The sequence below is a fragment of the Solilutibacter silvestris genome (assembly GCF_050574925.1).
Lineage (GTDB): Bacteria > Pseudomonadota > Gammaproteobacteria > Xanthomonadales > Xanthomonadaceae > Solilutibacter > Solilutibacter silvestris_A.
Genome location: NZ_JBCMOO010000002.1, coordinates 1,083,717 through 1,141,166, shown reverse-complemented (window position 1 = coordinate 1,141,166; position 57,450 = coordinate 1,083,717). Strand labels below are relative to the sequence as shown.

The following is a 57,450-nucleotide window of genomic DNA, read 5'->3' as shown; positions in this document are numbered from 1 at the left end:
CTGCCCATCGCGGCGATCCGTGGCGAGGGCACCAGCGACGACTATCTGCCACCGCAGGTGCCGGCGCTGCCCGCGTTTGCATTGCAGCGCGCGGTCTCCACCACCATTCGCGATCTCGAGCTGGACTACTGGACGGGCACCGTCTACACCACCAACCGGCGCGTGTGGGAACACGACGACGAGTTCAAGGAAAAGTTGCGGGCGATGCGCTGCATGGCGATCGACATGGAAACCGCGACGGTGTTTGCCGCCGGGTTTGCCAATCGCATTCCCTGTGGCGCGCTGCTGCTGGTGTCCGACCAGCCCATGATCCCGGAAGGGGTGAAGACCGAGGCATCCGATGCCAAGGTGTCGGCGAATTTCGTCGCCAATCACATCCAGGTCGGGATCGAGGCATTGCGCCTGATCCGCCGTCACGGCAAATCAGTGCGGCATCTGCGGTTCGACGAATGAACTCGCCGACCCATGTACTGGATTTCTGGAGCCGCGCCGGCTACGGCAAGTGGTTCGGCGGCGGCGCGGAATTCGATGAAGCCTGTCGCGCGACGCTGGGCGATGCCCATTTCGCCGCGGCACGACGTGAGCTCGATGGGTGGATGGACGCACCCGATTCGGCGCTGGCGCTGATCCTGCTGCTCGACCAGATTCCGCGCAACATCTTCCGCGGCAGCGGCCATGCCTTCGCCACCGATGGACTGGCGCGCCTGCATGCATCCGCCGCGGTGGATGCCGGATTCGATGCGCGTGTCGATCCGATGTTGCGGTTCTTCTTCTACCTGCCGTTCGAGCATTCGGAAGACATGGCCGACCAGCAACGCTCGGTCGAGCGGGTCGCCGCGCTCGGAAACAAGGATCTGCTCGGCTACGCCACCGCCCATCGCGACGTGATCGCGCGCTTCGGGCGTTTTCCCCATCGCAATGCCGCGCTGGGTCGCATCAGCACGCCGGAAGAGCAGGCGTGGCTGGATGCCGGCGGCGGCTTCTAGGCGCGCGGCCCGAACTGCACGCGTTCGCGGCGGATGCCGTAGCCGAACAGGCGCGCGGGAATGTGGCGGAAGGCGAGGAAGCGGCTGGCGAAGCGCAACACGCCGGGTGTCGGCAACAGGCCACCGGGCGTGGCGTCGAGCAGCGATGCGATCACCCGCACCTGCACGATGCGTTGGATCGCCTGGATCACCCGTGTCGGCCACAGGCGACGCTGTTGCACGCGCGCGAGCCGTGCATCGTCGATCGCGCCGGCGCCTGCCAGCATCGGGCCGAGCAGGTTCGCGGTGGCGACGGCGTCCTGGATGGCGAGATTGATGCCGACGCCGCCGATCGGCGACATCGCGTGGGCGGCGTCGCCGATGAACAGCAGGCCGGGAATGTTCCAGCGTTGCAGGCGATCGATCCGCACTTCCAGCGTCTTGACGTCGTTCCAGTCCTGCAAGGCCTCCATGCGAGCGGGCTCGAACGGCAACAGCGGCGCGACGAGATCGCGGAACGTCTGCAGCGGACGGGCGCGCAGTACGGCATCGCTGCCCTTGCCGATCACGTAGGCGCATTGCCAGTAGTCGTTGCGGTCGAGCATCACCAGCAGGCGCCCGCGCGCGGGAACGCCCTGGGTCTGGTCGGGATCGCTGGCCTGTCGCGGCAGGCGGAACCACAGCACGTCCATCGGCGAACCGAAGGTTTCGACCGCGAGCCCGGCGGCATCGCGCAAGGTCGAGCCGCGGCCATCGCAGGCGATCACCAGGTCGGCTGCGATTTCCAGTTCGCCATCGGGATCGCGTGCGCGCACGCCGCTGACGCGGCCGCTGTCGTCCCGCATCAGGCCGGTCGCTTCGCAACGCATGCGCAACGAGAAATTCGGATAGGCCCGCGCCGCATCGGCCAACAGGTCGAGGAAGTCCCATTGCGGCGCCAGCGCCATGTAGTCGAACGGCTGCAATCCACGGAAATCGCCCAGCGCTAGCGTGCCTTCGGCGAAGCGGCCGGCGATGGTCTGTTCGCGCCGGTGCGGAATGCGCAGGAAGGCATCGAGCAGCCCGATCTGGCGCAGGATGTCGAGCGTCGACGGATGCACGGTATCGCCGCGGAAGTCGCGGAGGAAATCGGCATGCTTCTCCAGCACGACGACATCGACGCCGCCGCGCGCCAGCAACAGGCCGAGCATCATCCCCGCCGGGCCGCCGCCGGCGATGCAGCACCGCACCTTCATCCGGCGCGGCGCGTTCATGTCAGTAGCGCGCGATCGCCGGGTCGACGTCGGCCCAGGCGTCGATGCCGCCGGTGACGTTGTAGACCTCGCGGAAACCGAGGCCGCGGAAATGTTCCGCCGCCTGTGCGCTGCGTCCGCCGTGGTGGCAGAGGAAGGCGATCGCGCTGTCCTTCGGCAGTGCCGAAAGCGCATCGATGCCGTCGTCGAGCGTGCGGAATGCGACGGGCGCGCTAGCGATCGCGCGTTCGTCCGCGGGGCGCACGTCGACCAGGATCAAGCCGCCGTTGCGCACGCGATCGCCGGCTTCCGCGGGCGTGATCGTGCGTACGGCAGGTGCGGCCAGCGGATGCTCGACCACCAGGCCGCGACCGCGCTGGTCGTCGACGAAATCGATGCGCAGGCCATCGGCGCGGCGCGCGGACGCGCCATCGAACTGGAAGCGCACGCCCTCGACTTCGGTGGCAATGCTGGCGGGATCGGCCGGTGTCAGTTGCAGCTGCGCGCGATGCTGCTTGTCGACCATGACGACGACCGCGAGTCCGGCGCCGGCATTGGCGATCGCGCCACGCAGCATCTCGAGCGCGGCCGTGCTCACTTCGATCGATGGCGGCGTGCGATCCGGCTCCGGCAGGCCGAGCAGGCGCTGCAATTCGCCGCTGCCGGCCATCTGCACGATGATGTCGCTGCCGCCCAAGAGTTCGCCGCCGACGTACAGCTGGGGAATGGTCGGCCAGTCGCCGTAGAGCTTGATGCCTTCGCGGATCCCGGGATCGGACAGCACGTCGACATGCGCGTATTCGGCGCCCATGTCGTCCAGCGTGCCCACGGCCTTCGCCGAGAACCCGCATTGCGGCGCCTGCGGATTGCCTTTCATGAACAGCACCACGCGATTGGAATCGAGCAGCGTCTGGATGCGGGCGCGGGTGGCGGGATCGAGCGACATGGTGGGGTATTCCGGGAAACGACGCGCCATTGTAATGAAGGGGCGTCTTGGCCCGCGTGCGATCATCCCCGCATGCAGGATCTTCATTCACGGTTGGTGCCGCGCCATCCATACCGCTGGTGGGCGTGGCTGGTCGTGTCCCAGTTGCTGGTCGCGTGGCTGTGGTGGCGCTTCGGCTGGCGGGTTGGCCTGCCATGCATGGTCGCCAGCCATGTGCCGTTCTGGTGGGGCGTGCTGATGCCCCGCTCGCAGCTCTATTCGCCTTGCCTGGCGCGCCTGCCGACGCAGGAGCGCGTGGTCTGGCTGACGATCGATGACGGCCCGTCGACCGAAACGATGGCGATGCTCGATCTGCTCGATGTGCATGCCGCCAAGGCGACCTTCTTCGTCGTCGGCGACCGCGCCGCCGCGCACCCGGAACTGATCCGTGAAATCGTGCGGCGCGGACACGGGATCGGCAACCACAGCGCCAGCCATCCCGCCGCGATGTTCTGGGCGCTGGGAGCGGCGCGGATGCGGGCGGAAATCACCCGTTGCCAGGACATCCTGCGTTCGATCACCGGCACTGCGCCGATCTGGTTCCGCGCGGTGGTCGGCATGGCCAATCCGTTCGTGGCCGCGCCGTTGCGCGATCTCGATCTCGCGCGCGTCGCCTGGAGTGCGCGTGGCTACGACGGTGTTGCCGGTGACGTGGCGGGCGTCGTCGCCCGCGTCGAGCGCGATCTCGAGCCGGGCGCGATCGTGTTGCTGCACGAAGGCGCGACGCACGGCCACAACATCGACATCCTGCGTGGGGTGCTGGCGAAACTCGATGCCGCGGGATTGCGCGCGGTACTGCCGGAGCAGGTCGCCGGGATCAGTCCGGACGGCGCGCGCTGACCAGCCAGTTGTTGTACACGTTGCGGCCGAGGTGCGATTGCCACGCCACCTCGAGTCCGGCGGATTCCAGCATTTCGGTCAACACTTCGCGGCGCGGATAGCGTTGCGGCGCGCTGCGCATCCAGCCGATGCGATGGCCGATGCGATCGACGGCATCGGTGATGCGGCTGCGCGTGCTGCTGTCTTCCAGTCCGGTGCGGATCACCAGTCGCGCACCCGGCGCCAGGCAGGCGATGGCGCCGGACACCACGTTCGACTGCAACGGTTCCGGCAGGTATTGCAGCATGTCGAGGATCGATACCGACCCGCGGTGCGCCGGCACGCCCAGCGACAGGTCCGCGGTGTCGAACGCGACGTCGTGCAGGCGTCGATGCGCGGCTGCAGCGCGGGCGCGGGCGATCTTGGCCGCGTCGAAATCGACGCCCTTGTAGGGTTGCGTCGCGCCGGCGCCACGCAAGACGTGGGCGAGCAGGCCGATGCCGCAGCCGAGATCGAGCAGCGGATGCGGATCGTCGCGCAACAACGGCAACACGCCGGGATAGAGCGGGTCGTGCGCGAGTTTCCAGCGCGCGTAATGGGAATGCCAGCGGTCGAGCGGGCGTTCCGGCGTCAGGAATGCGCGGGAGATGGCGACGGAATCGATGCTCGCACTCATTCGGCGCGCAGACACTCGCGCGCGGCTGGCAGCGCCAGCCCGGTCCAGAGTCCGTACATCGCCGCGGAGGGATGCAATGCGTCTTCGCTCAACATGGCTTCTTCTCTACCATGCCTGCGGGAAACCGGTGTTATGTCGACGTAACGAACCCCGCGCGCATCGCAGATTGCGTGTGCGACGGCATTGAAGGCATCGATCCCGGCGGCGATCGCCTGCGGATCGCGACCCGCGCCCGTCGCGAATGGCGTCACGCCCCAGTCCGGGATCGACAGCACCAGCACGCGCGAAGCGCGGCCGCCGGCACAGGCGATGGCGCGATCGAGCAATGGGCGGAATTCATCGCGGTAGTCGTCGAGGCCGAGGCCGCGATACTGGTTGTTGACGCCGATCAGCAGGGTGACGAATCCCCAGTCGTTGCCCAGCGGTTCGGCGGCATCGATCGCCGTCGCGAGTTCGCCGGTGGTCCAGCCGGTGGTGGCGATGATGCGGGGATCGCCGATCGCGAACCCTTCGCGCCGCAACGCTTCGGCCAGTTGCACCGGCCAGCGCCCGTGCTCCGCAACGCCCTCGCCGATGGTGTAACTGTCGCCGAGCGCGAGAAATTGCTTCATTGGAGCCGGATTCACGCCGCCAGTGCCGCGCGCCGCGACAGCACGCGATCGATGCGGCCGAACACCTCGCGCAACACGTCCGGCTGCGGCAGCAGGGTGACGCGGAAATGGTTGCGATAGGGCACGTTGAAACTCGAGCCCGGCACGATCAGCACGTCCTCGGTTTCCAGCAGCTCCAGCGCGAAGGCGTGGTCGTCGAAGGCGTGCGCGGCCGGACCGACGACGGCCGGGAATCCGTAGAGCGCGCCCTGCGGCGCGACCAGTTGCAGGTGCGGACTGGCGGCGCAACTCTCGACCAATGCGCGGCGGGTTTCGTAGAGACGGCCACCCGGGCTGCACAGCGGCGAGATGGTGTTCTGGCCGTTCAACGCGGCGTCGATCGCGAACTGGCCCGGCACGTTGGCGCACAGGCGCAGCGCGCCGAGCAGGTCCATCGCGGCGTGGTAATCGCGCATCTTCTCGCGGTTGCCCGACAGCACCGCCCAGCCGACGCGCCAGCCGCAGGCGCGATGCACTTTCGACAGACCACCGAAGGACACGCAAGGCACGTCCCCGGCCAGCGGCGCCAGCGGCTGGAAGGTCGCGCCGTCGTAGAGGATGTGGTCGTAGATCTCGTCGGCCATCAGCAGCAGGCCGTGGCGTTCGGCGATCGCGACGATGCGCGCGATCAGTTCCGGCGGATAGTTGGCGCCGGTCGGGTTGTTGGGGTTGATCAGCACGATCGCGCGGGTGCGCGACGACACCAGTTGCTCGATCTCGTCGGGATCGGGCAGGAAGCCGTTTTCCGGCAGGCACTGGTAATAGACCGGACGACCGTCGTTGAGGATGGTCGCGGCGCTCCACAGCGGATAGTCGGGCGAGGGCAGCAGCACTTCGTCGCCGGGATTGAGCAGCGCGCGCAAGGAGATGTCGATCAGTTCGCTGACGCCGTTGCCGATGAAGACGCGATCGGCGCCGGCGCCCGGCGTGCCGCGGGCGACATGGTGCGCGGCGATGGCTTCGCGCGCTTCCGGCAGGCCCTGCTGGTGGGTATAGGGATCAGTCTGGGCGATGCGGCCGGCGATGGCCTGCTGCAGGTGTTCCGGGGCGCGGAAGCCGAAGGCACCGGGGTTGCCGATGTTGAGCTTGATCAGGCTGCGACCCTGGGATTCCAGGTCACGGGCGCGGCGGGCCAGTTCGCCGCGGATTTCATAGCGCACTTCCGAGAGGCGCTGGCGGGTGGAAAGCGACATCTACACACACGATTGGGGGCACGAATCCCAGCAGATTAACGGAAATTGCCCGGATTCGGGCGCCGCGCACATGCATGAGACGCGCTCGCCTTAGAATCCCGCCATGACCTCGTTCCGCTGCCACGCTTGAACTCCGAAACCGGCCCGGCCGTAATCAAGCGCGTCGCAGTCGGCTGGCCGTTGCAGCCGGGCCCGGAGTGGCTGGACCTGCTGGCGCGTCACCCCGAAGCGCGACCGGCGCGCGTGGTGGAGCAGCATCGCAGCGGTTATCGCCTGGTCGATGGCCCGGACGTCGCGCCGTTTGCCGCGGAATCGCCGCCGGAATGGCAGCGCAACCTGAAAGACCCCCAGCAGCGCGCCGGCGTGGGCGATTGGGTCCTGGTCGCGGGCGGGCAGATCATCGCCTTGCTGCCGCGCCGGACCGCGTTGAAGCGCGGCGCCGCCGGCGAGCATTACAAGCAGCAGTTGATCGCCGCCAATATCGATACCGCCTTCGTCGTCACCGGGCTCGACGCCGATTTCAATCCGCGCCGGATCGAACGCTACCTGCTGCTGGTGCAGGGCGGCGGCGTCGAAGCCGTGGTGGTGCTGACCAAGGCCGACAAGGGCGGCGATGTCGAGGCCGCGCTCGCGGCGTTGCAGCCGATTCGCGACGAGGGCGTGGCCGTGCATGCGGTGAACGCCAAGGATGCGGAATCGGTCGCCGCGCTGTCGCCGTGGCTGCAACCGGGACACACGGTAGTGCTGGTGGGATCGAGCGGCGCCGGCAAATCGACCATCACCAATACCCTGCTCGGCAACGAGCGGATGAAGACCGGCGAAGTGCGCGCCAGCGATTCGCGCGGACGCCACACCACGACGCATCGCGCCTTGTTGCCACTACCGACGGGCGCCTGCCTGATCGATACCCCGGGCATGCGCGAACTCAAGCCGACCGGCGAGGAAAAGCCGGATCGCTCCGTCTTCGCCGACATCGACGCGCTCGCCGAGCAATGCCGCTTCCGCGACTGCAAGCACGAGCGCGAGCCCGGATGCGCGGTGCGCGCGGCGATCGAAGCGGGCACGCTCGATCCCGATCGCGTCGCCAACTGGCGCAAACTGATGGACGAAGTCGAGGCGGCGGCGGAAACGCTGGAAAGCCGCCAGTCGAAAAAGTCCGAGGAAAAGCGCACGACCCGCGCCCTCAACAAATGGCTGGACAAGAAACGTGGCGGACACTGAGTTGACGCCGGAACAGCAACGCTACGCCGCGCTCGATGCGCGACTGGTGCAGGCGGCGAAAGGCCTGCGCCTGCTCAACATGGTGAGTTGGCCGGCAAGCCTGCAACAGCCGTACCTGGAAGCCTGGGCGGCGGGACGCAAGATCAATCCCGAGATCGCCTATCCGCAGCACGATTTCAGCGAAGTCCGCCGTGAACTTGAGGCGATCGCCAATGAATCCGAACCCGGCCATCCGATCGGCGATTACCTGATCGAAAGCGCCCACAGCTGGTCGCTGGCGGCGGAATTGCTCGAGAACCTCGGCACCGCACGCGTCAGCGAGATATCGCAGCAGCTGTTCGGTCGTCCCGACGAAAAACTGCCCGGCGACGGTCCGAGCACGTTGGAAGCCGCGCAGCACTTCATCGGAATCGCCAGCGAGCTCGATCGCGAACTGCTGGCGCCGGCGGAAACGGTGCCGATCTCCGCCACCGCGCTGGCATTGCAGTTGCAGAACGATCTCGACGATTTCTTCGACGGTCGCGTCATCAGTGTCGAACTCGATTCGCAATTGATCGCCAAGGCCGCTGCCGCGGCGACCCGCATCCGCCTGCGCACCAGCGCGACCTTCAGTGACTACGACCGTGCGCAACTGCTGCAGCACGAAGCCTTCGTCCACTCGCTGACCGCGCTCAATGGCCGCGTGCAACCGGTGCTGAAGAGTCTCGAACTGTCCTCGCCGCGCGTCACCGCGACCCAGGAAGGACTGGCCACCTTCGCCGAACAGATCACCGGCAGTACCGACATCGAACGCATGAAGCGCGTCAGCCTGCGCATCGAAGCGGTGGCGATGGCGCTGGGCGGCGCCGATTTCGTCCAGGTCTTCCAGTACTTCATCGATGCCGGGCAGGACCTGCAGGAAAGCTTTGCCTCGGCGCAGCGGGTGTTCCGCGGCGTGCCGACCACCGGCGGCATGGCCTTCACCAAGGACACCGTCTATCTGCGTGGACTGGTCGCGGTGCATACCTTCTTCCGCTGGTCGTTGCGCCAGGACCGCCTGCAGCTGTGCCGCCTGCTGTTCGCCGGCAAGATGACCCTGCAGGATGTCCAGCGCTTCCAACCGCTGTTCGCCGACGGCACTCTGGTGCCGCCGCGCTGGCTGCCGCGCTGGGTGGCGCGTGCCAATGGCCTGGCGGGGATGCTGGCGTTCTCGCTGTTCGCCAACCGCATCCACCTCGACCAGATCTCCGATCGCTTCGATCTCGCGGATTTCTAGGATCCGGTCTCGTCCATGCGTCGGCGTCTGGCCCGCCCGCGCTAGAATGGCAAGGACATACGACTGATCCCAAGAAGATGTCAGACCAGGACGATTTCCGGAAAGCGGCCCTCGACTACCACCGCCACTCGCCGCCCGGGAAGATCCGGATCAGCGCCACCAAGCCGATGGTCACCCAGCGCGACCTCGCCATGGCCTATTCGCCGGGCGTGGCCTACGCCTGCGAGGAAATCGCCGCCGACCCGGCCCAGGCCAGCGAGCTGACCGCGCGCGGCAACCTGGTCGCGGTGGTCACCAACGGCACCGCCGTGCTTGGCCTCGGCGACATCGGCCCGCTGGCCGGCAAGCCGGTGATGGAAGGCAAGGGCGTGCTGTTCAAGAAGTTCGCCGACATCGACGTCTTCGACATCGAACTCAACGAGCGCGATCCCGACAAGCTGGTCGAGATCATCGCCAGCCTCGAGCCGACCTTCGGCGGCATCAACCTCGAGGACATCAAGGCGCCGGAGTGCTTCTACATCGAGCGCAAGCTGCGCGAGCGCATGAACATCCCGGTGTTCCACGACGACCAGCACGGCACCGCGATCATCGTCGGTGCGGCGGTATTGAACGCACTGGAAATCGCCGGCAAGAAGATCGAGGACGTCAAGCTCGCCACCACCGGCGCCGGCGCCGCCGGCATCGCCTGCCTCGACATGCTGGTGGCGCTCGGCCTGCGCAAGGAACACATCTTCGCGCTCGATCGCGGCGGCGTGCTCCACACCGGTCGCAACGACCTCGACCCCGACAAGCTGCGCTACGCCCGCGACACCGACAAGCGCACGCTCGACGACATCATCGACGGCGCCGACATCTTCCTCGGCCTGTCGGCGGGCGGCGTGCTCAAGCCCGACATGGTGGCGAAGATGGCGACCAAGCCGATCATCCTCGCGCTGGCCAATCCCTACCCGGAAATCATGCCGGAGGACGCCAAGAAGATCCGTCCCGACGCGATCATCGCCACCGGCCGCAGCGACTATCCGAACCAGGTCAACAACGCGCTGTGCTTCCCCTACATCTTCCGTGGCGCGCTCGACGTCGGTGCTTCGGAAGTCAACGAGGCGATGAAGCTGGCCTGCGTCCACGCGATCGCCGACCTCGCCCGTCGCGAAGCCAGCGACCTGGGCAATGCCTATACCGGCGATATCGCGAAATTCGGTCCCGAATACCTGATCCCGCGCCCGCTCGATCCGCGCCTGATCCTGGTGATCGCGCCGGCAGTGGCGCGCGCGGCGATGGAATCCGGTATTGCCTCGCGCCCGATCACCGACATGGCGGCCTACGAGGACAAGCTCGGCCAGTTCATCCACCGCACGCGGATGATGATGAAGCCGGTGTACGAGCGCGCCCGCGCCGACATCAAGCGCGTGGTCTATGCCGAAGGCGAGGAATACACCGTGCTGCGCGCGGTGCAGACGGTGATCGACGACGGCCTGGCGCGCCCGATCCTGATCGGCCGCCCGGAAGTGATCGAGCGCCGCATTGAGAAGCTCGGCCTGCGCATGCGCGCCGGCGTCGATTTCGAGTTGTGCAACATCAACGACGATCCGCGCTTCAACGACTACTGGCGCCAGTATCACACCCGCAACGAACGCAACGGCATCACCGAGGACGCCGCCAAGAACCTGGTGCGCTCGCGGCCGACGCTGGTCGCCGCGCTGATGGTCGAGCGCGGCGATGCCGACGCGTTGATCTGCGGACTGGTCGGGCGCTTCCACAAGAAGCTCGGCTACCTGCTCAGCGTGTTCGACTTCGAGCCCGGCGTGAAGAACACCGCGGCGATGACCGCGGTGATCAACGACCACGGCGCGATGTTCTTCACGGACACCCACGTCCAGCTCGATCCCACCGCCGAGCAGATCGCCTCGGCGACGCTGCAGGCCAGCTACCGCCTCAAGCTGTTCGGCATCGAACCGAAGATCGCCTTGCTTTCGCACTCCAACTTCGGCAGCCATTCCGATGCGTCGGCGGTGAAGATGCGCCGCGTGCGCGAGCTGATGCTGGCGCAGCGCCCGAACCTCGAGGTCGATGGCGAGATGATGGCCGACACCGCACTCGACGAAGTGCTGCGCAAGCGCATCTTCCCGGGCACGCGCCTCGAGGGTGCGGCCAACCTGATGGTGATGCCCAACCTGGATGCCGCCAACATCGGCTACAACCTGGTGCGCGTCGTCACCAACGGCGTCGCCATCGGCCCGATCCTGATGGGCATCGACCAGCCCGCGCACATCCTGACGCCGGCCTCGACCGCCCGCCGCGTGGTCAACATGACGGCGATCGCCGCGGTCGATGCGCAACTGCGCGCGGCCCGCAAGAACAGCGGCGGCTGACGCATGGCAGGCCAGCGTCGCCACGCGCTCAACGTGATCGCCTGGAGCAACGGCGTTGGCCTGACCCGCGATATCGAATTGCTCGTCGAGGCGCTGCGTCGCGCCGGCGATTCGGTGGCGGTCAGCGCGATCGGTCGCGGCAAGCTGCGCAAATGGTCGCGCCCGATCCTGATGCGACTGCGCGCGCTGGTGCATCGCCTGTCGGGACGCTCGAAGTTCGATGCCAACCTGATGCTGGAGCATGTGCGCCCCGAGGATTTCGGCGTCGCGCAACGCCAGTTGTTCGTGCCGAATCCGGAATGGTGCCTGCCGTCCGATGTCGCCCTGCTGCCGCGCGTTGACGGCATCCTCGCCAAGACCCGGCACGCCATCGGCATTTTCGAAGCGCAGGGCTGCAAGGTCGCCTATTGCGGCTTCACCAGCGGCGATCGCATCGATGCCTCGGTGCCGCGCGAGCGCGCGTTCTTTCATCTTGCCGGGCGCAGTTCCAACAAGGGCACGCAGCGCCTGATCGCGCTATGGCAACGTCATCCCGATTGGCCGACCTTGACCGTGTTGCAGAGCCCGCGCACGGCGCAACCGATCGAGCCGCCGGCGGCGAACATTGTCCATCGCATCGATTACATCGATGACGCCGAGTTGCGACGGATGCAGAACGCCCATCGTTTCCACCTGTGCCCGTCGGAAACCGAGGGCTTCGGCCATTACATCGTCGAGGCGATGAGCGTCGGCGCGATCGTGGTGACCACCGATGGCGAACCGATGAACGAACTGGTGACGCCGGAGCGTGGCGTGCTGGTCGCGAGCGGACGCACGGGCACCCAGCATCTCGCCACCACCTATTTCTTCGACGACGACGCCATGGCCGCGGCGGTCGAACGACTGGTTGCGATGTCCGATGGCGAGCTCGATCGCCTCGGCGACAACGCGCGCAGTTGGTATCTCGACAACGACGCCGGCTTCAGCGGCCGCCTGCAGTCCGCGCTGGAATCGCTGTTGGGCTGAGCGTGCGCAGGTCGGGCGGCGGCGTGGCGTATTCCGCGGCGTAGCGATCCATCCCGAGTTCGCAGCGGGTCGCGCCGGTTTCCGCCGTCTTGCGCAGGATGCAGTTGTTCGGCGCCGCGGCGTCTTCGGGATCGGCGGGCGCGCGCGTGAGATGCATCAGGTGGATGGCGAGTCCGGCGAACTTCAGCCGGCGTCGGCGCAGGCCGGCATTGCGCAGGCGCAGGTCGAGTTCGAGATCCTCGCTGCCATAGCCTTCCATGCGCTCGTCGAAGCCGTTGGCGGCAACGATGTCCTTGCGCCAGGCGCTGAGGTTGCAGCTCATCACCGTGGAGCCGGCGTTGCGCGACTCGGCTTTCTTGCGCGCGAGCGCGAGGTTGTGGATGGCGTGGTGGCGATCGTCGCCATGTTGCGCGTGGAAGTCGGCATCGACGAAGGGATGGAAGCGCGGCGTCGCGCCGTCCAGCAGTCGCTTTGTCCACGCCGTGGTCGCCTGGATGCGCCCGCCCTGCAGGAAACCGCCTACCTGCGCCAGCGCGAGATGGTCGGCGACGAAATCGGGATGCAGCACCATGTCGCCATCGATCATCACGATGTAATCGCCGCGGCTGGCGGCGAGCGCGCGATTGCGCGAACTGGCGGCGCGGAAACCGCGATCCTCCTGCCAAACGTGGCGCAACGCGGTGGGAAAATCGCGGGCTTCCCGCAGCAGCAACTCGCGGGTGTCCTCGCGCGAGCCATCGTCGGCGATCACCACTTCATCGGGCAGCGTCGCCTGCCGGCGCACGCTGGCCAGGACCGCCTGCAGCGCCTGTGGCCAGTTGTAGGTCGTGACCAGCAGCGTGCTGCGCGTCGTCATGGTCACGCTCGTGCGTGGCGCGCGGCGACGTGGGCGTCGAGTCCGCGATCGCAGCGGATCGTGCCCTCGGCCAGCACCTTGTTGAAGAAGCGATCGTTGGGCAGGACTTCGGTCGGCGGGATGCCGTCCGGCCAACGCGTCTTGTGCCACAGGTGGATCGCCAGTCCGGCGAAGCGGATCGGCCGCCGCACCAGTCCCGCGTGCTTCAGGCGCGCGGAGATGTCGTCGTCCTCGCGGCCCCAGCCTTCGTAGTTGTCGTCGAAGCCGTTGACGCGATCGAGGTCGGCGCGCCAGACCCCCATGTTGCAGCCCATCATCTGCCCGCCCTCGGCGGTCAGCGCCTTGCGGCGCGCGACCCACGGCAGGCGCAGCGCGTGCTTGCGCTTGTAGCGCCCCTCCATGTCCATGAAGGGCGAGAACTTGGGCTTGCCGCCGGCCAGCAGGCGCGCCGATTCCTCGGGGGTGGCGTTGAGGCGGCTGCCCTGCAGGAAGATGCCGGGCCGGATCAGTGCGAGATGGTCGGCGACGAACATCGGGTGCAGGACCAGGTCGCCGTCGAGGAAGATCACGTAATCGCCGGAACTGGCGGCGATGCCGAGGTTGCGCACGCGCGCCAGGCGGAAGCCGGCGTCTTCCTGCCAGGCATGGATCAGCGGCACCGGGAAGTCGGCGGCCATCGTCCGGATCAGTTCGGCGGTGTCTTCGCGCGAGCCGTCGTCGGCGACCACCACTTCCAGCGGCAGGACCCTTTGCGCGGCGATACTGCGCAGGCACAATGCCAGCGCTTCTTTCCAGTTATAGGTGGAGACGACGAGGCTGGCAGTGGTCACAGAGGGGGAGGTGTGATCCGGTTCGCATCATATTGCCCTGATCAAGTGTAAGAAGTCACGCTTACGCCAAAAAAAGTCGCCGAATGACCCCAGAAGTCTCCGTCATCGTCCCCAACTACAACCACGCCCCCTACCTGGCGCCGCGGATCGACTCGATCCTGGCCCAGACCTGGCGCGATTTCGAGCTGATCCTGCTCGACGACTGCTCCCCCGACGACAGCATGGCGGTGCTGGAGCGCTACCGCGGCCATCCGCAGGTCAGCCACCTGGTCCGCAACGAGGTCAACGGCGGCACCACCTTCAAGCAGTGGGAGAAGGGCATCGCCCTGGCGCGTGGGCGCTACGTCTGGATCGCCGAGAGCGACGACTGGTGCGAACCGACCTTCCTCGACACCTTGCTGGCCGGCCTCCATTCCGATCCCGACTGCGTGCTGGCCTATTGCCAGGCCTATTTCGTCGGGCCTGATGGCGTCATCAACTGGCAGTCGCGGGCGGATCGCCTCGCCGAAACGCTGGACGGTCGGGAATTCATCCGTCGCCAGATGGCGCCGACCTCGATCTACAACGCCAGCATGGCGCTGTGGCGCCGTGACCTCTACGAGCAGGTGCCGCGCGACTACCTCGACTACCGTTTCTGCGGCGACTGGCTGTTCTGGATCGGCCTGGCCCGGCTCGGCAAGGTCCACATCAGCGGGCGCCTGCTCGACTACTACCGCCAGCATCCACAGAACGTCAGCACCGGCGTCTACCGCAGCGGCCTCAACTTCGTCGAGGAGATGAAGGTCGCCAACTGGATGTTCGACGAAGGCCTGCTCGGCGATCGCGAGTACGCCGCCTTCTTCAAGAAGAAATACCGCGAATACTGGCCGGTGCGAGATCGCCTCGACCCTGAATTGCACCGGCAGATCCGCGCGCTGTTCGCGCAGCCGCGCTCGCCGAAGGTGTCGCTGGCGAAGATCCGGGCCGGCGCGATGTGGCAGGGAATCCGCGGGCGCTGATATTTGCCCGGATTAAAATAAAATCGCTGCGTCGAAGGGCGCCGCGCTTGCTAGACTCCGTCGACACGCCACTGAACCAAGGTGCCCGCGATGGACTGGCTGAACGACCTGCTGCAGAACGATCCCGACCCGACCGAAACCCGCGAATGGATCGAATCCATCAAGTCGGTGATCGACGTGCGCGGTCCCGAACGCGCGCACCAGCTGCTGGAAGACATGGTCGAAATGACCCGTCGCACCGGCGTGCAGCTGCCGTTCTCGCCGACCACCGGTTACTTCAACACCATCCCGGTGTGGAAGGAGCCGACGCTGCCGGGCGACGCCCACATGGAATGGCGCATCCGTTCGATGATCCGCTGGAACGCGATGGCGATGGTGGTGCGCGCCAACCGCAAGCCGGGCGACCTCGGCGGCCATATCGCCAGCTTCGCGTCGAGCGCCACGCTCTATGACGTCGGCTTCAACCACTTCTGGCGCGCTCCGGGCCCGGATCACCCGGGTGATTTGATCGGCGTCCAGGGCCACAGCTCGCCGGGCATCTATTCGCGCGCCTTCCTCGAAGGCCGCATCAGCGAAGACCAGCTCGACCACTTCCGCATGGAAGTCGACGGCAAGGGCATCAGCTCCTATCCGCATCCGTGGCTGATGCCGGACTTCTGGCAGCTGCCGACGGTGTCGATGGGCCTCGGCCCGATCGCCGCGATCTATCAGGCGCGCCACTGGAAGTACCTGGAAGCGCGCGGCCTGATGCCCAAGAGCAACCGCAAGGTGTGGTGCTTCCTCGGCGACGGCGAAACCGACGAGCCGGAATCGCTGGGCGCGATATCCGTCGCCGGCCGCGAAGGCCTCGACAACCTGGTCTTCGTCATCAACTGCAACCTGCAGCGCCTCGACGGCCCGGTGCGCGGCAACGGCAAGATCATCCAGGAACTGGAAGGCAACTTCCGCGGCGCCGGCTGGAACGTGCTGAAGGTGGTCTGGGGCAGCTACTGGGATCCGCTCCTTGCGCAGGACCAGGACGGCGTGCTCAAGAAGCTGATGATGGAAACGCTGGACGGCGAATACCAGAACTGCAAGGCCTTCGGCGGCGCCTACACGCGCGAGCATTTCTTCGGCAAGTATCCGGAGACGGCCAAGCTGGTCGCCAACATGAGCGACGAGGACATCTGGCACCTCAACCGCGGTGGCCACGATCCGCACAAGGTCTACGCGGCCTACGACGCGGCGATGAAGACCGAAGGCGTGCCGACGGTGATCCTCGCCAAGACGGTGAAGGGTTACGGCATGGGTGGTGCGGGTGAAGCACTGAACCCGACCCACCAGACCAAGAAGCTCGACAACGAGTCGGTGCTGGAATTCCGCGACCGCTTCAAGCTCGAGAAGGACCTGCCGGACGAACTGTTCAAGGACGGCAAGGTGCCGTTCCTCAACCCGGGCAAGGATTCGCCGGAAGTCCAGTACATGCTGGAACGCCGCAACGCGCTCGGTGGCTTCCTGCCGCAGCGTCGCCGCAAGGCCAGCACCTCGCTGGAAGTGCCGAAGCTCGAGACGTTCGAGCGCCTGTTGAAGTCGACCGGCGAGCGCGAGATCAGCACCACGATGGCCTTCGTGCAGGCGCTCAACATCGTCCTGCGCGACAAGCAGGTCGGCCCGCGCTGCGTGCCGATCGTCGCCGACGAGGCGCGCACCTTCGGCATGGAAGGCATGTTCCGCCAGATCGGCATCTACGCGCCGCAGGGACAGAAGTACAAGCCGGTCGACGCCGACCAGCTGATGTTCTATCGCGAGGACGCGGCCGGGCAGGTGCTGGAAGAAGGCATCACCGAAGCCGGCGCGTTCGCGTCGTGGATGGCGGCGGCGACCAGCTACAGCACCAATGATTTGCAGATGCTGCCGTTCTACATCTATTACTCGATGTTCGGCTTCCAGCGCATCGGCGATGCGGCGTGGCAGGCGGCGGACATGCGTGCGCGCGGCTTCCTGCTCGGCGGCACCGCCGGACGCACCACGCTGAACGGCGAAGGCCTGCAGCACGAGGACGGCCAGAGCCACATCCAGACCAGCTTCATTCCCAACTGCCGCAGCTACGATCCGACCTTCGGCTACGAAGTGGTGACGATCGTCCAGCACGGCATGCAGCGCATGCTCGCCGAGCAGCACGACGAGTACTACTACATCACCCTGATGAACGAGAACTACGCGCATCCGGACATGCCGGAAGGCAGCGCGGAAGGCATCATCAAGGGCATGTACCTGCTGCGCGAGGGCGACAAGTCGAAGAAGGGCGGCCTGCGCGTGCAGCTGATGGGCAGCGGCACCATCCTGCGCGAAGTGATCGCGGCGGCGGAATTGCTGAAGAAGGAATTCAACGTCGACGCCGACATCTGGAGCTGCCCGAGCTTCACCGAACTCGCGCGCGATGGCGAAGACGCGATCCGCCACAACCGCCTGCATCCGGCGGCGAAGGACAAGCGCGTGCCCTACGTGACGCAGTTGCTCACGGGTCGCGATGGCCCGGCGATCGCCGCCACTGACTACGTGCGCACCTTCGCCAACCAAGTCCGCGAGTTCGTGCCGACGCGTTACGTCGTGCTCGGCACCGATGGCTTCGGTCGCAGCGATACCCGCGCCAACCTGCGTCGCCACTTCGAGGTCGATCGCAGCCACGTCGCCCACGCGGCGGTGTGCGCGCTGGCCGAGGAAGGCAAGCTGACGGCCAAGGATGTCGAGAAGGCGATCAAGCTGTTCGGGATCGACGCGGACAAGCCGAATCCGATCGGGGTGTGATTTTTCGTCAGATGGGTAATGCAAAAGCGGCCGAAAGGCCGCTTTTTTATTAATTTCATTTAAACCGGCCGTCTCGGTGCATGATCGGCAGGATATTTTTTCGCTGAAATGGCAGAGACAGTTGCACTTGATCGTCAAACGTCTCATTCAGTAAGACCAGATGCTAGGACTATCTCCACCCCGGGGTCGCGGTCTAAGGTAGACAATGAACGCTGCGCATGGCCGATACGCTCACTCCCGCGGAAAGAAGTATCCGGATGTCCTTGATCAGGTCTCAGGACACGAAGCCGGAAATGATCGTGCGGAAAGCATTATGGGCTGCCGGGTTCAGGTATCGACTCCATGGGACGAGCTTGCCAGGGAAGCCAGACCTCGTCTTTCCAGCCCTTCGAACCGTAATCTTCGTGCACGGGTGTTACTGGCACAGTCACTCCTGCCAAAAAGGAAGGATCCCCAAACAAAACAGCGATTTCTGGCGCGAGAAATTCGCGGCGAACAAAGCGCGCGACCACCGCAATACTCGACTTCTTCGGCGTCAGGGCTGGGGTGTGATCACGGTTTGGGAATGTTCCCTTGCAACGGCAAAGTCGCGGGAAAAGGTCATTGGAAAGCTTCTTGCCTTCCTGAACTCAAAGCGAAACTTGAAAAACTGACAGGTCGTTCGGTTTTGTCCGCCGCCGCTTCCCTATCCACCCAGGGGGCTGGTAACCTGGTAGCCGATCCCGTTGCCACTCCGGGATGGCATGGGTGTGAAAGGCGCCATTGCAACTCTGGAGTGCTGGGTAGGACCCTTCAGAGCGCCCATATGGATAATCCCGTCATTCCTGACCAGCCGACGTTCATTGATCTTTTTTCGGGTTGCGGGGGATTGTCCCTTGGGCTGAGTGGCGCTGGATGGAAGGGACTTTTCGCCATTGAGCGCGCGACGGATGCGTTCGAAACCTTCAGGGCAAATTTTCTTGCAGAAGGGGCTCGTTATCCGTTCCAGTGGCCCAAATGGCTCGAGCAGCGTGCCCATTCCATCGATGATGTCTTGGGGCGCCATGGCGATGAATTGAGGAAGCTGCGCGGGAAAGTGGACCTCATCGCGGGAGGCCCTCCCTGCCAAGGGTTTTCCTTCGCAGGAAAGCGCAACAGTTCCGACCCCAGGAACAAAATGTTCCAGCGTTACGTGTCGTTCGTGGAGATCATCCGTCCCAAGTTCTTGGTTCTCGAGAACGTGCCGGGCATGAACGTCGCACACACCAGACGGGGTACGAAAACGGCCAAGGCGGGGGTTACGTACTACGACAAGCTAAACGAAGCATTAAGCGAGCTGGGTTACTCCGTGGGCGAAATGATCCTCGATGCATCTAACTATGGCGTTCCGCAACGCAGGGCTCGCTTGGTCGTAGTCGGCATACATGCAGAACTCGCCAAGGCGATGCCAACTGGGTACGCGGGTATTTTCAATGAAATCCTGCAAGAGGGTGCGAGCCAGCTTTCGATATATGGGGAGGGTTCGCCTGTGTCCGCGGAGAAGGCTATCTCAGATTTAGTCGTGGGAGCTAGGCGCAGCCAGACGATTGAGTACACGGGGTTTGGCGCACGCCGTGGGTATGTGCAGCTGGAATACAAGGGGCCATCTGGATCGACTTACCAACGGCTAATGAACCAAGGTACCGCGCCCGAACGAATGGACAGCATGCGCATCGCGCACCACAAGGAAGAAGTCGAGGCGAGGTTCAAGGAAATACTCAAGAGCTGCAAGCGTGGCGTGAACTTGAGTGAGGAGGACCGGAAGCGCTTAGGAATGTTGAAGCACCGGACAGTGCCAATGGCGCCTTCGCTTCCCGCTCCGACCTTGACGACGTTGCCAGACGATATCTTGCATTACTGTGATCCGCGCATTCTCACCGTGCGTGAATGCGCGAGGCTCCAATCGTTCCCGGACTGGTTCGTTTTCCAAGGCAAATACACTACAGGCGGAAGCCGTCGCAAAGTCGAATGCCCGCGCTACACTCAGGTTGGAAATGCCGTCCCCCCTTTGCTGGCGCGGGCAATCGGTATTGGCGTGATGAAATCCTTGCGCTATGTCGAAGGCAACGCGAAGTCGACCATAGGTCGGAAGACGCTCATCAAAAAAACCGTTGCAATGGCTGGACGTTAGTAAACATTTATCGCGGGGGGGCGAATGAGTAAGTTTCCTGAAGAGCTGCTCGATTGGTCTGGGGACAAGGCTGGTGGGGTCAAAAAACTCTTCTACGGAGGGAGTGGTCGTCCTTCCGGTGATGTCATCACGACTGGTTTGCTCCAACGGTTGGCGAGATGGGCTCGGGATATTGCTACCGGCACAAAAGGGACTCCAACGGCCATATTCCTTGTGGGTGGGCCAGGTAACGGGAAAACCGAAGCCATTGAATACACGATCCGCGAGCTTGACTCCGCCATGCAGCTGGAAGGGGCCTTGTTGGATGAGTTTGCCAACATTTATTCGGGGAAAAACGGCGCTCCCGGTAGGCTAGTAGAAACAAGCAAGGTCGAATACCCCTCGTCGAGCGGGGTAGCGACTATCGCCATCGTCCAGGATGGCTCTGAAAGCGAACGCGGCGAAAACACCACGCCTGCGGAGCTTTTATGCAAGGACATGCGCACGCTTCTGAGCGGGCATGAAGGACGCGTCTATTTGGCTTGCGTGAACCGAGGCGTTTTGGACGATGCCCTCATACTTTCCACGGAGCGTGGTGAGTCAGGGGTCGGTGATCTCGTTAAGCAGATAGTGCAATCCGTTTCACAAGCGTCGAAGGGCATGGATTGTTGGCCCTTGGATTCCTATCCAGGTTTTGCCATATGGCCAATGGATGTTGAATCACTAGTCGAAGAGGCGAATGGCACTGAATCGGCAGCAGCATTGCAGATCCTCGAGGTTGCCACGCGCGAAGACCAGTGGCCTGCCTTTGGGAGCTGCGCAGCAGGGAAGTTTTGCCCCTTTTGCACGAATCGGAAATTCCTATCCGGAGATCCCCACAAGGCTTCATTCATCCAGATGCTTCGCTGGTTTGAATTGGCGAGCGGGAAAAGATGGAACTTCCGTGACCTGTTTTCTCTGACGGCCTACCTATTGGCGGGCACCACTGAGGCATCGGGAATCGAGAGCTATAAACCCTGTAGTTGGGCGGCCTCGATGCTTTCGCCCAAAGAGCGCGATCCTAACAAGGCCGAAACAAAGCGAATTCGCGGTTTGTTCAAGTTGATGGCCGCGCAATACCAACATGCATTGTTTGGGGCCTGGCCTGTCGAAAAGGCCGCTCCACTTAGGAATGACCTAAAGGAACTGAAACTAGAAAGCCATCCGGTATTAGCTGGCTTACAACAATTCCTTGCCTTGGACAGGCGCAAAGATTCGACAACAACGCTTCGGGTCCAGTTGAAGGCGATGGGTGCCTACCTTGATCCAGCATTCGCGAGCCCGACCCTGAAGGTGTCGGTAAGTGGGAGCACCTCCATCGAATTCAAGGATGTGGACCGCCGCTTCAGTCGATCCATCAAGGAGGCTCGCATCTACCTGCAGCGTTTCCAATGCTTGTCGGATATAGAGATCGAGCTATTGAAGTCGCTTGAAGAAGCCGACCTCATGCTTTCGGAGGAGTCGGTGCGTCGGCGCAAGCCCGCGGTGGCAGAGCGTGTGCAAGCTTTCCTCAGGCTTATAGCGTGTCGAATAGCCAGACGCTCGATTGGAGTTAGGGGAGGGGTGACCAAGGACTCGGACGTTCTAACTGAATTCAACCAAGTACTCAGTGGAAGCACGCTAGCGCTCCAATCAGCTATCCAGCAAGTGGAGTGGCTACTTAATGGCAAGGACGGTCGCTTCATCGTCAGCTTGAACACCACGTTTGGCGAGCCTTTGCCGCCGCCAGAACGAAGGGCAATGTTGACGACGGACAAGCAAAGAGTTCGGTCCGTGCCTCTGGCCCCCGAGGGGGCCAGACCTAAGTCGCCAATTCGTTTCCTGAGCGTGGGCAATGGCTCAACGGCGCCTGTCGCCTTGACCTATGAACTTTTCAAGGCAACGAAGTCCTTGCGTAATGGAATGGTGCCTGCATCGCTGCCAAGATCAGTCGTTGCACTACTGGATACAACTCGAGCCAAATTGGCCGGCTCCGTCGTCCGCGACGAGGATGGTTTGGAAGACGCCGAGATACGCCTTGGCATCAGGAATGACGTGGTCATCCAAAATTTCGGGGAATTCCAGATTCGCAAGGAACATTCCTAATGTCAGTGAGTGAATTCATCGGTGACCCTTGGAAGAAATCCCACAGTATCTTCAAGGAATCAGTCTTTAGCATCAATCCAGCCCCGGAGTTTTCAACGGGCGAAGTGATCCTGGCTTCGCTATATCGTGCGTCTGGCTTCGATGGCATTACTGAAAATCAAGTAAAGGGGCTTGGGGATGACTTAGGGAAAGCCGCGGACAAGGCGAGCAAAAAAAACGCTTCCGATGGAAGGATAGAGCCCGAGACTTGGCGCACTGTATTGGATCGGCTTGTCCAAAGCCCGAAGGTATCGCAACAATCATCCAAACGATTCATGTCCTTGTCCCCCGTGATTCCGGACACGGCCCTCTATTCCGGCGCCGCTCGTCTAAGTGGCAATCCATGGAATCCGGGGCAGCTGGTAAAGCGCATCATCCAGATGGGGGCATCTTCGGATAGTGGAGCAACTGACATGTGGCATCGCCTCCATGCTGCATTGGGCGTGGCATCGGACGATGATGTATGGGCGCGGTGGCTACAAGGCGAGTTCGAGTTGCACCGCGTTGCTGGATCTAGTTCTTGGGGGGGAACGGAACTACTCCCGCTGAAGATGTTTCCAGATGTTGATCGAGCACGGATCCAATACCCTGCGAAGCAGTTCGTGGTGGACTTGGGGGGGATGATTGCTGCAAAGCCTGCAATGACGCGTCGTCAATGGGTTAGCTTGCTCGAGTCCGTGCTTCGTATCGGTGTCGTTAGCCACGTGTTGTGGCTTTGCGATGTCAACGACCGACTATGGGCAGCCGTAAGCAAGCTAATCGATGATGAAGAGGCCGTCATTCCAGCGTCGGACGACGTGGTAACAGGAATTTTGGATGTAAAGAGGAGGATGCTTTCCTTTGGGCATCCTTCCGTCCCCATGTTGAGGGATTACGCCTCTAAATATCTTTCCGCCCGCCTTGGCCTGAATCGCGTCCTTTGGGCGCTGGAGGAGCTTGGGGCACCATTAGGGGACATGGATTCTGTCTCAGGCATCCAATCTTTCCTCTCTACAGTTAAGAATGAGCGGACGGGATTGGCTAGTTCCGGAATTATGAATTCGTTTTACTCGCTGCAGGATCGCGAGATCCGCACCATCACCTGTAAAAAGGGTATCGGCGCGAACTTGATGGAATTTTCCCAATACACATTGGGCCAGCGACAGACATTGGACGCCGCGTTGCGGGGGTATGACCAAGGTTATTTCCTAAGAAAGCGTGGCGAAGCCCGGAACGCACCTTGGGTGCTTGCGCTTGGCCCAGCATCTGTTTTGGCAATGACTCATTGTTGCTTGCATGAGGTGAGCGGCCCACGCTCCGTGCAACGGCTTGCAATGCATTTGGCGTCGTATGGCATCGAATTCGACCTTCATGGGTTGAATGACAGTGACTTGGGGCGCCAACTCCGCATGCTTGGCCTCGTTCTGGATAGTCCGGATGCCGAGAGCGGCATGTTGTTGGTTCCTCCTTTTGTAATCTAAGAGTGGTGGCATCTTGAGCAAGCTTGCAGATGAAATGGCTTCATGGATCGAGAGGCGAATGTCCACGGAAATCCTCTCCCTGACAGGAGAGAACCGTGAGTGTCGTGCTGTTTTTTGCGCCCCGCCAGCAATGTTGCTCGAAGAGGTGTTCGATGCTTTGGCCGGCGATGGCCGTCTGTTGACTGCTAAGACCGCGGATGGCGCAGAAATTTCGTATCCAGTTGTGCTTCAGGTCGAGGAAGTGCCCCAAGGTGCAAGAGTTGCGCAAGTCAACAAGTCAGGGTTGAGCTCCTTCCATGATTTCGCGAGCATTCGCAATGCTCCGGATTGCGGCGCGTTTCTAACTCTCGTGGCCCCTGGTGGGCAGGTGAGTGATACGCATGAATCCACGCGCAAGGCATTTGGAGTAGCGTCGGCGGCTAACGAAGGCAGCGCCGCAATATCGACTTGGTGGAACGACCCGTTCATTCAGGAAATGGTCGAACTAGGGCTTGGCGATAAGGATCCGCTACCTCAACGGGAGCAAGCGAAATGGCTCGTCCAGAGAGCGATCATCGCGGCTGATGCGGCTAACCAACATGAAGTGGGCAGGATCGGATCATGGAAGATCCTCGAGCGATTGTGGGAGCTGCGTGATACCGGCTTGTCTTTGGATGAGCGAGTCAGCCTTGCGGCAGGCTTCCCTCCCTCAGATGACGGCCAAATCGATTCCGAAAGGAAGTCGACGGTGCTCGGTGCCTTGGCTGAGAGATTCGAGAGCCAAGGCCTTGAGCAGCTGAAGGAAAAGGCCGGCGAAGACGCCGCTAACCTCGATGCATTTTTCCAGCACATACGCCGCAAATGCAGCGTAGTGACAGCGCTAAAACGCTCGATGCCATTTTTCTATATGCCGGACGAGATCGATCCTGCCCCCGAATGGTGGAGGGCGTTAACGATTGGGCGGTGGGAAACACTTTTGGAAGAGGATGCGGCGTCTTCCGCAGGAATCGAAATATCGTGCATCAATGCACTTGCTTTTCAGACGAAAGGGTTTGCCCCGGTTGTTCGCGACGTAGCACGATTGCGTTTATCCCTGCAATTGCCGGAAGAGCTTGAGTCGGTGGAAGTTCGCGTTGTCCGCGAAGCCCCAGGCGGGGCCTCCAAGCGAATGGAGTGGAGGTTCAGCGCGAAGGACGTGGTTGAGTTCGAAGACGCCACGATCCCATTGCATAAGACCCCTGTGAAATACACCGCCGAGGTCGTGGGTCTGGATGTCGGTAAATCCACGGTAAAGCTGGTATCCCTAGGATCCTGGCAGCCGGGACTCATCGTTTGTTCGCGCACGGCTACGAAAGGCAAGCTACCGAAGTTGGTTCCAAAGAAGCCCATAGAAACCACGTTGGAAATGTCGGGTACTGGCCGCCATTACCTAGACATCTATGCCCGCCCTGGTGTTGAGCTGCTTTCCGATGAAGCCCAAGGCACGAGTGATGATGAAGCTATCGATTCAGCGGGGATCGGGCGCGTTGCCGACGATGAATATGGAGTCGAAGTGGAAGCAAGGGGGGAGTGCTATTACGAGTTCGACATAAAAAGGCCAGAAGAAGATCGGAAGGAAAGTTTTCGTATTTGTGTATTGGCCGATGAATCCACGGTAGACGAGTGCAACAGCTATTTTGAATATCATCTGGCGCGAAACTCCCGTCGAGACGGGGGGCGCATACCGGGTTCAGTTAGGGCAGAGGTTCAAGCACGAAGTTCGCAACTGCAGGGCTGGATGCTAGATGGCGAGCGTGTAGCGCGTTCTTATTACCCATTCGCACTAGCCCCTGACTACGCATCCGAATGGCGCCGTAGGGATTGGTCATCTCCCGAAGATACGATTTTTTCAGCAGCCCGCTTCTTGAACGACCCCCGGCCGAGGCCGGAGGAAATGCAGCCCTCCAGTGCATTTATCGAAGCTAGGAGATTGATTGCGGCAAAGGTGCGTGGAAAGGACGGTAATGACTTGGTCGAGTCGGCGAACCTCGGTGAGTTGTTAGCTACGGACGCGGACTTCGAATCAGCGGTCAACTCGTACATTCGTTCTTATCTCGACTGGTTGTCTTCGTCACCACTAGAAGCTTGTTGGTGCGACATTGGCCTAGTCATGGGATTGGAGAACGGCGGTACGACTTTGGAGCAAGCCCCCAATGCCATTCTGGTATCGCCTCTTCATCCTATTCGTTTCGCCTGGCAGTGCCTTGCGCAACGCTCAATGTATTTGGCATCCAGAAAATTGCCTTGTCCTGCCGCCAGCATCATGGATCCTGATTGCGTACCGGACACTATCGTCCTTCCTTTGCGTGATGCAATTGGCGGCACTGAGGATGTTGTCTATTTTTCCGTTGAATCTAATTCGGATTATTGGGGCATATTGTGGAATACAACTCGTCTCGATCGGTTGCCTAGCGCGGGAAGCATGGCGCCCCTAGATAGGGAAATGGGTCTGTTGATAGGAGGTATTTCCAGTGGTTTCAGTGAATCGCAGGTTCATCGGGCCTTGGATGACGTTTGCGAAATGTTGGTGGCCAAGCCAGCCCTAGGAGTTCTCGTCAGTAGCGCCGCAGGGCAGAACAATGCCTGTAATAAGGGAATCTTGTCTTGGGGGAGGAGGAATTTTTCCGGGGACGCTAACGAGCGTCGTAACGCGCTTGCTATGGGTGCAAGCGAAGTGCATGTATTCGATGAGCGTGGCGAGAACGTTCGCCCTGACGATGCTGAGATTTCGAATCTTGCAGAAGACACATCAAATGCATTGCAATGGTATTCAGTAGGTGAGTCAAGTGGATCGCAGGACCTCGCCATCATCGCACAGCTTGAAACTTCCAACGCATCTGCACGTCCAACGAAACTCTTTTCGCCCCTTGGAATCGGCGGGTTGGTGCGAACTCGCATCAGAGAGCAACAGCAAACGGGTGGCGGAAAATTCTTGATTGAGTCTCGCGTTTCCGGGCCGGCAAGCATTTCCGGCGATGGGCTTGCCGACAATACCGCGAAGGCAATATCCCTGCTTGAAGGGGGGGGCATCGGGCGCGTTGGATATGTGTTCGCGCCTAGCATCAATGCCATCAAGAAATCATTAGGCAGCGCCGAGTTTGTTGCAGTTTCCTCTTCTGCCGTCGACCCGGCTTGCTTCCTTGGTAGTTGGCTCGAAGGAGCTTACTTGTGGGATTACGAACTTCCGTCTTACTCCGGGCGATCTGGTGATAGCAATGGTTATTACCTATTGTCGAGCATCGATGAATTGGATGTCGAAACGATGCAGGCTGTTCTAAAGAAGCTTCCGGGTTGTGAGAGTCTTCCGCAGGCGGAGCTCTCCGGGATAGTCCAAGAGGTCGCCCGCCGTGGGATTCCCACTGTCCGCGGCTTGTCGGCAGGTAACTCAGGAGCAACCGGCGATCTTGGCCTGTTCGTTGCTACTCGACTATTGCAGGATAGCTTCAGGATGCAAGGTGAGAGCGATGGCCTGTTGTCACCGTGGATCGAAAAAGATGATGGCGAACATCAAATCACCTTAGTCATTCCCGTTGATCCCTTCCAGCGTTATTTGGACGATCTGTCCAAAGCGATCAAGAAGCCGACATTGCACCGCCCGGATTTAATCGTGGTTGGGTTGGTGGTGAGCGATTCTTCTGTTAAATGTAAATTGACGCCAATCGAAGTCAAGAATCGTAGCGGCGACGCGCAAATGACGGCTGCCCAACGGCAGGATGCATTGGCTCAGGCAAAATCCCTCTCCACACTGCTGCAGGCCTTGCGGCAAACTTTTTCCGATGAACCGGAAATGCTGCTTTGGAAGTTGGCATACCAGAATCTCATGTCCTCCATGATTGGATATGGCTTTCGCGTATATAGCCAACGTTTGGCGGAGAGCGGACGCGCTGGTGAATGGTCCGGGTTGCAGTCCCGTGTCATGGAGGCACTTCTGACTTCCGACTTATCCATGGAAGTCGACGAACGTGGGCGCCTCATCGTGATCGATGGTTCGACCTCCAGTGGGCCACGAGACGTGGATAGCGACGGCTTCATGGAAACCATTGAGCTATCGCAAGCTGATGCAAGCGTGATAGCACGCGGCAAGAGCGATGATTTTTATAGATCAATGAAGTCCAGCATGGGGGACTGGGCTCTCTTGCCATCGATAGCCCATCAAGGGGTGGCGCTGGCGGGAGCATTTCCCGAGCGCGATGAATTGGAAGTGGCGCCGCCAATTATCGAGAGCCCAGAAGAGATTGGGGGCTACGAAGGTGCGATCGTGACGGATGCGCAAAACGTCCAAGAGCCTACGGAATTGAATTCTGGGCCAGAGCAACCAAATGACGAGATAGAGAGCGATGGTCAGGGAGAGAATGCGTCAGGGCCTGCGATTGCCTCCGACGATGCCAGGGCTGCGGATGGTTCCGACCAAACTGGTCTCGAACTAAGAATCGGTGAAACTATCGATGGGTTTCGTCCCCAGATACGCCGCCTCAACCTTGGCGATACTGCACTCAATCAAATGAACATGGGTGTTGTCGGAGATCTTGGAACAGGAAAGACGCAATTACTGAAGTCCTTGGTCTTCCAGATTGCAAATGGTGAGTCTGGCAACAGGGGCGTCAAGCCCAACGTGCTGATCTTCGATTACAAGAAGGACTACAGTAGCGAGGATTTCGTGCAGGCTACGGGTGCGCGTGTCATCAGGCCGCAGCATTTACCTTTGAATTTGTTCGATCTTTCTGCTTCGTCCCAAGCTATCAATCCATGGCTTGAACGCTACCGCTTCTTTGCTGATGTTCTAGACAAGATCTATTCTGGGATCGGCGCAGTGCAGCGCGAAAAACTCAAGGTCGCCATTAAGGACGCCTATAAGAACTGTGGAGAAGGAACATACCCGACGATCTATGACGTTCATCGGAATTATGTTGCCTCAATGAAGGGTGGTGCAGATACGGTAACAAGCATCCTTGGCGATATCGTTGACATGGAACTGTTCGCGGAGAGCCCTACGGAAATTCAGCGCCCACACGAATTTCTTAAGGGTGTGGTTGTCATTGCCTTGAACGACCTTGGTCAGGATGACCGGACGAAAAATATGCTCGTCGCGATCATGTTGAACGTTTTTTATGAGCAAATGTTGAAAATCCAGAAACGCCCGTTCCTCGGAAAAGATAGAAACATGCGGGTTGTGGACTCCATGCTACTGGTCGACGAAGCAGACAACATCATGCAGTACGAATTTGATGTCTTGCGAAAAGTGTTGCTTCAGGGGCGAGAATTTGGTGTTGGAGTGATACTTGCCTCACAATATCTGAGCCATTTCAAAGCGGGCGCCACGGACTATAGGGAAATGCTCCTTACATGGTTCTTGCACAAGGTCCCAAATGTTTCCGCAAAAGATTTGGCCCCGCTTGGTTTGAACGATGCCACCGCGCTCCAACAAGTCGCGGAACGAATCAAGACACTCGGGCTGCATGAATGCCTATATAAAACTCACGATGTACCTGGTGAATTCATCACAGGTGCCCCGTTCTATAGGCGTAATGAGTGGGGTTAAGTTCTGGAGGAACCTTTTTAAAGGTTTAAGTAATTGGGTAAAGAAAAATTGTTGGGATTCACGGCTATTTATGGTGCATGCTTCGATGGCATGCCTTCTGTGTGATCTTTGCGCCTTTGTAGCATATGTCCAAGTCAAATGCTGAAGCCGCCATATCTTCTAAGCTCACTGAACTTCAGGAGAGAATCAAGAGCTTGTTTCGTGGTCAAGAGAAAATTGCGGTTATCGAGATAGTTCGCACACTTGACTATATTTCAATACTTGAACTCACCGACGCCCCTTTGAGTGCTGATCAGCGCACCAATAACTACTTCGCGCGTTGTGGTGCTGCTGCAGCATTGCAGCCCGTTTTGCCTCTTGTTGAGGAGGCGGGCGAAGGGGTGCCATGGCATAGCTCCGGAGAACATCTCGCTACATATTTTTATAGCTATCTCGTCACCTGCGGGAAGTTGGTGGATTTGTTGCGGCTTGTGAGATTGGAGCGGTATGGGCTAGCCCGAACGGAAGTAGCTCTTGCTCGTGTGGATATCTATGTTCAATCTGATGCTCGTGAACGTAGGGCCAGGGGCATCTCTCGGGCTTTGCGGCTTTCCCAGGTGGAACGAGCTGATATCGGTGTCCCGAACACCCTTATAAATCGGATGCGCGAGTACGTCCAAAAGGATGAAGCCTATCTCATCAGATACGACAATGATTGGGAGATTGTTGGGGAGTATCGCAGGCGAGCCAAGCGATATTCCCGTTATTTCCTTGAGGGGGAAGCTTTTCCGGATACCTTTATTCTTGGAGGACGCCCTTTTTTGGATTGGAAAATTGCGTGCGAGGATGCCCTTGGAAGAATCCTAATGCACGCAGATTTTTCCTTCCTGTTGTGTGAAAAGCACCCTGAGATTTCCTTGCGAGACATCATCACGGTGCCAGTCAGGAAGGAAGACGTAGCAGATATCTGGGGTGAATCGGGCCACAATTCGGAAAGCGTCGCTTCAATAATGCGGACTCTTACGTTGCATTCAGGCGATCTTGTGGGGTGGCGGGATTCCTTTGAGATTCCGACTTGTTATTACATAGGGATTGGGTCGGATTTCCTTTTACTGTCATCTTTTGGTGCATTGCTTAATCCTTATTACTCATTGTTTCGATACCTTCGAACTGCTTATCGGGGTGATTGGGACCGGGGAGTGGATCTGCGGGAAGGGATATTTAGGGCAGACCTCAGAAAACTTTTCTCTGAAGAAAGATTTCTCGTTCCTTCTCACGGATATAAAGTCAAACGAGAGGATGGATCGCATCTCACGGACATCGATGCGGTAGTGTGTGATAGAAGCACGGGGAGTCTCGCCCTTTTCCAGCTCAAATGGCACGACGTGTATGGTCGCTCTCTTTCTGAACGTGAGAGTCGACGTAAGAATTTGGCTAAAGCCGCGGATTGGGTTGCTCGCGTAAGCGCGTGGATTGGCGGGAAGTCATCCCGCGAGGTTGCGGCTGCGCTTGGCCTGCAAGTCGCGTGTTCAGAAGCGGTGCCTGAACTCTATGTCATTGCTCGATATGGAGCCCAGTTTGAAGGCGACGATAGGGACGATCGTGATGCAACTTGGCTTCCCTGGGCCGAGTTGATGGCATTGAAGGAGGCGGATGCAGGAAAGGATCCCCTTAGGGGAATTGCGGTGGCAGCTCGCACCACCGGTGGCGATGGCGATGGCGAGGCATCTTCTGCTAATTACGGATTTCCAGGCCTAACTGTGATTGTGCATGTTGCTGGGGGGAGTATGAAATCCTAAAAATGCACGCGCGTCGAAATATATATATTCCGACTTAGCGTTCATCTGAAAGTCCTTGGGGTTGTAATAAGTTGCCAACCGGCAAGGAAGAGGCTGCTGTGATCGTATTCACGGCCGCCGCAGGATATTGCAGTGCACAATAAGCAGATGACCGCCGTCCAATCCGCACCCGGCACCGCACCCCACGCCCCCCTCTCCCCACGCGAAGTATCGTGGGTGCTGTTCGCGCTGGCGATGGGCGGTTTTGCCATTGGCACCAGCGAGTTCGTGGTGATGGGCCTGATCAGCGAGATCGCGCGCGGTTTCGGCGTGACCGAACCGCAGGTCGGGCATGTCGTCAGCGCCTATGCATTGGGTGTGGTGGTCGGCGCACCGGTGCTCGCCATTCTTGGTGCGCGTCTGCGTCGACGCACCTTGCTGTTGCTGCTGATGGGCTTCTACGCATTCGGCAACCTCGCCAGCGCGTTGTCGCCGAGCTACCACGCGATGCTGCTGTTCCGTTTCATCGCCGGATTGCCGCACGGTGCTTATTTCGGCGTGGCGGCGTTGGTGGCGGCGCACATCAGTCCGCCATCTCAGCGTGGCGCTGCCGTCGGGCGGGTGATGCTTGGCCTCTCGGTGGCATTGTTGATCGGCAATCCGCTGGCGACGTGGCTGGGGCAGTTGCTGAGCTGGCGCTATGCCTTCGGTCTGGTCAGCATCATCGCGATCGCTACCGTGCTGATGACGGCGCGCGTGTTGCCGCCGGGCATGGGCGCGCCGCGCACGGATGCGCTGGCCGAGCTGCGCGATTTCAATCGCGCGCCGGTGTGGTTGACGCTGGGCATTGGTGCGATCGGTTTCGCCGGCATGTTCTGCGTCTTCAGCTATCTCTCGCCGACATTGGTGCAGGTCACTGGCATGCCCAAGAGCTTCGTGCCGGTCGGTTTGGTGGCATTCGGCATCGGCGGAATCCTCGGCACGCTCGGCGGCGGCTGGCTGTTCGATCGCTACGGTTTCCGCGCCGCGGCCATGGTGCTGGTGTGGTCGATCGTGTTGCTGCTGGTGTTTCCCTCCGCCGCGCATTCGCCGTGGACGGTGCTGCCGGTGGTGGTCGCGGTCGGCACCATGGGCGCACTGGCGACGGTGCTGCAATCGCATCTGATGGACGTCGCAGGGCGTGCGCAGACATTGGCGGCAGCGTCCAACCACTCGGCGTTCAACGCGGCGAATGCATTGGGGCCGTGGCTGGGCGGCATGGCGATCACCGCGGGCTACGGCTGGACGTCGACCGGCTATGTCGGCGCCGCTACGGCGCTGGGTGGATTGCTGATCTATCTGCTGGCGCGTCGCGCATCAGCGCCGCAGCCGTAACGAGATCGGGAAAGAACGTCTCGAACGTCGCATCGATGTCCGCTTCGTTGTCCCGCAGCACCGACAGGCAGGCGATCAGGCGATCCCCGTTGCGCGAAAGCCGGGTGGCGATGCCGCGCACCGCGCGATCCACGCTGGCGCGCTCGCGATAGGAACCGAGCCAGTCGTGTTCCGCCATGTGCGGGGCGATGGCATGCAGGCGCGGCGGTAGCGAATCACGACGTTCCTGCAGGACGCGATAGACGCGTGCGGTGAAATCGTCGAGCGGCACGTCGCTCCAGCGCGACCATTCGCGCGCCAGGCAATGATCGAAATACACATCGAGGACGATGCCGGCATAACGGCGCAGTTCACCGAATCTGGCGCGCGCGGCAGTAACGGCAGGATGGGTGTCGGTATAGCGATCGATGTGGCGATGGCGAACGATCTCGGCGCGCACCGGTTCCGGCCAATCCAGCAGCGCCGATTGCCCGAGCACGAAGTCGCCAAGCAGGGCGCCGAGGATGGCGTCGTCGGATTGGCGCGCCAGCCATGTGTGCGCGAGATAGTTCATGGCTGGGATGGTAGCGTCAGTGCTTCGCCGCCCGCGCGCCACCGAGGTTGTCGGCGAGGAAATCGAGCAGCTTGGTATAGAACTCGCGGCGATGCGCTTCGGTGTAGAAGCCGTGGCCTTCGGTGTCGAAGTACAAGGTCTCGACCGGCTTGCCGGCATCGCGCAGGACCTTGGCCATGCGCTTGGTGTGCGCGATCGGTGCGGTCCTGTCTTCGCCGCCGGCGGCAAGGAAGACCTTGGCCTTGATGTTCGCGGCCATGTTCACCGGGGATCGCGCCGCGAGTTGGTCGCGCATGCCGACCCAATCCGTTTCCCAGTTGCGAAGCCAGGCCGAGTCGCGCGATTTCTCGCGGTGCATCGCCTCGAGGTCATAGACGCCGACATAGCCCACCGCGCAACGATAGAGATCGGGCTCCTTCGCTGCGCCCATCAACGCCGCATAGCCGCCATAGCTGGCGCCGTAGATGCAGATGCGCGATGCGTCGGCGACGTGCTGGTCGATCGCCCAGTGGGTGGCGTCGGTGAGATCGTCCTGCATCGTGCCGCCCCACTGGCGCGCACCGATCTGCTGGAACGCCCGGCCGTAATTGCCGGAGCCGCGGAAATTGACCTGCAGTACGGCATAGCCGGCTTCGGCCAGCATCTGGGCATCGTCGTCGAACGCCCAGCGATCGAAAATGCCGTATGGCCCGCCATGCGGCATCACCACCATCGGCAATGGCTTGCCCTCCGCTGCGCCGACGGGCAATGTCAGGTACCCGTGCAGCGTCAAGCCGTCGCGGGCGCGAACGGTGATTTCGCGCATCTTCGCTTGCTTGAGCGGATCGAACCATTCGCGCTGTGCAAAGATGCCGTCGGCCGTCATCTTGTGCGGATCGAACAGGAACGTGTCGCCCGGCGAGCGGTCGTTCCACACCTGCACCAGGGCAATGCCATCGCGCGTGTACGAGGTGACATTGACGGCGCTGCCGGGAAACGCCTTTTCCAACGCGCGGTACAGACGCGTGCCTTCGCCGCTGCCGTCGAGCAGCCGGGTATGGACGCCATCCGACATGTATTGGGCGCCGAGCAGGGTGTGCCTGTCGCGATCGAGGATCACGGCGTAGGGGTCCACGGACTCGTCACGCAGGACCTGCTTGCGTTCGCCGCTGCGGGTATCCCAGGCGACGATGGCATCCGGGCCTTGCGGCTGCGTGGCGATGAAATAGGCGATGGCGCCGTCGGCGGAAAAGCCGATGGGCACTTCGGTCCGTCCGCTTTGCGCCTCGTCGTTGATCAGCCGCCAGTCGGCCTTGTCGTCCGCGCGGTAGTAGAGCTTGCTGTAGTTGTCGTTCTTCGAACCCCTGGCGAAACGGACATGGCCGGCGGCATCGGTGAGAAAGGTTGCGTAGGAAATCGGCGCGGTGGCGACCGGCGTGCGGTGGCCGGTGTAGACATCCATCTTGTCGACGTTGGTCTGCGGCTCCCGTCCGAGTTGCGTGACCGAGATCAGCACGTTGCGTGGGTCGCCGGGGATGGTGTCGATCAGGTCGGCCAATTCCCATTGCGGGTTGTAGTCGACGACATCGACCAGCCCGACCTGGGCTTTCGGGCCGATGAGAGTGCGGACGTGCTTGCCATCCACGCCCAACGAAAACAGCTGGCCGGTGCGATAGGGCTGGTCGCGGCTGCCCAACCGTTCGGCCATGGCGATCACCAGGCGGTCGTCGCTGACCCACCAGAAATCATCGACCACCGAATTCTCGACGCCGGCCGCGCCATCGACGATCTTGCCGTCCTCGCGCCGAAGGATCACGAGGCCGGTGCGATCCGCCAACGGCGTGGTCGCGGCGTAATAGCGGCCATCCGGCGAAATCTTGATAACCCCGTAGCCATCTTTCTTCAGGTAATGCTCGAGCTGCACTTGCGCCCGCGTGGACAGCGCCGGCAACAGCAGCAGCGCGAACAACAGACTGTGGATTCCCCTTGGCATGCGGCCCCCCGGCGTGATCAAACGAGTGTAATCGCTGGCATGCATCGCCAGCCACGGGTGGAGCCGATGCATGACAACCGTCACTGTGATCGGGGGAGGGGTTCCAAGCTAGACTCCGCCCATGATCGAACTCCAGCATCTGAGCAAGCAGTACGGGGACTTCACTGCGGTCCGCGATCTTTCGTTCATGGTCGGCGCGGGTGAAGTGATGGGGCTGGTCGGGCCGAATGGCGCCGGCAAGACCACCACCTTGCGTTGCCTGTCGGGAATCATTCCGGCGACGACGGGGCATTCCTATGTCGGTGGCGTCGATATCGCCGCCGATCCGGTCGCCGCCAAGCGCCAGCTCGCCTTCATTCCCGACGAGCCGCGTTTGTTCGACCACCTCACCGTCGAGCAGCACCTCAATTTCGTCGCCCGCCTGTACGGGATCAGCGATTGGCAGGCGCGCGCGCAGCCGATCCTCGACGAGCTGGAAATGGCCGACAAGCGCAAGCTGTTGCCGTCCGAGCTCTCGCGTGGGATGAAGCAGAAGCTCGCGATTTCCTGCGGCCTGCTGCATTCGCCGCGTGCGGTGATCCTCGACGAGCCGCTGACCGGTCTCGATCCCTATGGCATCCGCCGCATGAAGGACACCATGCGCAGGCTCGCCGGCGAGGGCGTCGCGATCATCCTCAGTTCGCATCTGCTCGACCTGGTCGAAGAGGTGTGCACGCATCTCCTGATCCTCAAGGACGGCAACAAGGTCGTCGACGGCACGGTGGCGCAAGTGCGCGCGCTGTACGCCGCCGATGCCGACGCCAGCCTGGAAGACGTGTTCTTCCGCGCCACCGGCGATACCGGGCACGTGAACGCATGATGTCTTCGGGCAACCGGTCCACGTCGGTGTTCGGCGCCTTCGTCTACCTGCAGGCGACGTCGCTCTACAACAACGTGCGCCAGCGCGTGCTGCGCCTGCGCCAGCCGAAATACCTGGTGGGTGCGGTGATCGGCGCCGCCTATCTGTATTTCTTCATGATCCGCAAGGTCATGGGCGTCGGGCATGCGCCGGCCAATATGAAGATGGCATCGCCGGCGGTGATGGCGGACATCGCCACGCTCGCGGCGCTGGCGTTGGCGCTGTACGTGTTCCTCGACTGGATCCTGTCGCGCGAGAGCGTGCGGTTGTCGTTCACCGAAACCGAAATCGATTTCCTGTTCCCGGCGCCGCTGACGCGCACGTCGCTGATCCATTTCAGCCTGTTGCGCTCGCAGCTGGCGATCTTCTTTTCGTCGTTCCTGATCGGCCTGCTGGTGCGTCGCGGCGTCGGTTTCGGCGGCGGCCATCCACTGCAATACGCCACCGGCATCTGGTTGCTGATGTCGACCCTGAAGCTGCATTCGCTGGCGACGTCGTTCACCTTCGAGCGCCTCATCGGATTCGGGGTACGCCCGTGGTTGCGTCGCGGCGTGCTCACCTGCGCGCTGCTGGTGGTCGCCTTCGCCTGCTGGTGGCCGATCCGCGGTGCGCTTCAGTTGCCGGAAGTGGCGTCCGGCGCCGACAACATCGGTCGCATGCAGTCGTGGTTCCACGGCATCGTCGCCACTGCGCCGTTGTCATGGCTGCTGATCCCGTTCCGTTGGATGGTCGCGCCGATCTTCGCGCCCGATGGCGCGAGCTTCCTGCGCGCCCTGGTGCCCGCGCTGGCATTGCTGGTGCTGAACTACATCTGGGTCGTGCGCGCGCAGGTGTCGTTCGAGGACGCAGCGATCGTGCACGCGCGTCGTCATGCCGAAAAAGCCACGGCGAAACGCGAAGGTCGCCTGGGCCTGCGTGCGCCGAGCAAGCCGCGCAGCGAACCGTTCCGCTTATCGGGGCGCGGCGAACCCGCGTTGGCTTTCCTGTGGAAGGGATTGGTGGCGATGGGGCCGATGTATCGCCTGCGGACGTGGCTGGTCGCCGCGGTCGTGGTGATCGCGGCCTGTTATTGGCTGGCCGCGGACCCGTCGCGCCGTGGCGCGTTGGCGGCGATTGGCATGTCCGTGTGCGGGCTTGGTGCCTGGCTGCTGCTGCTCGGCCCGATGATGGTGCAGAACGGATTGCGGCGGACTTTCGAGCGCCTGGATGTCCTCAAGGCCGCGCCGTTGCGCGGCTGGCAGATCGCGCTGGGCGAATTGTCGACACCGGCGACGGTGATGTGCTTCGCGTTCTGGTTGCTGCTGTTGTTCGCCGCAATGGCGCTGTCCGCGCGCTACGACGTGCTGGCGCCGGCACAGGTCGTTGCGACTGCGATCGGCCTGGCATTGATGGCGCCGCCGTTGTTCGGGTTGATGTTGTGCGTGCCGTTCGCGGGCATGCTGTATTTCCCGGCGTGGACCTTGGGCGGCGACGGCAACAACCGCGGTTTCGAAGTGATGGGCCAACGCATGTTCTTCATGCTCGGTTACCTGATCACGCTGGTGTTGGCCGCGATTCCCGCGGCCCTCGTTGGCGGGCTCGCCTTCCTGCTCGGACGCTGGATGATGGGCTGGGGCGTCGGCGGATTGCTGGCGGCGATCTGCGCCGGCGCCGTGTTCGCGTTCGAACTGTCGTTCGTGCTGCGCCTGCTGGGCGCGCGCATCGAGCGCTTCGATCTCTCGCAGGAACTGCGCTGACGCCGCGATTCAGTGCGGCGTTGTCGCGGGTTGGCAGTCGGCGCCGGGGATGGCCGCGGTCGTGGTCACGCAGGGCCGGAAGTCCACCAATCCCGTGAGTTGACGGCTTTCCCCGCGCGCGATCGCGAAATGCTGCAACGGCGGCAGCTTGCAGCTGGCGAGACCGCCGCAGGCATCCGGGTACAGCGTGTACTGGCATTGGCCGCTGCTGCTGTCGACGCATTCGAAGCGCGACACGCCATCCTGGACATGGATCTTGCTGTACAGGGTTTCGCTCTCCGATTGCACGCGATGGCTGTAGCTGGTGCCGCTTTGCGAACAGCCGGACAGCGCGAGCAGGAACTGGAACAGGGCGACGAACTTGGACATGACGATTCCTCCCGGGGTCACATGTGCTTGAACAGGGCCATGAAGGGCAGGCTGACGGCGAGTGTTTCCGGACGCTGCTTCAGGCGCACGGTGCCGCGGCCGCTGTCGTCGCGGGCGATGCCGGCGATGGCCTTCAGGTTGACGATGGTGGAGCGATGGATCTGCTTGAAATGGGCGCCATCCAGTCGTGGCAGCAATTCGCGCAAGGGCGTGCGCAATACCGCTTCGCCATCGGCGGTGACCACCGTGGTGTATTTGTGGTCGGCGCGGAAATAGGCGACGTCGTCGACCAGGATCAATTTGGTCTCGCGTCCCGCGCTGGCGGTGATCCAGGTCAGGGGTTCGATCGCGCCGGCGGCGTTCGGCAGCGCGCCGAGCTTGTCGAGCAGGGCGGCGAGCGCCGCGGCATCGGGCATCGTGTCCTGCGCCTGCAGGCGGGCGACGGTCGCGTCCAGGCGTTCCGGTTTCACCGGCTTCAGCAGATAGTCGATCGCGCCGCGTTCGAAGGCATCGATGGCGTACTGGTCGTAGGCGGTGACGAAGACGATGCGGGTACGCGGGCTGGCATCGGCGGCGAGCGCCGCGACTTCAAGACCGTTGAGGCCGGGCATGCGGATGTCGAGGAAGGCGATGTCCGGCATGTGTTCCGCGAGTGCTTCCACCGCGCTGGCGCCGTCTTCGCATTCGGCGACGATCTGCAAGGCCGGCCAGGCACGCTTGAGTTCGGCGACCAGCGCATGCCGCAGCAGGGTTTCGTCTTCGGCGACGATGCAGGTGCGCAGGTCAGACATGGTTCGCGCGCTCCGTCGTTGCGGTCGCGGGGACCGTGATCGTCGCCGCCACGCCACTGGGGAAGTTGGCGATCACCGACAGGTTGGCGTCGAAGCCGTAGCGCAGGCGCAGGCGTTCGCGCACGTTCTTCAAACCGATGCCGCTGCCACTGGTCTTGCCGGTGAAGCCTTCGCCGTTGTCGGCGACAGTGATCGCGATGCCGTCGCCGTCGCGGCGTGCGCGCAGCCAGACGACGCCACCGCCGGTACGCGGCTCGAGCCCGTGCTTGATCGCGTTCTCCACCAGGGTCTGCAGCATCATCGCCGGCAGCGGAGTCGAGCGCAGCGCTTCCGGCACGTCGATCTGCACGTCGAGGCGATCGCCCATGCGGATGGCAAGGATTTCGAGATAGGCGAGCGCACGTTCCAGTTCCGCGCCGAGCGTGGACATCTCGTCGTCGGCGTTCGGCAAGGAGCGGCGCAGGTACTGGATCAGGTGGCCAAGCATCGCTTCGGCGCGGTCGGGATCGCTGCGGACGAGCAGTTGCGCGCTCGCCAGGGTGTTGTAGAGGAAGTGCGGCTCCACCTGCGCGTGCAGCAGCTGCAACTTCGCTTCGGTGAGTTCCTTCTGCGCGGACGTCTGGGCGACATCGGCACGCTCGTTGCGACGGCGTTCGCCGATGCGGCGGGTGATCGCGCGCAGGATCGCTTCGGCATTCTCGTAGTTGCTGCCGTCGTCGACCAGGAACAAGTCGCTCCAAGTCGGATTTTCCGGTTCGCAGACCAAAGTGACACGACCACTGTCCTCGCCTGGCGTCACCGTCGCCAGCAACTGGTTGCGCGGCTGGCCGAACCAGCGCAACGGATTCCAGCGCTGCAGTGGATGCTCGCCCCACGCATGTGGACGCGCGACCTTGGCTTTCACCTGCAGGCTGTCGCGCGTGCTTTGCACCTGCTGGATGCCCGGCAATTCGCGGATCGCGGCGTCGAGCAGGTCGAAGGCCTCGCCGGCTTCCAGCGGAATCTCCACTTGTCGACGCTGGCGATTGCTGAGGGCGTCGCCATCGGTGCGGCCGGCGATCAGGCGCACGCGATGCAGGTGCGAGAACGCACCGGCGATGACCAGTGCCATCGTGCCAAATGCAAAGATCAACATCGGCGCTTCGAACTCGCGAAGCCAGGGCACGCTCGAGTAGAGCGCGGTCAGCAGCAACACCAGCGCGCCCCAGGCGATCGCGATGCGCAGGACGAAGAACAGTTGCTTGAGCAGGGACTTGAACATGCGCGGCTCGCGGTGCGGGTCGAAGGATTGCGCTCGAGGATAGCGATGGGGAATGCCGGCGCCAGAGGGCGTGCGACGAAACGGGGAATGGCGCGATGAACGAGGGGGTTGACAGCATACCAACTGGTCGGTATTGTCCACTCCATCGGCAAGGGAGCCAGTGCAATGGGCATCGTCATTACTGCGTTCGAACGGTCACCCGACGGCGGCAAGGGGCTGGCGCGCGATACCCGCGTGCGCTGGGCGCTGGAGGAAACCGGCCAGCCCTACGACGTGCGCCTGCTGTCGTTCCAGGCGATGAAGGCGCCGGCGCACTTGGCGCTGCATCCCTTCGGCCAGATCCCGACCTATGAGGAAGACGACCTTGCCCTGTTCGAAACCGGATCGATCGTCTTCCATCTCGCCGAACGCCATCCCGGGTTGTTTCCCCAAGACGCCAATGCGCGCGCACGGGCGATCACCTGGATGTTCGCGGCGGTCAACACGATCGAGCCGCCGATCCTCGATCTCGTGACCGTGCGAATCCACGAAGGCGACAAGCCGTGGGCCGCCGAGCGCCTGCCGTTGGTTGCGGATCGCATTCGCGTTCGCCTGAAGCAGCTTGCCGCCCATCTCGGCGATTCCGAATGGCTCGACGGCGACTTCAGTGCCGGTGACCTGATGATGGTGTCGGTGCTGCTCAGGCTGCGTCTGTCGGGAATCCTCGATGAATTTCCCAGTCTCGCTGCTTACGTCGCTCGCGGGGAAGCGCGTCCCGCCTACCAGCGTGCATTCGCCGCGCAACTGGCGATCAATGCCGCTCCGTCATTGGCAGATTGATCCATGTCCACGACACCTCCAGCCACCGTCTCTTCGCGCCAGCGCCTGCTCGATGCCGCGCTCAGCGAATTCCGTACCCGCGGTTACGCCGCGACCACGGTGGACGATCTGTGTCGCGCCGCCGGCGTGAGCAAGGGCGCGTTCTTCCATCATTTCGCCAGCAAGGAAGCCTTGGCCTTGGCCGCGGTGGAGTACTGGAACACGTACACCGGCCAGTTGTTCGCGCAATCTTCATATCACACGCTGCCCGATCCGCGCGACCGCGTGCTTGCCTATATCGATCTGCGCGGCGAATTGCTGCAAGGCGAGCTCGCGCAGTACACCTGCCTGCTCGGCACCCTGGTGCAGGAAACCTACGAAAGCCATCCCGCCTTGCGCGCGGCCTGCCGCGCCGGCATCGAAGGTCACGCTGACACATTGGTGCGTGATATTGCCGAAGCCAAGAAGAAATATGCACCGAAGGCGACGTGGTCGCCGGAAAGCGTCGCGCTGTACACGCAGACGGCGCTGCAGGGCGCGTTTGTGCTCGCCAAGGCGCAGGGTGGGCTGGCCGTCGCCGCCGATGCCGTCGCCCACCTGCATCGCTACATCGAATTGCTTTTACCCGTTCCAAATTCAAAACCCAGGAGAACGCCATGAAAAAGCTCGAACCCTATTTGTTCGCAAACGGTCGCGCCGATGAAATGATCGGTTTCTATCAACAAGCCCTCGATGCCGAAGTGCAGATCCGGATGACGTTCGGCGAGAGCCCGGCGCCGGCGCAGATGCCACTGCCGACCGGTTGGGACGCGAAGGTGATGCATGCCACGCTCAAGGTCGGCGATGCGCAGTTGATGATTTCCGATGGCGACACCGACAAGGCCGCCAACCACACCGGCTTCCGCATCTCGCTGGCCTTGGACAGCCAAGACGACGTGCGCCGCGCCTTCGACGCCCTGTCCGCCGGCGGATCGGTGCAGATGCCGCTGGGCCAGACCTTCTGGTCGCCGCTGTTCGGCATGGTGACCGACAAATTCGGCATCGGCTGGATGATCGGCGTCAACGCCTGATACCCCCACACCCAAAGGAAAACAATCATGCAACTGATCGCGTATCTCAATTTCGATGGCAACGCCCGCGAGGCAATGGACTTCTACGCGCAGGCGCTTGGCGGCAAGGTGACGCAGCGCTTCACCTATGGCGAATCGCCGATGGCCGAGCAGTGCGGCCCCGACTCCGCGGACAAGGTGATGCATTCGCAGGTGGAAGTCGGCGAAGTCACCCTGATGGGCGCAGACGGCCCGCCGCCGCACGCCGCCGGCAGCACGACCATCAACATCGTCACCGACACGGCGGAAGAAGCCGAGCGCATCTTCGCGGCCATGTCGGCCGGCGGCACGGTGCAGATGCCGATCGCCGAAACCTTCTGGGCGCATCGCTTCGGCATGTTCACCGACAAGTTCGGCAAGGGCTGGCTGGTCAACTGCCGCAAGCCGATGAACTGATCCACCATCATTCAATCCAAAGGAGTCACCACATGGCTACCGGAACCGTCAATCTGCATCGCGTCCTGCGCGCACCCGCCGCCCGCATCTACAAGGCCTTCCTCGATCCCGACGCGATGGCCAAGTGGCTGCCGCCGAACGGCTTCACCGGCAAGGTGCATGAAATGGATGCCCGCGTCGGCGGACGCTACAAGATGAGCTTCATCAATTTCTCGACCGGCAACAGCCATCATTTCGGTGGCCAGTACCAGGAACTGGTCCCGGGCGAGAAGATCGTCTACACCGACGCCTTCGACGATCCCAATCTTCCGGGCGAGATGCGCACCACCATCGTGTTCAAGACGGTGATGTGCGGCACCGATGTCTCCATCGAACAGAGCGGCATCCCGGAAATGATTCCGACCGAGATGTGCTATCTCGGCTGGCAGGAATCGCTGGTGCTGCTGGCGCAGCTGGTGGAAGCGGAAATTCCCGACGGTCCGTGATGCCGGCGCGCGTGGATCAGTCGGCTTCGGCCAACTGATCCTGGATGTCTTCCAGCGAGGATCCGCGGGTTTCGATGCCATGGCGCAGCAGCATCGCGCCGGATGCCGCCATCACCACCGCGATGGCGACTGCGGCCATCGTGATGTGTTCGAACAGGCCGAACACGCCGAGGCCGGCGCCAAGGACGCCACCGGCCTTCGAGCTGGCGGCGATCACGCCGGAGCCGGTGCCGCGCAGATGCACCGGATAGATTTCGGTGGCGTAGGGGATCAGCATCGCGACCACGCCGCTGATGCTGACCAGCAGCAAGGCGACCGCGGCGATAGTGACGCCGGGCGAACGGATCTCGAAGGTGCCGATCGCGGCGAACGCCAGCAATGACAGCGTGGCGAGCGCGATGAACAGCACCAGTGAACGGAAACTGCTCCAGCGGTGGTAGAGCCACACCACCACGGCGATGCCGGGCAGCGCGTAGACGGCCGATTTCGCCAGCAACTTGCTTGCGGCATGCGGATCGACACCGAGCTTGGTGAGGTTAACTGGCAGCCACAGCAGGAAACCGAAATTGGCGAGGCCCCAGGCGATGCCGCAGACGATCAGGCCCCAGCTGATCTGTGCGTGGCGTCCGCGCAACAGATGCCGCCATGTCGCCGGCGGTGGCGTCTGGTCGAGTTCGGGTGCGCCCGGATGTTGTGCATCGTCGACTTCGACCGCGGCTGCTGCAGGACCTGCGAAGCGGCGTAATACCGCACGGGCCTGTTCTTCCAGTCCGGCGTTGGAGAGAAAGCGCGGCGATTCCGGGATCCAGTTGTTGAGCAACAGGATGATGATGCCGGTCGGCAGGTTGAGCAGCCATAGGATGCGCCAGCTGAACATCGGTTCGAGGATCGCGGCGGCGCCCGACGCCAACAGGTAACCGGCCGAAGTACCGACACCGCCGAGTGCGACCAGCAACCAGCCACGATGCGCGGCCGGCACGGTTTCCGCCATCAGGGTGAACGCGATCGGCAGCAGGCCGCCGGCCGATGCGCCCATCAGGAAGCACATCACCAGGTTCCAGCCGAACAACGGCATCGCGCCGCAGATCGCGGTGCCGATGAACATCAGCGCCGACAGCAGGATGCCGGCACGGCGACCGAAGACATCGGCCAACCAGCCCCACACGATCGAACCCACCGTGGTGCCGATCAATGCGACCAGCGCCAACGTGCTCGCGGTCGGCTTGGTGATCTGGTATTCGGCGCTCATGCCCGGCATGACGAAGCCGAGGGTGGCCGGCTTCATCACGTCGATCGCCAGCGCGACCACCAGCACGACCACCAGCGTCCAGTGCGCGCGATTGAGCGCGACGCTGTCGGCGAGGTGGAAATGAAGATGGCGCTTGCCGCCATGCAGCGTTTCACGCATTTGCGCCAGGCGCGGCATCAGTCCGTAACCCGACAGCAGCACGCCAAGCGGAATCAGCACCATGCCGGTGATCATCGTGGCGTCCATCGGCATGCCGACCATCTGCCAATGCATGTCGCGACCCATCATGAACATCGGCATGTGCATCAGCACGCCGGCGATGATCGCCGCGCAACCGGCCCAGAACGCGAAGGGATGATGGAAGGTGATGCCGCCGGAAGCGGTGGTCGAAGAGGTGCTCATGCCCGGATTCTGGCAGATGCGGGCAATGCACGTCGCGGTGGCCCGTGCGTCCGCGCTTCCCTTATGATCGCCGGTCGGGAAAACGAGGGGACGACTTTGCACGCAACGACCAACACCACCGAAATCTTCCTGATCGCGATGGGGATCATCCTGACGGTGCCCTATCTGATCTGGCGCGTCTGCCGCACCGATTACTACGCGCCGCTGGTGGTGGTGCAGATTATCGCCGGCATCCTGCTCGGGCCGGGCATCCTCGGCAAGCTGTTCCCCGACTACTACGCCTACGTGTTCAGCCCGGCGGTGATCGCGCCGCTCAACGGCATCGCGTGGTGGGCGGTGATGCTGTTCGTCTGCATCGCCGGGGTCGAGTTGGATCTGAAACGCGTGTGGACGCATCGCGGTGAATCGCTGACCTCCGCCGGATTTGCGCTGGGCACGCCGCTTGTCCTCGGTGGCGTCGCCGCGTTCGGAATGCTGGCATTCCCCGGCTGGATCGGCCCGAAGGCGCAGTCCTGGCAATTCGTCGTCGGCATCGGCATGGCCTGCGCGGTGACGGCGTTGCCGATCCTGATCCTGCTGATGGAGAAGCTCGAGATCCTGCGCGCACCGCTGGGCCAGCGCCTGCTCCGCTACGCCAGCCTCGATGACATCGCGATCTGGGGCGTGCTCGCCATGATCCTCATGGACTGGACGCGCGTCGGCAAGCAGGTCGGATTCCTGATCGCGTTCGCCTTGGTCACGGTGTTGTTCCGCAAGCTGATGCGCGCGCTCCAGGAACGGGATCGCTGGTATGTCGCGCTCATCTGGCTGGTCGCGATCGCATGGGGCGCGGACTGGTCCGGCCTGCATTTCATGGTCGGCGCCTTCCTCGCCGGCGCGGTGATGGACGGCGAATGGTTCGATCAGGAAAGCATGGACCAGTTCCGTCGCTACGTGCTGCTCGCCTTCATGCCGGTGTTCTTCCTGTCCACCGGCCTGCGCACCAAATGGGATGTTGGCGGCGCTGCGGTCTTCATCGCGGCCGGCGTGCTGCTGGTCGCGTCGATCGGCGGCAAGCTGCTGGGCATCCGCATCGCCGGAAAACTCCTCGGCTGGTCGCGCAATGAAACATCGATCATCGGCTGGCTGCTACAGACCAAGGCGCTGATCATGATCATTTTCGTCAACGTGCTGCTCGACAAGCAGCTGATCACCAACGAGACGTTCACCGCCCTGCTGCTGATGGCGGTTGCCAGCACGATGCTGACCATTCCGATGGTCGCGCCGAAGCTGGCGCGCGATCCGCAACTGTCTTCGAAAGCGGCTTGATGCCACGTCGTGGCGATCGGGTCAGTGCCCGGTCGCCATCGACTCCTCGATCGCGCTGAAGGCGGAATGCGCGCCGCTGGCGGCGTTCTCGACACCGGTGGCGAAATAGGCGACGCCGGTGCCGGCCTGGGGATCGATCCACACGCCCGAAAGCAGGCCGTAGGCATTTCCGGAATGGCCGACGTGCAAGCGGCCGTCGCTGAACAGATCGTCGCGACAGGATTTGCCGTCGCCGCGTGAGAGTTGCTGCGAGGCGTAACCGTAACTGCAGAAGAAACTGCCGCGCTGCGGTTCGTCCATTTCGCCGATATCGCCGTCATGGCCGTCGTAGCGCCAGTGCGAGGACAGCATTGCTTGTACCGATTTCGCGGTGAGGAACCGCGTCTTGCCAACGCGCCCGTCGTTCAACAACAACTGCCCGATTTTCGCCAGGTCCATCACCGAGATGCGCAGGCCGCCCTGCGGCGAGAACAGCGTGCCGTTCTGCCCGGCGACCCATTTCGTGAGATCGCAGCCGCCATCGCGCGCAGGGATCACCGGACAGTCCGGCGCCTTGCCGTGCAGGTCGTCCTTCTGCGGCTTGCCCGCGGCGTCATACAGCACGACGCCACGCGCGATGGTCGCGGCATCGCAGCCCGACCAGTTGAAGCAGGCATGCAGCCCCAGCGGCTGCAACACCAGGCGTTGCATCAGGCGATCGAAACGTTCGCCGCCGGCGCGTTCCATGACGCCGGCGACCATCGGGAAGTTGAGGTTGGTGTAGCGGAACCAGGTGCCGGGCGCATGCGCGCTGTCCCATGCCTTGGGGTCGTTGGCGAGCGTGCGGATGTCCTCGCCCAGCGCGACATTCCAGTAGCCGGCGTTGTCGGTCAGGCTGGAGGTATGCGACAGCAGCATGCGCAGGGTGATGGGCGTGTCCGGGAACGCGGGATTGCGCAGCGTCCAGCCCAGCCGTTTCGACACGTCTTCGTCGAGATTCAATTTGCCTTGTTCGACCAGGCGCATCACCCCGAGCGTCGTCACCAGCTTCGACACCGATGCGATGCGCGCGGGATCGTCAACGGTGATGCGGCGTTGCGCGGCGACGTCGGCATAGCCTTTGGCGTCGCGAATCAGGATGTGCTGGCGATCGAAGGTGACGCGCACCTGGGCGACGGGTTCGGCGGCGCGCGCGCTCGTGCATGCAGCCGCAGCGAGCAGTGTCGACAGGATCAATCGCGCGTGCTTCACGGGATACTCCTCGTCGGGGTCATTCCCGATGATAAAGCGCGTCGTGGTAGGCGCGATCAAGTTCCTTCAGCTTGTCCTCGAACGCGGTGCGCAGCCCGATCGGCAGGCGATCGATGTCTTCCGCGATGTATTGGCCGCGCAGTCGCTGGTAGGCGGCCTGGATGTCGGCCAGCGGCGCATTGGATGGCACCTCGAGGACTTCGAACCAGGGGCGGGGGACGGAATCGGCCCGTGGCGGCGACGCAGATGGCGATTCACGCTTGAGGTTCGGCAGCAGCACTGCGACCAGCCAGTAGCCGAACAGGAAACAGCCGACGACGATGGCGATGAGTTGGATCATGCGGGAAGGCTCCGGGAGATGCGTTCGCGACGCGCCTGCAAACCGGCTTGCAGCTCGCTGCCGGGATCGGCGAAGGACAGGTCGATGTCGGTGCGGTCGAGCAACTCGCGGCGCAACGACGCGCGGTCACGCGTATTGCAATGACGGGTGGCGAATTTCACCGGATCGCTGGCGAACGCATGATGCCGGCACAGGCGACGCAGGTAATTCACCGAGTAAGGAGGGCACAGCAGCGTTTCCGCGATCAGGCCCAGCGCCGCTTTCGCATCGAGCCCGAGTGCGGCGCGGCGACGCCAGGCGAAAACGCCCATGGCCGCGGTGACGAGGTACGACGCCAGCAATTCCGTCAGCAGCAGCGTTGGCGAACGATGGGCCAGCACGGTGACGGGGATCGCCACCAGCACGATCGCCCAGGCAAAGACGCAGCCGATGCGAAACGGCATCAGTTGCGACAGGAAAGCATCGAGGCGAGCGCCGTCGTCGACACCATCGACTGCCGTCCACGTCGCGCGGAACAGTGCGCGCTGCGGCACGAGCGGATTGGGCAGGAAGAGATAACGTCCCGCGAGTTCGACGCCGGCACTGGCGGAGACCTTCCAGTTCCGCCAGCGTTCGGCGATGGCGACCTCATCGTGGTACAGCAGCAGCGCGGAATCCTGGAGATAGAACAACAGGATTCCGGCGGCGAGCAGCCATTCGCCCGCGATCCACATCCGCGATCAGGACTTGTCGCGCGAGAAGAAACGCTTGATCGCGGCGCCGGCGGCGGCAAACCCGACCAAGAGCAGCTTCCAGAACTTCACCAGCGCGATACCGATGGTCGCGAACAGTCCCTTCTTGGCGGCGATCGCGGCGGCGCCGCCGGTCACCAGGGCGGCCAGGCCGATCTCGGCGACGTGGTCGCCGGCCTTGAACTGCGCATAGCGTTCGCCGTCGTTGAAGTCGTAACCCGGCAACAGGCCCTTGAATTCGTTGATCGATGCGGTCAGCGTTTCCGGATCGGCGAGCACGACCAGGTTCATCACGCCGTGGCGGCCGAGCAGGCGGGTGTTGTAGTTGATCGTCTTGCCCTTGGTCTGTTCGTTCTCGCCGATGATCGCCCACTCAAGCCGATGGGATTGTGGATCGTATTGCGGCTTGAAGCTCCAACCGGTGGCGTGGATCGCGCCCCAGCCGCGCTTGCGGCGTTCCTCGTTGCTGGCTTCGGTGCCTTCCTGCACCGACTTCAGCAGCGCGTCGGCATCGAGCTTCTCGTCGTCCTTCACGTAACCGATGGCATCGAACGAGAGCAGTGCGATCCAGTGCAGGTCGTCGGGCGCCAGCGTGTAGAGCTCGCCCTCGCTGGGCGGGTTGTGCATGATTTCTTCGAGCTTGTGCGAATTGGCGCTGTCGAGGAAGCGATAGCCCTTCGGCACCTGCAGCGTGGCCTGGCTGCCCACCTTGGCCGTGGTCGGGCCGACTTGCCAAGCCAGCTGGTCGACCGGATCGGTCTTGCCCGAAGCCTCATCGGCGAAAACCGGTGCGGCAAGAAATGCCAGTGCCAATGCAAACAGCAGGCGCGTGCAACGTTGAATCATGTCCCCATCCCCTTGTTGATCGTGCGGTTATTTTCGGTCTTTCGCGCTCTTGTCGCGCGCTGCGCGGAATTCGGAATCCTGCGACCAGTTCGGCCATTCGCGTGAATTCGCCAGCTGCCAGCCCAGTGCGTACGCCACTTGCAGGTCGCGCGCGGCGCCGGTCACCGGCCATGACGCCTCCCACTGGTCGGCAGGCTGATGATAGCGGTCGCGGGTGTATTCCGCGCTCAACTTGCGGCCCGCGGCGACGCCGCCGTCGATCATGTCGTCGCCGGCTTCGAACGACACCGCCGGCACGCCGCGCTTGGCGAACGAGAAGTGATCGGAACGGAAGAACAGTCCCGCCTCCGGATGCGAGTCCGGGCTGTAGCTCATGTTCCACTGCTTGGCGGTGGCGACCAGGTCATCGAGGAGATCGAGCTTGGCGCTGCCGGAGATCGTGAAGTCGCGGGTGGGCCCTTCCATGTTCATGCCGTCGATGTTGATCACGCCGACGGTCTTGCCCAGAGGATAGACCGGCTTGCTGGCGTAGTACTCGGAGCCGAGCAGGCCTTTTTCCTCCGCAGTGACGAACAGGAAACCGAGCGAGCGCTGTGGCGCCGGTTTCGCCTTGGCGAATGCGCGCGCCAAGGCCAGCACGCCGGCGGTCCCGCTGGCGTTGTCGACCGCGCCGTTGTAGATGCGATCGCCCTTGGCGTCCGGCGCGCCGACGCCGAGATGATCCCAGTGCGCGCTGTACATCACCATTTCGTCGGGGTGGCTGCGACCGGGCACCATCGCGACCACGTTGTGGGACGTGATGACCTTCGAATCCACCGCGTACTTCGCCGAGAAACGTTCGCCCTTGAGTTCGACCGGCTTGAAGTCGCGCGTCTGCGCCTGTTTCTTCAACGCATCGAAATCGAGGCCGGCGCGCTTGAACAGATCGATCGCAACATCGCGCTGGATCCAGCCTTCCAGTTGCGGATGCGTTTCCTTCGGGCGATCGCGCACCACGTCGAACATGGTGTTGGTATTGGAGTTCTTCACCGTCGCCCAGCCATACGAAGCCGGCGCGGTTTCATGCACCACCAGCACGCCGGCGGCGCCCTGGCGCGCGCCCTCCTCGAACTTGTAGGTCCAGCGGCCGTAGTAGGTCATGGCCTTGCCGCCGAAATCGCCGTGGCCAGTCTCGAAGTCGGGATCGTTGACCAGCACCACCAGGATCTTGCCGCGCAGGTCGGCGCCCTTGAAATCGTCCCACTTGCGCTCGGGCGCCTTGACGCCGTAACCGACGAAGACCAGCGGGGCGTCGTGGATGTCGACGCTCTTCGATCCATCCAGCGCCGAGCGGATCGCGATCTGTTCGCCCTGCGTCATCGCGATCTGCCTGCCATCGGCGTCCACCGATACCTGCGGCGAACCGGTGATTTCGGAACGCAACAGCGGCACCGCCTGCGTCCAGCCGCGCTTGCCGTCTTTTTGCATCGTGCCGCCGGGCTTCAATCCACCGGCCTTGAGTTGCGCGATCAGCCAGTCGACAGTCTTGGTTTCGCCGGCAGTCGCCGGGCCGCGTCCTTCGAATTCGTCCGAGGCAAGGACGCGAATGTCATTGGAAATCGATTTGGGATCGAAGGTCGGCGTGGCCTTCGGGCCATTGGCTGCGTGCGTGGGTGCAACGATGGCTGCGCACAGCACGACTGCAAGGAATGAACGACGCATCGGACATCACCGGGGGCGGGAAGCATTCGATGTTAGCAATGCCCGCCGCCGCGGTGATGTTGCATCGCGCCAGCGCGATGCCGTCTGAAGTCAGTGCTTGCCGCCGGCTTCGCTGATGATGAAGCTGCCGAACGCGACGCCGAGTTCGACGCCCTTGCCCTTGCCGGACAGCGCCAGCGAGATCGGACCCTTGGTCACGACCTGGGCTTTCACTGCGTCGCCGGCCGCGGCGCTTGCTTCCGCCGTCGCATAGCCGCCGATCACGTCGCGGATGTTGTGAACGCTGGAGAACTTGCCCTGGCCGTCGCGGATGTTGGATTTGCCGAAAGTCAGGCCGCCGCCCTTGGCTTCGATCTTCACCGGCAAGGTGCTGCCGTCGCTGCAGCGGACGATGCCGTTGCCTTCGGAATGCTTGTAGAAAGCCGACCAGCCCTTGAGGTTGAAACGCAGGTTGCAGCTGAGTTCGCCGGCGCTGGCGTTCTGCGCGAACAGCGCGGCCGCGGCGAATGCGGCGATGAAAAGAGTTTTGCGCATGGGCATTCTTCCGTGTGGCGCACCCTTGCGGTGCCCGCACACGTTAGACCATCGCGCCCTTAAGCGGGCGTGAGCGCAATGTCCGCGACGAAGGTGCGGTTCAGGTGCGGAAGTAGGGCTCGACCGTGCCCTTGATCTTCATCGTCATCGGCTGGCCGCGACGATCGAGTGCGCGGCCCATCGCCACGCGGATCCAGCCTTCGCTCACGCAATACTCTTCGACATTGGTGCGCTCGACACCGTTGAAACGGATGCCGATGCCGCGTTCCAGCAGATCGGGATCGTGGAACTTGCTGCGCGGGTCGTTGCTCAGGCGGTCGGGCGGGGCGTCGGTCATGGCGGTGCGGCGGTGTGGGCGATACGGGTGCAAAAGGATACGCCAGGCCCTGCTGCGGCACACTATGGCGATCCATGAAAGACGATTCCGCCCTCCAGGCCCTGTGGCTGCCGCTCGACAGTGGCCGCATCGTGCTCCCCGCCGGCGCTTCCGGCGTGTTCCTCAACGCGCGGGCGCCGTTGCCGTCGCGCTGGCGTTCGCTGGCGTGCGTGCAACCGTTCCGGCCCGACTTCGATGCGCTGGTGCGTGCGGGTGCGCAGGCTCAAGCGTCCGATGACGACATCGCCGCCGGATCGCAGTCGTTGGCGCTGCTGCTGGCGCCGCGCGCGCGTGCCTGGGGCCGGGCATTGCTGGCGCGTGCCGCGATGTCATGCGCGGCCGATGGCCAGGTGGTGGCCTGCGCCGCCAACGACGAAGGCGCGAAATCCATGGAAGCGGATTTCATGCGCCTGTTCGGCAGCGGAACCGTCTTGTCGAAGCACAAATGCCGCGTGGTCTGGGCATCGCCGCAGACGGTCGACGTCGCATTGATGGAAGAGTGGCTGCGCGCCGCCGAGCCGCGCCAACGCAGCGATGGACTGTGGACGCAGGCCGGGGTGTTTTCCGCCGATGCCGTCGACCCCGCCAGTGCGCTGCTGATGACGCATCTGCCCGCCGATCTGTCCGGCAACGTCGCCGATTTCGGCGCCGGAACCGGCGTGTTGTCGCGGCATGTGGTTCGCCATTGCCAGCAGGTGCGCCGGGTCGATCTCTACGAGGCCGATCACCGGGCGCTGCAGCTGGCGCGGCGCAATCTCGATGACGCCAATGCCGACACCCGCCTCCACTGGCATGACATCGCGACCGGCGTGCAGGAGCGCTTCGATGCCGTGGTGATGAATCCGCCGTTCCATCTCACCGGCAAGCGTGGCATTCCCGAACTCGGCCAGCGTTTCATCGATGTCGCCGCCGATGCCCTGCAGCCGCGCGGGCGGCTGTGGATGGTGGCGAACTCGCATCTTCCCTATGAAGAGGTGCTGGCGCGACGTTTCGCGCGCGTGGACGCGGTGGCGAAGCATGCCGGTTTCAAGGTGCTGCACGCGGCGGAGCCACGGCGATGAGCAAGGTCAAGCTGCTGCGCTATCTCGCCAATCTTGGTTATGGCAGTCGCCGCGACGTGTTGGCGATGTTTGCGGACGGCCGCATCGGCGATGCCGCCGGCGAAGCCTTGTATGGCGATGATGTGCGCGCGCACGACGACATCCGCATCGATGGCGAGCCGCTCGATCCGGCGCCGGGCCTGTTGCTGATGCTCAACAAGCCGACCGGCTATACCTGTTCCACCAAGGACCAGGGGCGCCTGATCTACGACCTGCTGCCGCGACGGTTCCGCCAGCGCGATCCGGTGGTGTCCCCGGTGGGGCGGCTCGATCGCGACACATCCGGTCTGTTGCTGATGACCGACGACGGCACCTTGCTGCACCGGATCATCGCGCCGAAGTCGAAACTGCCGAAGGTCTATCGCGCGCGGCTGGCCGGCGACTTGCGTGGTGACGAAGGCCCGGTGTTCGCCAGCGGCACGCTGATGCTGGAAGGCGAAAAAACGCCGCTGCTGCCGGCGGAGCTCGAAGTGCTGTCCGCGCGCGAGGCGCGACTCACGCTGCACGAAGGCCGCTACCACCAGGTGCGACGGATGTTCGCGGCGGTCGGCAATCACGTCGAAGCGCTGCATCGCGAGCGCATCGGCGGGCTCGATCTCGGCGATCTGCCCGAAGGCGAATGGCGCTTGCTGGGTGACGACGAACGCGTGCGCTTGTTCGCCGCGTGATCGCACGCGCTGGTGGCGTGGGTCGCCACTCCGCTGCGCGGTACGCCGTAAATACGTCCATGTAGGCTCATGCGCCGCATCCATGCGGCGCAATGCCCGCGCATCGGTGCGACGACCCACTTCCGCGCGCGTGTTGTTGCTTTCTCGGAGTGCGAAAAGCCCGCCACCGGCGGCGCCTATGCGGTTCGTCTGTAGCGCCGACCATACGAGGCATGGATGCCGAGTCGAGCCTCCATGGATGGATTCACGGCGTGTCGGCGGTTGCAGACAACCGCGATAGGCGCACAGCCGGGCGAGAAATTAGCCGCGCAACAGCTTCCGGTAGCCGTCCACGCCGAGCGCCGTCACCGTCGCGATATTGCGTTCGATGATCGCATCGGGATCCGGATATGCCGCCACCGCGCGATCGATGCTGGCCTCGCGCAACAGATGCAACACCGGCCACGGCGCGCGATTGGTGAGGTTGCTGGCATCGTCGGGATCGGTCCCGGCGAACTGGTACTGCGGATGGAAACTTGCGACCTGCAATTCGCCGTCCAGCTCCAGCGTTTCCACCAGCGCGTCGGCATGTTCGAGGAAATCGTTGTAATCGAGGAAATCCGCGAGCACCTGCGGATGCACCAGCAGCGTGGTGTCGATCGCCTCCGCCGGCGTGTCGCGCAACAGCAGCAACTCCTCGCCCAGCTGTTCCAGCAAGGCCGATTCGGTGCTGGCGTCGCTGACCACGATCCGCACCTGCGCCTTCACGTAGACCGCCTTGGCGAACGGGCACAGGTTCAACCCGATCACCGCTTTCTCGATCCAGCCGCGGATGTCGGCTTCGACGGCAGTGGCGTCGATTTCGCCCATCTCGGTCGCGGCTGACGAGTGCTCGCGCGCGTCAATCACGGAAATTGTCGAACTGCAGCGGGCGCTCGAACTCCTGCCCGCGCAGCAACGCCATCACGCCCTGCAGGTCGTCGCGCTTCTTGCCGGTGATCCGCAGCTTGTCGCCGTTGATCTGCGATTCCACCTTGATCTTGCTGTCCTTGATCGCGCCTTGCAGCTTCTTCGCCAATTCGCGTTCGATGCCCTGCTTGACCACGATGGTCTGGCGCGCGCCGGCGACGTTGGTTTCGACGTCGCCCGGCTCCAGGCAGCGCGGGTCGATCTTCCGCGCGGTCAGGCGCGCGCGCAGGATGTCGCTCATCTGCTGCAGCTGGAATTCGCTGGGCGCCGACATGGCGATCGACTTGTCGTCGAGGGTGTACTTGGCGTCCACGCCCTTGAAGTCGAAGCGCGTCGACAGCTCGCGGTTGGCCTGGTCGACCGCATTGGTGAGTTCGTGGATGTCCACTTCGGACACGACGTCGAACGAGGGCATGGAACGCTCCTGAAAATCGATGCATACAGATTACCAGCCGCACTGCCGATACCATCGCGACATGCCGTTCCTGCTCGTCCCGCTGTTGCTGCTCGCACTGGTCCTGTTGTGGGTCGTGCTGCTGCCGTTGTCGCTGCTGCAGCGCTACCGCTTTGGCAAGTCGCGGCGGCGCGTGTTGCCATGGCTGGCCGGCCTCAATGCCTGGACGCTCCTGCTGTCGCTGGCCACCTTCCTGATCGGCGCGGCGCTGGCGCAGCGCTGGCTGGACGACGCCTTCGCCGCGGCCTGCAGCGGACTGGCGCTGGGGTTCGCGATCGGCCTGGTCAACCTGTGGACGGCGCGGCTGGAATGGGAAGGCCACCACCTGCACGTCCAGCCGCATGCCCTGGTCTCCCTGCTGCTGACCCTGTTGGTCGCGGGGCGCCTCGCCATCGGGATCTGGCAGCTGTTCAAGTACGGATTCACCCTGCATCCCCGGGTGATGGACGGCCCCTGGCTGTTGCGACCGGACAGCCTGTTCGCCTTCGGTGGACTGCTGCTCGGCCACTACTTCGCCTGGAGCTGGGCGCTGCGCGCACGGCTGCGACATGGCCTGCGGCACCGCCATCGTCAAATTTGACCCGGGTCATATTCGAAAATCGCGGCTTTCGTTTGTCCGGGGGCCGGAAATGTGGCCAAATTGGGGTTCCACTGCCCGGAGTGCGTCATGGCCGATCTCAAGGAATCCCGCGTCCCCGACATCGGCGACTACCACGACATCCCCGTCATCGAATTGCTGGTGAAGGTTGGCGATACCGTGGCCAAGGACGAAGGGCTGGTCACGCTGGAGTCCGACAAGGCCACGATGGAAGTGCCGGCGGAGTTCGCGGGCGTCATCAAGGAGTTGCGCGTCAAGCTTGGCGACAGCGTCTCGCAGGGCGCGGTGGTTGCGGTAATCGAAGCGCAGGGTGCGGGTGAGCCGCCGCGTGCGGAACCGGTCGCGAAGGCCGAAGTCGCCAGCGCGGAAACCGGCGCCAAGGTGCAGCCGGTCGAAGTCTCGGCAACGCCCGACAAGCTGACGCAGGAATCGATCGCCAGCAACGAAATCGCGGCGCCGCGTCCGCCGCAGCCGCAGCATGCGTCCGGGGCCGGCCTGCCGCCGGTGCGTTTCGATGCCGATGCGGTGATGCCCGACAAGGTGCCGTATGCGAGCCCGGTGGTCCGCCTGTACGCGCGGGAACTTGGCGTCGACCTGCTGCAGGTCAAGGGCAGCGGCGACAAGGGCCGCATCGTTCGCGAGGATGTCCAGTCCTTCGTGAAGTCGGCGCTGGCCGGCGGCGGCGCGACCCAGGCGGCAGCGGGTGGCGGTGGCGGCAGCGGTCTCAACCTGTTGCCGTGGCCCAAGGTCGATTTCACCAAGTTCGGCGAGATCGAGACCAAGCCGCTGTCGCGGATCCAGAAGATTTCCGGCGCCAACCTCGCCCGCAACTGGGCGATGATCCCCCACGTCACCCAGTTCGACCGCGCCGACATCAGTTCGCTCGAGGAACTGCGCGTCGCCCTCAACAACGAGAACGCCAAGGCGATCGCCGCGGGCAAGGCCGGCAAGGTGACCATGCTCGCCTTCCTGATCAAGGCCTGCGTCGCCGCGCTCAAGAAGTATCCGACCTTCAACGCCTCGCTCGACGGCGACAACCTGGTGTTGAAGAAGTATTTCCACATCGGTTTCGCCGCCGACACGCCCAACGGCCTCGTCGTTCCGGTGCTGCGCGACGCCGACCAGAAGGGCGTGATGCAGATCGCGCAGGAAATGGGCGAACTCGCCGCGCTGGCGCGCGACGGCAAGCTCAAGCCCGACCAGATGCAGGGCGGTTGCTTCACCATCAGCTCGCTCGGCGGCATCGGCGGCACCGCGTTCACCCCGATCATCAATGCGCCGGAAGTGGCGATCCTCGGCGTCTCGAAGTCGGAGATGCAGCCGGTGTGGGACGGCAAGGCCTTCCAGCCGGCGATGATGTTGCCGCTGTCGCTCAGCTACGACCATCGCGTGATCGACGGTGCACTGGCCGCGCGCTTCACTTCCTATCTGGCGCAAGTGCTGGCGGACATGCGCCGCGCCATGCTCTGACCGGCCAAAGGCATGCCCGAGGCCCCGCCGCTGCGCGACCGACTGCACGACACCGGTGATCGCGTGCGCGAGGTTGCAGGCGATGCCGCGTCGCGGAGCTGGGCCGACCTGCAGCCACTGTTCGATTATCGCGTCGTCCACGCCGGCGGTTTCGACATCACCATCGGCGGGCTGGTCGGCGCGCTGCTGGCGCTGCTGATCGGTTTCACCCTGTCGCGCTACCTGCAGCGCGTGCTCAAGCGTTTCGGCGAACAGCAGCACGGCGTCAGCGAGCGCGCCACCATCTACACGCTGTCGCGCGTCATCCACTACGTCCTGCTGATCACCGCGTTCCTGGTCGCGCTCAACATGCTCGGCATTCCGCTGGGCAAGTTCACGGTGTTCGCCGGCGCGCTGGCGGTCGGCCTCGGTTTCGGCCTGCAGGCGATCTTCAGCAATTTCATTTCCGGGTTGATCCTGCTGTTCGACCGTTCGCTCAAGGTCGGCGACTTCGTCGAACTCGACAAGGACGTGCGCGGTACCGTGCGTTCGGTGAACATCCGCGCCACCCGCATCACCACCAACGACAACATCGACGTGCTGGTGCCCAATTCGGAATTCATCAACGGCCGCGTGGTGAACTGGACGCATGGTTCGGTGAACCGCCGCATCCGCGTGCCGTTCGCGGTGAGCTACGGCGCCGACAAGGAACTGGTGAAGAAGGCCGCGCTGGAAGCCGCCGCCAATGTGCCCTTCACCCTGGCGATGGAAGGCGCGCAGGCGCCGCAGGTGTGGCTGGTCGATTTCGGCGAAAGCGCGTTCCAGTTCATGCTCACCGTGTGGCTGACCGAAGACGCCGCGCGTCGCA

At 62.9% G+C, this 57,450-nt stretch carries 51 protein-coding genes (2 of these 51 running past the window's edge); 29 read left to right on the top strand and 22 right to left on the bottom strand.

Going from position 1 to position 57,450, the window contains the following annotated elements:
• Both ABE093_RS05905 and ABE093_RS05900 read left to right on the top strand, forming a co-directional pair.
• Window positions 1–453, top strand: the 3' portion of a protein-coding gene (locus ABE093_RS05905; protein ID WP_430759900.1) for an AMP nucleosidase. The gene continues 324 nt to the left of window position 1, outside the view; only the last 453 of its 777 coding nucleotides appear in the window; its start codon lies off the left edge, out of view; the stop codon is at window positions 451–453.
• Window positions 450–986: a DUF924 family protein gene (locus tag ABE093_RS05900; protein WP_430759899.1), complete on the top strand. Its 537-nt coding sequence runs from the start codon at window positions 450–452 to the stop codon at window positions 984–986. The genes ABE093_RS05905 and ABE093_RS05900 overlap by 4 nt, the downstream gene beginning before the upstream one ends.
• On the opposite strand, the gene ABE093_RS05895 is transcribed toward ABE093_RS05900, so the two are convergent.
• Window positions 983–2,218, bottom strand: coding sequence for an FAD-dependent oxidoreductase (locus ABE093_RS05895; protein ID WP_430759898.1), 1,236 nt, complete (start codon window positions 2,216–2,218; stop codon window positions 983–985). The genes ABE093_RS05900 and ABE093_RS05895 overlap by 4 nt on opposite strands.
• Before the next feature lies 1 nt (window position 2,219).
• Window positions 2,220–3,143 carry a Grx4 family monothiol glutaredoxin gene (gene grxD / locus ABE093_RS05890; protein ID WP_430760100.1) on the bottom strand — a complete coding sequence of 308 codons (924 nt, stop codon included), beginning with the start codon at window positions 3,141–3,143 and terminating at the stop codon, window positions 2,220–2,222.
• 72 nt (window positions 3,144–3,215) lie between these two features.
• On the opposite strand from grxD, the gene ABE093_RS05885 reads away from it, so the two are divergent.
• Window positions 3,216–4,022, top strand: coding sequence for a polysaccharide deacetylase family protein (locus ABE093_RS05885; protein WP_430759897.1), 807 nt, complete (start codon window positions 3,216–3,218; stop codon window positions 4,020–4,022).
• Here the strand turns inward: ABE093_RS05885 and ABE093_RS05880 are convergent.
• The 3 genes from ABE093_RS05880 to ABE093_RS05870 are packed head-to-tail and all read right to left on the bottom strand — an operon-like array spanning window position 4,000 to window position 6,520.
• Window positions 4,000–4,677, bottom strand: coding sequence for a methyltransferase domain-containing protein (locus ABE093_RS05880; RefSeq protein ID WP_430759896.1), 678 nt, complete (start codon window positions 4,675–4,677; stop codon window positions 4,000–4,002). The genes ABE093_RS05885 and ABE093_RS05880 overlap by 23 nt on opposite strands.
• Window positions 4,674–5,288 (bottom strand): SGNH/GDSL hydrolase family protein, encoded by a 615-nt coding sequence (locus tag ABE093_RS05875; protein WP_430759895.1) that lies wholly within the window; start codon window positions 5,286–5,288, stop codon window positions 4,674–4,676. Before ABE093_RS05875 ends, ABE093_RS05880 begins: the two co-directional genes overlap by 4 nt.
• A gap of 11 nt (window positions 5,289–5,299) precedes the next feature.
• Window positions 5,300–6,520: a pyridoxal phosphate-dependent aminotransferase gene (locus ABE093_RS05870; RefSeq protein ID WP_430759894.1), complete on the bottom strand. Its 1,221-nt coding sequence runs from the start codon at window positions 6,518–6,520 to the stop codon at window positions 5,300–5,302.
• Window positions 6,521–6,646: 126 nt separating this feature from the next.
• On the opposite strand from ABE093_RS05870, the gene rsgA reads away from it, so the two are divergent.
• The 4 genes from rsgA to ABE093_RS05850 all read left to right on the top strand — a co-directional run bounded on the left by rsgA (window position 6,647) and on the right by ABE093_RS05850 (window position 12,370).
• The gene (gene rsgA / locus ABE093_RS05865) at window positions 6,647–7,741 is read left to right on the top strand and encodes a ribosome small subunit-dependent GTPase A (RefSeq protein ID WP_430759893.1); all 1,095 of its coding nucleotides are present in this window, start codon (window positions 6,647–6,649) and stop codon (window positions 7,739–7,741) included.
• Window positions 7,728–8,996, top strand: coding sequence for a flavohemoglobin expression-modulating QEGLA motif protein (locus ABE093_RS05860; RefSeq protein WP_430759892.1), 1,269 nt, complete (start codon window positions 7,728–7,730; stop codon window positions 8,994–8,996). The genes rsgA and ABE093_RS05860 overlap by 14 nt, the downstream gene beginning before the upstream one ends.
• A 77-nt stretch (window positions 8,997–9,073) precedes the next feature.
• A complete protein-coding gene (locus ABE093_RS05855; protein WP_430759891.1) occupies window positions 9,074–11,365 on the top strand; it encodes an NADP-dependent malic enzyme in 2,292 nt (763 codons plus the stop codon).
• A 3-nt stretch (window positions 11,366–11,368) separates the two neighbouring features.
• On the top strand, window positions 11,369–12,370 hold the full coding sequence (locus tag ABE093_RS05850) for a glycosyltransferase (protein WP_430759890.1): 1,002 nt from the start codon (window positions 11,369–11,371) through the stop codon (window positions 12,368–12,370).
• Here ABE093_RS05850 and ABE093_RS05845 read toward each other — a convergent pair.
• A complete protein-coding gene (locus tag ABE093_RS05845) occupies window positions 12,327–13,226 on the bottom strand; it encodes a glycosyltransferase family 2 protein (RefSeq protein WP_430759889.1) in 900 nt (299 codons plus the stop codon). The genes ABE093_RS05850 and ABE093_RS05845 overlap by 44 nt on opposite strands.
• 2 nt (window positions 13,227–13,228) lie before the next feature.
• Window positions 13,229–14,056, bottom strand: coding sequence for a glycosyltransferase family 2 protein (locus ABE093_RS05840; protein ID WP_430759888.1), 828 nt, complete (start codon window positions 14,054–14,056; stop codon window positions 13,229–13,231).
• Between the two features lie 83 nt (window positions 14,057–14,139).
• Between ABE093_RS05840 and ABE093_RS05835 the strand changes: the two genes are divergently transcribed.
• The 9 genes from ABE093_RS05835 (at window position 14,140) to ABE093_RS05795 (ending at window position 32,280) form a co-directional block, all read left to right on the top strand.
• Complete coding sequence (locus ABE093_RS05835; protein ID WP_430759887.1) at window positions 14,140–15,054, top strand: glycosyltransferase family 2 protein; 915 nt, start codon at window positions 14,140–14,142, stop codon at window positions 15,052–15,054.
• Window positions 15,055–15,144: 90 nt separating this feature from the next.
• A complete protein-coding gene (gene aceE / locus ABE093_RS05830; RefSeq protein ID WP_430759886.1) occupies window positions 15,145–17,841 on the top strand; it encodes a pyruvate dehydrogenase (acetyl-transferring), homodimeric type in 2,697 nt (898 codons plus the stop codon).
• A 218-nt stretch (window positions 17,842–18,059) separates the two neighbouring features.
• The gene (locus ABE093_RS05825; RefSeq protein WP_430759885.1) at window positions 18,060–18,494 is read left to right on the top strand and encodes a very short patch repair endonuclease; all 435 of its coding nucleotides are present in this window, start codon (window positions 18,060–18,062) and stop codon (window positions 18,492–18,494) included.
• 152 nt (window positions 18,495–18,646) lie between these two features.
• A complete protein-coding gene (locus ABE093_RS05820; protein ID WP_430759884.1) occupies window positions 18,647–19,990 on the top strand; it encodes a DNA cytosine methyltransferase in 1,344 nt (447 codons plus the stop codon).
• A 24-nt stretch (window positions 19,991–20,014) separates the two neighbouring features.
• On the top strand, window positions 20,015–22,093 hold the full coding sequence (locus ABE093_RS05815; protein WP_430759883.1) for a hypothetical protein: 2,079 nt from the start codon (window positions 20,015–20,017) through the stop codon (window positions 22,091–22,093).
• A 5-nt stretch (window positions 22,094–22,098) separates the two neighbouring features.
• On the top strand, window positions 22,099–23,592 hold the full coding sequence (locus ABE093_RS05810) for a hypothetical protein (protein WP_430759882.1): 1,494 nt from the start codon (window positions 22,099–22,101) through the stop codon (window positions 23,590–23,592).
• Between the two features lie 13 nt (window positions 23,593–23,605).
• Window positions 23,606–29,149 (top strand): ATP-binding protein, encoded by a 5,544-nt coding sequence (locus tag ABE093_RS05805; RefSeq protein WP_430759881.1) that lies wholly within the window; start codon window positions 23,606–23,608, stop codon window positions 29,147–29,149.
• Window positions 29,150–29,274: 125 nt separating this feature from the next.
• Window positions 29,275–30,927: a hypothetical protein gene (locus tag ABE093_RS05800; RefSeq protein ID WP_430759880.1), complete on the top strand. Its 1,653-nt coding sequence runs from the start codon at window positions 29,275–29,277 to the stop codon at window positions 30,925–30,927.
• A gap of 234 nt (window positions 30,928–31,161) precedes the next feature.
• Window positions 31,162–32,280 (top strand): MFS transporter, encoded by a 1,119-nt coding sequence (locus ABE093_RS05795; RefSeq protein ID WP_430760099.1) that lies wholly within the window; start codon window positions 31,162–31,164, stop codon window positions 32,278–32,280.
• On the opposite strand, the gene ABE093_RS05790 is transcribed toward ABE093_RS05795, so the two are convergent.
• Both ABE093_RS05790 and ABE093_RS05785 read right to left on the bottom strand, forming a co-directional pair.
• Complete coding sequence (locus ABE093_RS05790; RefSeq protein WP_430759879.1) at window positions 32,216–32,833, bottom strand: ACP phosphodiesterase; 618 nt, start codon at window positions 32,831–32,833, stop codon at window positions 32,216–32,218. The two genes, ABE093_RS05795 and ABE093_RS05790, sit on opposite strands and share 65 nt — an antisense overlap.
• A 16-nt stretch (window positions 32,834–32,849) precedes the next feature.
• Entirely contained in the window at window positions 32,850–34,805 is a 1,956-nt protein-coding gene (locus ABE093_RS05785) for an alpha/beta hydrolase family protein (RefSeq protein WP_430759878.1), read from the bottom strand.
• Window positions 34,806–34,926: 121 nt separating this feature from the next.
• On the opposite strand from ABE093_RS05785, the gene ABE093_RS05780 reads away from it, so the two are divergent.
• Complete coding sequence (locus ABE093_RS05780; protein WP_430759877.1) at window positions 34,927–35,664, top strand: ABC transporter ATP-binding protein; 738 nt, start codon at window positions 34,927–34,929, stop codon at window positions 35,662–35,664.
• Complete coding sequence (locus tag ABE093_RS05775) at window positions 35,664–37,439, top strand: putative ABC exporter domain-containing protein (RefSeq protein ID WP_430759876.1); 1,776 nt, start codon at window positions 35,664–35,666, stop codon at window positions 37,437–37,439. The genes ABE093_RS05780 and ABE093_RS05775 overlap by 1 nt, the downstream gene beginning before the upstream one ends.
• 9 nt (window positions 37,440–37,448) lie before the next feature.
• Here ABE093_RS05775 and ABE093_RS05770 read toward each other — a convergent pair whose 3' ends face one another.
• The 3 genes from ABE093_RS05770 to ABE093_RS05760 are packed head-to-tail and all read right to left on the bottom strand — an operon-like array spanning window position 37,449 to window position 39,860.
• Window positions 37,449–37,808, bottom strand: coding sequence for a hypothetical protein (locus ABE093_RS05770; RefSeq protein ID WP_430759875.1), 360 nt, complete (start codon window positions 37,806–37,808; stop codon window positions 37,449–37,451).
• A 17-nt stretch (window positions 37,809–37,825) separates the two neighbouring features.
• Window positions 37,826–38,599 carry a LytR/AlgR family response regulator transcription factor gene (locus ABE093_RS05765; protein ID WP_430759874.1) on the bottom strand — a complete coding sequence of 258 codons (774 nt, stop codon included), beginning with the start codon at window positions 38,597–38,599 and terminating at the stop codon, window positions 37,826–37,828.
• A complete protein-coding gene (locus ABE093_RS05760) occupies window positions 38,592–39,860 on the bottom strand; it encodes a sensor histidine kinase (protein WP_430759873.1) in 1,269 nt (422 codons plus the stop codon). Before ABE093_RS05760 ends, ABE093_RS05765 begins: the two co-directional genes overlap by 8 nt.
• Before the next feature lie 165 nt (window positions 39,861–40,025).
• Between ABE093_RS05760 and ABE093_RS05755 the strand changes: the two genes are divergently transcribed.
• The 5 genes from ABE093_RS05755 to ABE093_RS05735 are packed head-to-tail and all read left to right on the top strand — an operon-like array spanning window position 40,026 to window position 42,648.
• Window positions 40,026–40,679, top strand: coding sequence for a glutathione S-transferase family protein (locus tag ABE093_RS05755; RefSeq protein WP_430759872.1), 654 nt, complete (start codon window positions 40,026–40,028; stop codon window positions 40,677–40,679).
• Between the two features lie 3 nt (window positions 40,680–40,682).
• Window positions 40,683–41,318, top strand: coding sequence for a TetR/AcrR family transcriptional regulator (locus ABE093_RS05750; RefSeq protein WP_430759871.1), 636 nt, complete (start codon window positions 40,683–40,685; stop codon window positions 41,316–41,318).
• Window positions 41,315–41,728, top strand: coding sequence for a VOC family protein (locus tag ABE093_RS05745; RefSeq protein ID WP_430759870.1), 414 nt, complete (start codon window positions 41,315–41,317; stop codon window positions 41,726–41,728). The genes ABE093_RS05750 and ABE093_RS05745 overlap by 4 nt, the downstream gene beginning before the upstream one ends.
• Window positions 41,729–41,755: 27 nt before the next feature.
• On the top strand, window positions 41,756–42,163 hold the full coding sequence (locus tag ABE093_RS05740) for a VOC family protein (protein ID WP_430759869.1): 408 nt from the start codon (window positions 41,756–41,758) through the stop codon (window positions 42,161–42,163).
• 32 nt (window positions 42,164–42,195) lie between these two features.
• Window positions 42,196–42,648 carry an SRPBCC family protein gene (locus tag ABE093_RS05735; RefSeq protein ID WP_430759868.1) on the top strand — a complete coding sequence of 151 codons (453 nt, stop codon included), beginning with the start codon at window positions 42,196–42,198 and terminating at the stop codon, window positions 42,646–42,648.
• A 16-nt stretch (window positions 42,649–42,664) separates the two neighbouring features.
• Here ABE093_RS05735 and ABE093_RS05730 read toward each other — a convergent pair whose 3' ends face one another.
• Entirely contained in the window at window positions 42,665–44,299 is a 1,635-nt protein-coding gene (locus ABE093_RS05730; RefSeq protein WP_430759867.1) for an MFS transporter, read from the bottom strand.
• A 96-nt stretch (window positions 44,300–44,395) separates the two neighbouring features.
• On the opposite strand from ABE093_RS05730, the gene ABE093_RS05725 reads away from it, so the two are divergent.
• Window positions 44,396–45,607, top strand: a complete 1,212-nt coding sequence (locus ABE093_RS05725) for a cation:proton antiporter (RefSeq protein ID WP_430759866.1) — start codon at window positions 44,396–44,398, stop codon at window positions 45,605–45,607.
• Between the two features lie 21 nt (window positions 45,608–45,628).
• Here the strand turns inward: ABE093_RS05725 and ABE093_RS05720 are convergent, their stop codons facing one another.
• The 7 genes from ABE093_RS05720 to ABE093_RS05690 all read right to left on the bottom strand — a co-directional run bounded on the left by ABE093_RS05720 (window position 45,629) and on the right by ABE093_RS05690 (window position 51,326).
• The gene (locus ABE093_RS05720; protein WP_430759865.1) at window positions 45,629–46,837 is read right to left on the bottom strand and encodes a serine hydrolase domain-containing protein; all 1,209 of its coding nucleotides are present in this window, start codon (window positions 46,835–46,837) and stop codon (window positions 45,629–45,631) included.
• Window positions 46,838–46,856: 19 nt separating this feature from the next.
• Window positions 46,857–47,177 carry a hypothetical protein gene (locus tag ABE093_RS05715; RefSeq protein WP_430759864.1) on the bottom strand — a complete coding sequence of 107 codons (321 nt, stop codon included), beginning with the start codon at window positions 47,175–47,177 and terminating at the stop codon, window positions 46,857–46,859.
• Entirely contained in the window at window positions 47,174–47,890 is a 717-nt protein-coding gene (locus ABE093_RS05710) for a hypothetical protein (protein WP_430759863.1), read from the bottom strand. Before ABE093_RS05710 ends, ABE093_RS05715 begins: the two co-directional genes overlap by 4 nt.
• A gap of 6 nt (window positions 47,891–47,896) precedes the next feature.
• Window positions 47,897–48,754 carry a DUF2167 domain-containing protein gene (locus ABE093_RS05705; RefSeq protein ID WP_430759862.1) on the bottom strand — a complete coding sequence of 286 codons (858 nt, stop codon included), beginning with the start codon at window positions 48,752–48,754 and terminating at the stop codon, window positions 47,897–47,899.
• A gap of 27 nt (window positions 48,755–48,781) precedes the next feature.
• The gene (locus tag ABE093_RS05700) at window positions 48,782–50,455 is read right to left on the bottom strand and encodes a M28 family metallopeptidase (RefSeq protein ID WP_430759861.1); all 1,674 of its coding nucleotides are present in this window, start codon (window positions 50,453–50,455) and stop codon (window positions 48,782–48,784) included.
• Window positions 50,456–50,545: 90 nt separating this feature from the next.
• Entirely contained in the window at window positions 50,546–50,989 is a 444-nt protein-coding gene (locus ABE093_RS05695) for a hypothetical protein (RefSeq protein WP_430759860.1), read from the bottom strand.
• Between the two features lie 100 nt (window positions 50,990–51,089).
• Window positions 51,090–51,326, bottom strand: coding sequence for a DUF3297 family protein (locus ABE093_RS05690; RefSeq protein WP_430759859.1), 237 nt, complete (start codon window positions 51,324–51,326; stop codon window positions 51,090–51,092).
• A gap of 74 nt (window positions 51,327–51,400) precedes the next feature.
• Here ABE093_RS05690 and ABE093_RS05685 point away from each other — a divergent pair, with 74 nt between their 5' ends.
• Window positions 51,401–52,426, top strand: coding sequence for a class I SAM-dependent methyltransferase (locus ABE093_RS05685; protein ID WP_430759858.1), 1,026 nt, complete (start codon window positions 51,401–51,403; stop codon window positions 52,424–52,426).
• Window positions 52,423–53,133 carry a pseudouridine synthase gene (locus tag ABE093_RS05680; RefSeq protein ID WP_430759857.1) on the top strand — a complete coding sequence of 237 codons (711 nt, stop codon included), beginning with the start codon at window positions 52,423–52,425 and terminating at the stop codon, window positions 53,131–53,133. Before ABE093_RS05685 ends, ABE093_RS05680 begins: the two co-directional genes overlap by 4 nt.
• 300 nt (window positions 53,134–53,433) lie before the next feature.
• On the opposite strand, the gene ABE093_RS05675 is transcribed toward ABE093_RS05680, so the two are convergent.
• On the bottom strand, window positions 53,434–53,982 hold the full coding sequence (locus ABE093_RS05675; protein WP_430760098.1) for a DUF1415 domain-containing protein: 549 nt from the start codon (window positions 53,980–53,982) through the stop codon (window positions 53,434–53,436).
• Between the two features lie 31 nt (window positions 53,983–54,013).
• Complete coding sequence (locus ABE093_RS05670; protein ID WP_430759856.1) at window positions 54,014–54,496, bottom strand: YajQ family cyclic di-GMP-binding protein; 483 nt, start codon at window positions 54,494–54,496, stop codon at window positions 54,014–54,016.
• Between the two features lie 61 nt (window positions 54,497–54,557).
• On the opposite strand from ABE093_RS05670, the gene ABE093_RS05665 reads away from it, so the two are divergent.
• From ABE093_RS05665 to ABE093_RS05655, 3 genes are all read left to right on the top strand, one after another.
• Entirely contained in the window at window positions 54,558–55,115 is a 558-nt protein-coding gene (locus ABE093_RS05665; RefSeq protein WP_430759855.1) for a hypothetical protein, read from the top strand.
• Window positions 55,116–55,202: 87 nt separating this feature from the next.
• A complete protein-coding gene (locus ABE093_RS05660) occupies window positions 55,203–56,603 on the top strand; it encodes a dihydrolipoyllysine-residue acetyltransferase (protein WP_430759854.1) in 1,401 nt (466 codons plus the stop codon).
• Between the two features lie 12 nt (window positions 56,604–56,615).
• Window positions 56,616–57,450: the 5' portion of a mechanosensitive ion channel family protein gene (locus ABE093_RS05655; RefSeq protein ID WP_430759853.1), read on the top strand. Its footprint extends 344 nt past the window's final position; 835 of the gene's 1,179 nt are visible here — the first part of the coding sequence; its start codon is at window positions 56,616–56,618; its stop codon lies beyond the right edge, outside the window.

Bases quoted from the DNA above. Each gene is read 5' to 3' on its own strand.
- ABE093_RS05765 (WP_430759874.1), bottom strand. From the start codon at position 38,599: ATGTCTGACCTGCGCACCTGCATCGTCGCCGAAGACGAAACCCTGCTG.
- ABE093_RS05675 (WP_430760098.1), bottom strand. From the start codon at position 53,982: ATGGGCGAAATCGACGCCACTGCCGTCGAAGCCGACATCCGCGGCTGG.
- ABE093_RS05695 (WP_430759860.1), bottom strand. From the start codon at position 50,989: ATGCGCAAAACTCTTTTCATCGCCGCATTCGCCGCGGCCGCGCTGTTC.
- ABE093_RS05665 (WP_430759855.1), top strand. From the start codon at position 54,558: ATGCCGTTCCTGCTCGTCCCGCTGTTGCTGCTCGCACTGGTCCTGTTG.
- ABE093_RS05730 (WP_430759867.1), bottom strand. From the start codon at position 44,299: ATGAGCACCTCTTCGACCACCGCTTCCGGCGGCATCACCTTCCATCAT.
- ABE093_RS05670 (WP_430759856.1), bottom strand. From the start codon at position 54,496: ATGCCCTCGTTCGACGTCGTGTCCGAAGTGGACATCCACGAACTCACC.
- ABE093_RS05790 (WP_430759879.1), bottom strand. From the start codon at position 32,833: ATGAACTATCTCGCGCACACATGGCTGGCGCGCCAATCCGACGACGCC.
- ABE093_RS05785 (WP_430759878.1), bottom strand. From the start codon at position 34,805: ATGCCAAGGGGAATCCACAGTCTGTTGTTCGCGCTGCTGCTGTTGCCG.
- ABE093_RS05820 (WP_430759884.1), top strand. From the start codon at position 18,647: ATGGATAATCCCGTCATTCCTGACCAGCCGACGTTCATTGATCTTTTT.
- ABE093_RS05900 (WP_430759899.1), top strand. From the start codon at position 450: ATGAACTCGCCGACCCATGTACTGGATTTCTGGAGCCGCGCCGGCTAC.
- ABE093_RS05745 (WP_430759870.1), top strand. From the start codon at position 41,315: ATGAAAAAGCTCGAACCCTATTTGTTCGCAAACGGTCGCGCCGATGAA.
- ABE093_RS05705 (WP_430759862.1), bottom strand. From the start codon at position 48,754: ATGATTCAACGTTGCACGCGCCTGCTGTTTGCATTGGCACTGGCATTT.
- grxD (WP_430760100.1), bottom strand. From the start codon at position 3,143: ATGTCGCTCGATCCCGCCACCCGCGCCCGCATCCAGACGCTGCTCGAT.
- ABE093_RS05855 (WP_430759891.1), top strand. From the start codon at position 9,074: ATGTCAGACCAGGACGATTTCCGGAAAGCGGCCCTCGACTACCACCGC.
- ABE093_RS05710 (WP_430759863.1), bottom strand. From the start codon at position 47,890: ATGTGGATCGCGGGCGAATGGCTGCTCGCCGCCGGAATCCTGTTGTTC.
- ABE093_RS05815 (WP_430759883.1), top strand. From the start codon at position 20,015: ATGAGTAAGTTTCCTGAAGAGCTGCTCGATTGGTCTGGGGACAAGGCT.
- ABE093_RS05685 (WP_430759858.1), top strand. From the start codon at position 51,401: ATGAAAGACGATTCCGCCCTCCAGGCCCTGTGGCTGCCGCTCGACAGT.
- ABE093_RS05690 (WP_430759859.1), bottom strand. From the start codon at position 51,326: ATGACCGACGCCCCGCCCGACCGCCTGAGCAACGACCCGCGCAGCAAG.
- ABE093_RS05800 (WP_430759880.1), top strand. From the start codon at position 29,275: ATGTCCAAGTCAAATGCTGAAGCCGCCATATCTTCTAAGCTCACTGAA.
- ABE093_RS05780 (WP_430759877.1), top strand. From the start codon at position 34,927: ATGATCGAACTCCAGCATCTGAGCAAGCAGTACGGGGACTTCACTGCG.
- ABE093_RS05775 (WP_430759876.1), top strand. From the start codon at position 35,664: ATGTCTTCGGGCAACCGGTCCACGTCGGTGTTCGGCGCCTTCGTCTAC.
- ABE093_RS05750 (WP_430759871.1), top strand. From the start codon at position 40,683: ATGTCCACGACACCTCCAGCCACCGTCTCTTCGCGCCAGCGCCTGCTC.
- ABE093_RS05885 (WP_430759897.1), top strand. From the start codon at position 3,216: ATGCAGGATCTTCATTCACGGTTGGTGCCGCGCCATCCATACCGCTGG.
- ABE093_RS05735 (WP_430759868.1), top strand. From the start codon at position 42,196: ATGGCTACCGGAACCGTCAATCTGCATCGCGTCCTGCGCGCACCCGCC.
- ABE093_RS05740 (WP_430759869.1), top strand. From the start codon at position 41,756: ATGCAACTGATCGCGTATCTCAATTTCGATGGCAACGCCCGCGAGGCA.
- ABE093_RS05715 (WP_430759864.1), bottom strand. From the start codon at position 47,177: ATGATCCAACTCATCGCCATCGTCGTCGGCTGTTTCCTGTTCGGCTAC.
- ABE093_RS05850 (WP_430759890.1), top strand. From the start codon at position 11,369: ATGGCAGGCCAGCGTCGCCACGCGCTCAACGTGATCGCCTGGAGCAAC.
- ABE093_RS05760 (WP_430759873.1), bottom strand. From the start codon at position 39,860: ATGTTCAAGTCCCTGCTCAAGCAACTGTTCTTCGTCCTGCGCATCGCG.
- ABE093_RS05755 (WP_430759872.1), top strand. From the start codon at position 40,026: ATGGGCATCGTCATTACTGCGTTCGAACGGTCACCCGACGGCGGCAAG.
- ABE093_RS05870 (WP_430759894.1), bottom strand. From the start codon at position 6,520: ATGTCGCTTTCCACCCGCCAGCGCCTCTCGGAAGTGCGCTATGAAATC.
- ABE093_RS05770 (WP_430759875.1), bottom strand. From the start codon at position 37,808: ATGTCCAAGTTCGTCGCCCTGTTCCAGTTCCTGCTCGCGCTGTCCGGC.
- ABE093_RS05895 (WP_430759898.1), bottom strand. From the start codon at position 2,218: ATGAACGCGCCGCGCCGGATGAAGGTGCGGTGCTGCATCGCCGGCGGC.
- ABE093_RS05825 (WP_430759885.1), top strand. From the start codon at position 18,060: ATGGCCGATACGCTCACTCCCGCGGAAAGAAGTATCCGGATGTCCTTG.
- ABE093_RS05875 (WP_430759895.1), bottom strand. From the start codon at position 5,288: ATGAAGCAATTTCTCGCGCTCGGCGACAGTTACACCATCGGCGAGGGC.
- ABE093_RS05845 (WP_430759889.1), bottom strand. From the start codon at position 13,226: ATGACGACGCGCAGCACGCTGCTGGTCACGACCTACAACTGGCCACAG.
- ABE093_RS05680 (WP_430759857.1), top strand. From the start codon at position 52,423: ATGAGCAAGGTCAAGCTGCTGCGCTATCTCGCCAATCTTGGTTATGGC.
- aceE (WP_430759886.1), top strand. From the start codon at position 15,145: ATGGACTGGCTGAACGACCTGCTGCAGAACGATCCCGACCCGACCGAA.
- ABE093_RS05880 (WP_430759896.1), bottom strand. From the start codon at position 4,677: ATGAGTGCGAGCATCGATTCCGTCGCCATCTCCCGCGCATTCCTGACG.
- ABE093_RS05795 (WP_430760099.1), top strand. From the start codon at position 31,162: ATGGGCGGTTTTGCCATTGGCACCAGCGAGTTCGTGGTGATGGGCCTG.
- ABE093_RS05835 (WP_430759887.1), top strand. From the start codon at position 14,140: ATGACCCCAGAAGTCTCCGTCATCGTCCCCAACTACAACCACGCCCCC.
- ABE093_RS05660 (WP_430759854.1), top strand. From the start codon at position 55,203: ATGGCCGATCTCAAGGAATCCCGCGTCCCCGACATCGGCGACTACCAC.
- ABE093_RS05700 (WP_430759861.1), bottom strand. From the start codon at position 50,455: ATGCGTCGTTCATTCCTTGCAGTCGTGCTGTGCGCAGCCATCGTTGCA.